This window comes from Bradyrhizobium sp. WSM2254 (assembly GCF_000472645.1).
Lineage (GTDB): Bacteria > Pseudomonadota > Alphaproteobacteria > Rhizobiales > Xanthobacteraceae > Bradyrhizobium > Bradyrhizobium niftali.
In genome coordinates this window covers 57672-115342 of the sequence record NZ_AXAB01000026.1, presented here as the reverse complement: position 1 = coordinate 115342, position 57671 = coordinate 57672, and the positions used below count along the sequence as shown (strand labels likewise).

Genomic DNA, 57671 nt, shown 5'->3' with positions numbered 1-57671 from the left:
ACCGTCCTGGATTTCCCGATAGACCACGCCGGTGAAGTTGGCTCCCACGTCAGCTTCAAGGACCAGACTTATTCCAAGCTCCAAGCTGACGAGGCTCTTGATGATGCCTCGGCTGACATCATGCCGCTCGATTTTTGGCCGCCTCTCATTGGCAACCAGCTTTGAAACCAACAGCTCTTTCAAATCGCTTCCCGGATCACGTTGGCTTAGCAGAACTGTCTCGTTGTGAAGATCGGTCCAGTGGATAGCGTCGCGGATGAGTAGAGGATGATCCTTTGGAAGCACAATGAGAATGCGTTCGCTCCAAACCGGCAGCCTCTTCTGACCGGATAGCGTATGTCCTCCAGGAACGACGGCGACATCGATGGTGCCAATGCGAACAGAATCCATCAGGCGTGTGCGCGGCTGTTCGGCTGTGGTGAGTTCGACCATGGGAGTTCGCTTCCTGAACTCCGCGAGGGTGGCTCGTAGATTGCCTGCAGATATTGAGGTGCAGAAACCCACGGAAAGGTGGCCCGCCTCGCCGCGGCCGCTCGAGCGGCCCGTTGCGACCAGTGTGTCGAGCTGCTCAAGGATCATTCGCGACATTTGCAGGATCGTTCGCCCGGCGGGCGTTGGCGCAACTCCGCCGGTCGAACGATCAAAGAGAGCCACTCCGACCAGGTGCTCAAACTGACTGATCGAGCGACTGAGCACCGAATGCTGCACGGCCAGGCATTCGGCCGCCTGTCGAAAACTTCCGCAGTCCGCCGCAGCGACCGCCGATCGCAAATGATGCAGACTGATATTGGTTGATTGCACAGGGCGAGACATGTCTCTTGAGATCGCGGCCGGCAATTTTGGGGAGGTTGAGGGGTTGAACATGCGAGATCTCTACGCAGCTTTCAGCGCCGGTTCCCAGAGCACAGGTGAGCGAAGTGTTCCGGTGTCGCGGACCCGGGACAGTGCGGCCGCGGAAATCTCGAGATAACCAGCGACTGCTTGGGTGTTTCCCAATGTCCTTGCCTGGCCCGCCCGTCGCAAGGGCCACCCAGCGCGTCGCAAGATGCGCTCCATCCGGGCGTCGGTCACCGTAATAATTTCTGTTAGCCGCCTCGAAAGGCCGAATTCGATCATGCCAGCGAAGAGCTCGTAGGTCGCGCTGGTCAGCCCGCGCATCGTTCCGCGCGCTCCAGCGTCAACATTCAGCGCAAAACGGCTACTTTCCCAGACCGAAGGAGTCGCCTTAAAGGGCTGTCCATCGAGCAGCACAGGGAAGGTATCGCGCAACATCGTCGGTCCGGTAGATGGAAGCAGTCGTACGCAGCCCTGAACGCTATAGTTGCTCGATCGCTGAATCAGGTAGACGGGACCAAGTGCATCGAATTCATCGATTTCCATGTCCCCGCTGGTCTGAACGTCCCATGCGAGCCGTTCCTTGAAAACCCTGTATCTAAGTCGGTGCATCTCACAAAGGTCTTCAGCAAAGGCTCCATAGAACTCCTGTGTGATGATCTGCATCATTGATTGTGCCTCCAAAGCCGCAGGGCGGGCATTGAAGGGGAATTGCTGGGGATGTGCAGCCTCCTCAGTTAAGGAGGGTGTGATACCGAAATCCGACGCACGCATCCGGCGACCCCGGAATAGCAGGAGGGTGCCGCGCGAGCATATTTAGTCGGTCTTCGCCCGTGGTGTCGCCGCCGAACATCCTCAGAGCACTATCGACGAGTTTTTCCTGTCGGCCTATATGGCTCGGGAACGAGACCTAGAGTTTGAGGGGACATTCTATCGAGGATGACACACACCATGTCAGAAATCTCATGGCGACAGGATGGGGTCGATCCCGGCTGGTTCATCGCTGAGGGCATCGGATCAGTCCGAAGCACGGCCAGCTACGGACGACCAGGAGGCTGGTGGTTCCTTCCTGCCTGGTTGCCTGACACTGAAGAGAACGACATCGGACCATTCAGGACAAAAGCTGCAGCATTAAAAGAAGCCGAACGTCTGGCTGCCGCCCAAGATCAAATCGCCGGGAATTAATCGCGGTTTGCAGCTCGGGGGTGATGCCGGAACATCGTTTACCCTCGTTAGCTCATCTTGGTCGGCAAGCTGATGGACTCAAGCCGCATGGCGACGCTTTGAGGGCGCCAATTCCAAGGTCGAAGTGCTGGATGCGCTTGGCGGGATGACCCGGCAGACGGGCCAGTATGTCTGCGAGCCGGGCCTGGGGATCGATGTCGTTGAGCTTGGCGGAAGCGATGACGGTGTAGATGGCCGCGGCGCGCCGGCCGCCCGCATCTAGGTCTTTCGGCCAGCGGCAACAAAACGCGCGACGGCCTGGATCGTCGATCGAACGCCCAGCTTGGTCCTGGCGTTGTCCAGGTGAAATGCGACCGTATGGTGAGAAATGCCCATGATGCGGCCAATCTCCCAGGAAGATTTTCCCTGGGCGGCCCAATTTAGGCATTCGATCTCCCGCCGAGAAAGCGAGACGCCATCAATCTGATCGCAGGCACGCAGCTTACGTTGTGCATGTGCATGGAAAACCGTTGCCATAAAAGGAAGTATACGAGCATGCCGCCGTAGGGAACGTCCGAAGGACGCAGCTCGTTCGTTGGCGGCAAATGTGACCGTGGCAACAGCGACGCCGCTCTCGTGAATCGGAACGGTGAAGCCGCAGCGAATGCCAAATCGGGCGGCCTCCTCGAAGAGCTGGCGGGCAGGCTCCGAATGTACTTCTGGTCCGAGACCAAGGCCCCACTCAAAGGCCTTGTCCCGGCGAAGGGATTGGATAATCACGGGGTCGAACCGATGATACTGCTGCTGGACGTAATGCGAAGTCCAACTTGATGGATAGGTCGAAATCAGAAGCGGCTGCGCGTCTGGTCTGGAAGGTAAAGCGAGGTAGGCGAAACAACACAGATCGAGCGCGGCAGCAGTTTCGGCCATCCCCAGCCTAAGGTCGTCGACGTCAGTACTTTCGATGAGTTGATCGATGAAAGCTTGGAAAACGTAACGCATTGTCCTTCTCGCTGCAGGCACTCGAAAAATCACACGTTTGACTTTCGCCTCAATCGGTACACTCAGATATCGGGCTCTTACGCCATCACTTCATGCCACACGGACAACGCCTGGATGCAACCAGGATAATGCGCGATTGCGGTGAAATCTGAGCGCTTGCCTCTAATGATGAGATCAAGTCGGTTCACGTCAAGTCGTGCTTCATATCTTGTGATTGTTTGGATGCGGCATCCCATAGCCGCGCGATCGCAGTGGCAAACGGTTTCCCTCGACACGAGAATTCGGTCCGGTAATCCGCCACTTACGGCTGCTCATCGACGATTGCGATGTGGGTCTCGTTCGCTTCTTTGAAATCCTGCGTGATTGCACAAAGAATCGCGGAATTTCAGCGCGACTTGGCTCCACTTTCGCAAGTTTGCACCGCGATTCCCACTAGAAGGGGGCGGTCCAAGAGGAGATTCCAAATGAAGGTCGGTGTTCCCAAGGAGATCAAGACGCACGAATACCGCGTGGGCCTGACTCCTGGGGCAGTCCGCGAATATGTGGCCGCGGGCCACAGCGTGCTGATCGAGACCACGGCCGGTGCTGGCATCGGCGCAACAGACGACCAGTACCGCAAGGCTGGCGCGACGATCCTGGGGTCCGCTCACGATGTATTCGCATCGAGCGAGATGATCGTAAAGGTCAAGGAGCCCCAGCCTTCGGAATGGACCCAGCTGCGAGAGAACCAGATCCTCTTCACATATCTGCATCTGGCGCCGGACCCCGAGCAGGCTAAGGGCCTCATAAAGTCCGGATGTACCGCCATAGCCTACGAGACCGTGACTGGTCCGGCTGGCGGGCTTCCGCTGCTTGCGCCGATGAGCGAAGTTGCGGGCAGGCTTGCGATCGAAGCCGCGGGCGCGGCGCTGAGGCGGTACGCAGGCGGGCGGGGGCTGTTGATCGGCGGCGTGCCCGGTGTGCAGCCGGCCCGTATCGTTGTGATCGGAGGCGGGGTTGTTGGTGCACATGCCGCTCGGATGGCGGCGGGATTGGGTGCCGAGGTCACGATCCTCGATCGTTCGATTCCCCGGCTTCGCGAACTGGACGAACTATTCGAGGGACGCGTTCGCACCAGGTTCTCGACCATAGACGCCGTTGAGGAGGAAGTCTTTGCAGCGGACGTTGTCATCGGGGCGGTGCTCGTTCCCGGCGCCAGCGCGCCGAAGCTGGTCAGTCGCGGCATGTTGAGCTCGATGCGCAAGGGCTCCGTCATCGTGGACGTAGCTATCGATCAGGGCGGATGCTTCGAGACCTCGCGTCCGACGACGCATGCGGATCCAACCTACGAGGTGGACGGCGTCATTCATTACTGCGTCGCCAATATGCCCGGAGCTGTCCCGCTCACCTCAAGCCAGGCATTGAACAACGCCACGCTGCCCTTTGGTTTGGCTCTCGCCAACAGGGGATTTGCAGCCGTGCTCGAGAATCCGCATCTGCGCGCAGGCCTCAATGTCTATCGGGGCCGGCTAACTTATAAGGCCGTGGCCGAGAGTCTCGGCCTGCCCTTCTCACCGATCGAACAGGCCGCGGCCTGATCCCCAGAGGCTCCTTAGGGGGCGTTTTCCTCCCTTACTTGGGCCACTCCTTCCTCCGGAGTGGCCCTTTTTTTGGAGGAGAGCCAGCGCAACTCCGCGCAAGACAGCGTGACTTGCCCTCAGGCTGCGATTTCGCACGACCATCACCGCTGATGGGGGCGCCGGGCGTCGGCATCGGCCAGAAGCGGTGGACCCGTTCGCGCGCGAGCGACATTGCTTGCGACGAGATCGAACCGCTGCCGAGCCAGTCACAGCGATCCGGCAGTTGGCTCGATCTTGGCCCAGGAAGCCTCCGTCAGGCGTAAGAAGTTCATAAGCAGCACGTGCCCTTGCTCCGTGAGCATCGATTCCGGATGAAACTGCACGCCAAATGTTGGTTGGAAACGATGTGCGAGCGCCATGACCTCGCCTTCGTCCGAACGCGCTGTCACCGTAAGATGCGGGGCGCGAGCCTCATCGAGCTCAACAACAAGAGAATGGTAGCGTCCAACGCGAAGTGGGGATGGGAGCTCCTTGAACAGCCCTCGACCATCGTGCGTGACATACGAGGACCGACCGTGCATAGGGCGACGTGCACGCGCCACGCCTCCGCCGAAAGCGCTTCCGATACACTGATGTCCGAGGCAAATGCCGAGAAGTGGTACGCGACCTGAAAGCTCGCGAACGACGGCCGTGGATATTCCGGCCTCAAGTGGAGTGCAGGGACCCGGTGAGATGACCACTGCGCGCGGCTTCAAGCCAACAAGGTCCCTGACGCTGATCTCGTCGTTCCGGACCACCTCCGTTGCCTCACCAAGGTTGCGGAAATAGCGGGCAATGTTGAAGACGAAGGAATCGTAGTTGTCGATGATGACAATCAAACTGCACCGGATCGTTCAGCACGAAACGCATCGAAAATGCGCTTCGCCTTGGCGAGCGTCTCCTCGTATTCGGCCTCTGGGTCCGACATCGCCGTGATCCCGCTGCCTGCATGAAAGACAGCCACATCGCCGTCGATCGTTACAGTGCGAATCGCAATGTTCGTGTCCATGTGCCCATTAAAACCAATGAAGCCGATCGCCCCGCAATAGAGCTCGCGTGCCACACGCTCGATTTCCGCTATGATTTCCATCGAGCGCACCTTTGGCGCTCCGGTAATAGAGCCGCCGGGAAAGCAAGCGCGAAGTAAGGTAACTGCGTCCTGGTCTCCTGCAAGTTCACCCGTAACGACCGACACGAGGTGGTGCACCGAGGCATAGGATTCGAGGTCGCACAGCGCTGGAACTTCGATCGAACGCGCAGTGCAGACACGTGACAGATCGTTGCGTAGGAGGTCGACGATCATGACGTTCTCGGCGCGGTCCTTTTCAGACGCAACGAGGATTTCACCTCGGCGTTGGTCTTCCTTCCAATCAGCGGAACGCGCGATCGTGCCTTTGATGGGGCGTGTTTCGACCCGACCTCCACCAAGCTTCAGGAAACGCTCCGGCGAGCTCGATGCGACGGTCAGCTTGCCATAGCGCAGGAACGCCCCAAAGGGTGCGGGGTTCAATGATCGTAGCTGGCTGTAGAAGGTGAGGGGGTCGAAGGAAGTTGGCACCCTCGCGCTGAAGCGTTGCGCAATGTTGGCTTGGAAGACGTCTCCGGCCAGAATCAAGTCGACGACGCGCTTGACCGCCGCAACATAGTCCTCGCGGCTGAAGTTCGAATGCCAGGCCCCCACCCTGCAGGAGGATGCATCCCGCGGCGTCTCTGGGTTGGCAAGCAGTGCTGCAAATTCGTCGGCTCGACGGCGTGCACGCTCTGCGCGACGTACAGGATCCTGCTCCGGCCAACCGGTGGAAATGATCCGGCATTTGTTGTGCCGGTGGTCGTAGCTCACGACTACGTCATAGAAATGCAGGAGCGATTGGGGCAAACCCTGGCCGGGAATTGCGGGCGTCGGCAAGTGCTCTAACGTCCTGTTTAGATCGTAAGCTAGGAAGCCGGCCGCGCCTCCCTGGAACGGGGGGAGATCGGAGCGATGCTCTTGCGAATAGTTGGCGAGAAGGGCGCGAAGAGCTTCCCACGGGTCGCCCTTAAGAGGGTCTCCGTTCCAACTCGCCTGTCCGTCCGCTACCATAAAGGTACTGAACGGGTCGCAGCTCAGATATGAATAGCGGCCGAGCAATTCATGCCTGGCCGCGCTATCGAGAAACGTAAGCTGCGGTCGATGCGCCAGACATCGCATCGCCGTCACGGGCTCGATCCACTGCAGCTCGCGGACGTGCACTGGGCTGTCAGTCACTGATGACTTGCCTGCTGTGAGATGTGCTCAGATTGTGATCCCGAGCCGACCGAGCGCTCGTCTGGGACCCGAGGACCATTGAGGCCGATTGTCAGGTTAGCCCCCGCCAGTCGGCTCGAGGCGCCGAGCAACTTGACCTCTTGCTGCCGTTGAGGCCGAGCGCGCATCCGTTGATACGGTGTAATCGGCCGCAAACCGCAGCTCGCGGAGCGGTCGCACCCGGCTAATCGATTCCTGGTATAGCTCATGAGCCCTGTAGGCTGCGAGTTCCCTCTCGTTGTCGAACTCACCGTAGACCACAACGTCGATATCGTTGCCGAACTGGTCGGTCTTGCGATTGCGACCAACCTCGAGCAGGCGTGCATGTGGGATTGTGGTGAGAACTGACAGGCCTTCGATCATTTCGTCGATCTGGGCCTTATCCTTGGCGGTAAACAAAACGATGTGACGAATCATGAATGGGCCTGGGATGATAGCGGAAGTAGGCGCATAACTATCTTGGCATTGAGCCCGCTGCAACATTTCCGCAGCGGGTCGCAATCGCCGCAACGGCCTTGCTGCTGGAGCTTCTGCCCGCGGTCAAGCGGGGCGCCATTTGCGGAACGTGGCCGTGGTCCAGGCCTAGCCCGCGCGCTCCAGATCCCGCGACGTGAGCCGTCGGCACTCGGGCGGTCATAGTTGCCTCGGTGTCAGGGTGAAACCGCCCTCGAACCCAGCCACATGCCATCGGTCTTGCAGCTCTTCTTGTTGGGATATGAAGAGACGAAGGTGCCGCGTGAATTCGTCGTTCGTCCATGAGCGCTGGTCAACAGCACAACCCGGCACTCGGGGGAGGCAGAGCCGCTCCTGAGGTGCAACCCACATCGGCTTTTTGAGGTGGTTGATGGTCGCGGCGCGTGAGCGCTCCGGCTTTGTCGAGACGGCATCGCGATCGGGGCGGCCACGGCCTGGGCGACACGCTCGAGACGTCGTCCTCGATAGGCCCGTCGCGCGCAGCCACTCTAGAGGTTGCGGAAACAGCTTTGGGCGACAGATCTCCGATCGGGCTCAGCTGGTCGGATGTCAGCCGATCGTTCCTCTGCAGTACGGCCGCTATGCCGGACCAATAGTCGATTTATACGATGAACTTCTGCGCCAAATAGAGAAACGTCGCATGATGTATGCGCAGGCGGGAAGGAGATTGGCGATTTTCTTCTAGAACAAAGAGATAAACTTTGCGCTTATCGACGGTGCCCGATCGTAAGGTGCGCAGGTCAAGGTCAAAGCAACGAGTGCAGGCGGAAATGGATGCCAAGCGCGACGCGGATTGAGCTACGTCGCGCCCGGCCCGGCCCGGCCCGGCCCGGCCCGGCCCCGCCGCGCGTCGCAAGCCTGAGCCCTCCAGCGAGCAATGGGAGATGCAGGAATTGGAGACTGACATGTCCAAAGACCATCAAAAAATTCAGCGCAACATAGTCAAACGGTGCGCCATTTGCGCCGGAAAGTTTGGCCTCATTCGTTACTACTCTTCGCGAACCGCCCTCTGTTCAAAGAGGTGCGTTGAGCACTTCAAGTCCCGTTGCGAAGCGGACAGCAATTGGTTACGGCGATTGCCGGCCGCCTGAGCGGTCATCGGCGGCTGCGACGGCGCCCGACCCTGAGGACGCGTCTCCTACTGCGGTCCGGAGAGCCGCATGTTTACTGCGGCGCCGAAATCGTTGACGTCGAACAGCGCGCGATAATCTCGCGAACTGCGCACCGACCGCGGGGAAGGCATAGATCTCCATTATGAAGTTCGTATTGGTCAATCACAGGGCCCCGCTTAACAGGGCGGCCTGCACCGCATGCGCGGAAGATCTCGGCACCGGATACCTGCGGGACGTGTCGACGCAGAGGCCGTACTGTGGTTACGATTGCTACCTTCGCAACGAAGCCAGGAGCCTGTTGATGCCCTGGCTGAAAACGTCCTGTGCCGAAGCGGATGCCTCGAAGTATCACGCCTCGCCGCTTGAACTCATGACGTCGTTTGCCGGATCATCCTACTGGTATTCGATGTCACTTGCAGCCTTGCGGGTGGGGGAGCTCATGGCCGTAACGCTTTCCAACACTGTGCGCGAGGGAACATGGACGTTTGGTTCGCCCCCGTGGCGGGGCTATGGAGGTGGCCCCAGCCCACCGCAATGAGGTCCGCCGAGCTAGATGCGTCGATACAGATACCAAGAAGCAGCTCCGTTATTGCAAACTGGTTTCAGGAACACCAAAATGACGGAGCATAGCTTCTGGCGCTTCTCGCGAACGTTGCATCGCGCGATCAATGACCGGCATTTTGAGGACATCGAGGCCCTCCTCGACGAGGACGTCGATTGGACGCTTTATGGTCCGATCGACATGTTTCCATTTCTCGGCACTCGGCATGGCAAGCGCGCCGTGCTCGACGTCATCCGGGAGATCTCTGACAATGTCCAGATTCGCCGTTTCGACCGCGAGACCACCATGCTCGGCGTGGATTCCGCAGCCTCCATGCTGCGCTGTTCCCTAACGGCGCGGGAATCCCACAAGTCGATCTCGCTGCGCGCGGCGCAGTTCGCCCAGTTCAAGGCCGGTCGGCTCATCAGCATGCGTGTGCTCGTCGACACCTTTGATCTCGTCGAGCAGGCACTCGGCCGGCAAATTCATCTCCCGAAGATGGCAAACTGAGGTGAGGGGCGCCTGTGGGTCTCTCCCTCTTGGGGTCGTCGACGGCGCATGCGCGATGCTTACGCCGGACGCGATCGCGTCTTCATCGCGTGGTGATGATGGCGATCGGCGTCAACCTAGAAAACTTCGTCAACGGACCGGAAGCCTCTTCCAGTCAGGAGGCGGGAAGCGCAAGGCGCTCAATGGTTTGAATGTGGCGCGCGAGCAGGTTGCAGGCTTGATCGACGTTGCGGGCTCGCAGGGCCTGCAGAATCAGCCGGTGATCCTGGTTGGACCGCGGTCGCCAGCCGGCACTTCGCGCCATTGCGAACACCAACCGCGAATTTGCAAGTTGCAGTCCATCGAGACTAGCGAGCAGGCGCGGCATTGCGCAGGGCGAAACCAGCGCGTGATGAAAGGCGCGGTTGGCCATTTCAAACTCCTCAATTGTCTCGGCATTATCTCCTTCAATAAGGGCGAGCTCGATCCGTGCCAAATGAGCCGATGTCAGCTTTGGAGCCGCATTGCGCAATGCGACCACTTCGAGCGCGGCGCGCATCTCGGCGATCTCCTTCACCGCCTTGGTGTCGAGAGGAGCAACCCGTACGCCGCGACGGGGCCGAGCTACGACAAGGTGTTGGGCTTCCAGCTGCCGAAAGGCCTCGCGGACGGGAACGTGACTGGAATTGAACTGCCGCGCGACATGATCCTGCCGGAGTGGAGCGTCTGGCTGCAGCGCGCCGGAGATAATGCGTTCGCTGATCGAGTCAGCGATGCGGCCGGCAACCGTCGTGTTCTCGTCCATCATCATAGATTATCTACCAGAAAAACGAATGCGTTCACTTAGAACATCCTCTAGCATTGGTCGAGGCTCGTTATCATAGATAATCGCTCGCTTTATCTATGATTGATCGTGAATGGGGGCGCGGCTCTTATGGTTGCTGCTGTGGACGTGAAGCGAAGCGACGGAGGCAACAGCGCGCAGCTTCGTCGAGACTGGATGCGGGCCGAGGCCGAAGCACTCTATGACCTGCCGTTTGCCGACTTGATGTTTCAGGCGCAGAGCCTTCATCGCGCCAATTTCGATCCAAACCACGTCGAAACCGCAAGCCTGCTCAGCATCAAGACCGGCGGCTGTCCGGAAAACTGCGGCTACTGCTCGCAGAGCGCGCACTACGACACCGGTCTGAAAGCCACCCGCCTGATGGATCGCGCCGATGTGGTCGCCAGCGCGCAGCGCGCCAAGGATGCCGGAGCGACTCGCTTCTGCATGGCGGCGGCCTGGCGCAGTCCAAAAGACTGCGATCTTGATCAGGTCTGCGACATGGTGAGTGCGGTCAAGGGTCTCGGCATGGAGACCTGCGTCACGCTCGGTATGCTGACGCCGAAGCAGGCTACGCGCCTCTCAGAGGCCGGGCTCGACTTCTACAACCACAACGTCGATACCTCGCCGGACTTCTACGGCAAGATCATCACCACGCGCACCTTGCAGGACCGCATCGACACGCTTGCACATGTGCGCGAGGCTGGCATCAAGGTCTGCTGCGGCGGCATTATCGGCATGGGCGAGGGCGTCGAGGACCGCCTTTCCATGCTCGTCCTGCTCGCCAATTTCTTCCGTCATCCGGAAAGCGTGCCAATCAATCTGTGGAACCAGGTCAAGGGCGTGCCGGTCGATGAAATGGCAGAGCGTCCCGATCCGATCGCGCTGGTGCGTCTGGTCGCAACGGCCCGCATCATGATGCCGAAGAGCGTGATACGTCTGTCGGCCGGACGGCAGTATATGACGGACGAACTGCAGGCGCTGTGCTTTTTGGCTGGCGCGAATTCAATCTTCCTCGGCGACGTGCTGTTGACCACGAAGAATCCGAAAGTCGACCGCGACGCCAATTTGCTGCGCCGGCTCGGCATCACGTCGGGGCTGTCTTGAGTGAAACGGTTCGGCGAGCCCGGCTGAGCAAAATTCCAATGTAGGTGACGCATGCAGATTACGTTGATGAAAGGCAAAATCCATCGCGCCTCGGTCACTGAAGCCGATCTGCACCATGAAGGATCGATTTCGATCGATCGCGCGCTGTTGGACGCTGCGGGACTCCTGATCAACGAGCGCGTCGAAATCTTTAACATCGACACCGGCACACGCTTTGCCACCTATGTGATCGAGGCACCCAAGGGGTCCGGCATGATAGGCCTCAATGGTGCGGCCGCGCGACTTGCGATGCCTGGAGATAAGGTCATCATCGTTGCCTATGCCTCCCTTGATGAGGTGGAAGCAAAGACGTTCAGGCCACGCGTTGTGCTGGTTGACCGGGAGAACCGCATCTTACCGGGTTGAAAGCAGACGGGCCGATGCCGGAGCCATTGTCCTGGCGGCCGATGAAATTTGCATGATTTATGGCGACCCTGGGAGGGGTGAATGAGCTCAATCCATACGGCCAAAGTCGCCGACTATGTCGCGGCGTTGCATGCCCTGAAAGAGGATGACCGGCTGCGCCGCCTTAGGCCGCGCGAAGGCATCGATTTTGTATCGAACGACTATCTTGCGCTTGCGAGCGCCCCGCGCATGAAAAAGGCAGTTTTGGCGGCGCTCGAGGCCGGCACTCCGATCGGAGCGGGTGGGTCGCGGCTTCTGCGCGGCAATTGCGAGGAGCATGAACGTCTCGAAGCAGAAGCGGCTCGGTTCTTTGGGGCGGAGACGGCGCTCTTCTTTGGCGGCGGTTATGTCGCGAATTTTGCGGTTTTGACAACGTTGCCGCAGCGCGGCGATCTGCTCGTTCTCGATGCTCTCGTACACGCAAGCATCCATGAAGGTGCGCGAGCTGGCCGGGCCGACTTTCGCATAAGCGCCCATAACGACCCCCAGTCGGTCGAAAGCACAATCCGCGACTGGCGTACCCAGGGCGGAATGGGCCGTGTCTGGATCGTGGTTGAAAGTCTCTACAGCATGGATGGCGACTTTGCGCCGCTCGAAGACCTCGTCGCGATCGCGGACCGGCACGACGGGTTCCTGATGGTCGATGAGGCCCATGCCACAGGCGTCTACGGGGAGCTGGGACGAGGACTGGCCGCCTCCTATGAGGGGCGAGGAAATCTGTTGGTCGTTCATACCTGCGGCAAGGCGCTGGGCGCTGCAGGCGCGCTCGTCACTGCCTCAACGGCCATGCGCGACTTCATGGTCAATCGCTGCCGCCCGTTTATCTTCGCCACAGCGCCCTCACCATTGATGGCCGTTGCCGTGCGGGAGGCCCTGTTCATCCTGCAGCAGGAACCCGAGCGGCAGCAGCGTCTGGCCAAGCTTGTCGCGTTCACGCATCGGGAGATCGGCGTGCGCGGCGGGCAAATTCCTTCGACCTCGCAGATCGTGCCCTATATTGTCGGCGACAACGCGCGGGCGATGCGGCTCGCATCGAGACTGCAGGCTCGCGGTTTCGATATCCGCGGAATCCGGCCGCCAACCGTTCCCGCGGGCACGGCCCGTTTGCGAATTTCACTGACACTCAACGTCGGGGAGGATGACGTGCGTGCAATGCTCGATGCGCTGTTCGAGGAGACGAGAGGTGAAGCCCGATGAGCCAGCAGATCGTCGTGACAGGCACAGATACCGGGATCGGAAAGACGGTGTTTTCCGCAGGCCTCGCCAATCTCCTCGGCGCGAACTATTGGAAACCGATTCAGGCCGGCCTCGAAGAAGAGACCGATACTGAGGTCGTTACGCGGCTGGCCAGTCTCCCAGGCGATCGCATCGTGCCGGAGGTTTACCGCCTTCGGACGCCGGCTTCTCCGCACTATTCCGCCGAAATCGACGGAGTTCGCATCGACGCGGACTCGCTCCATGTGCCGGAGACCGGCGAGCGACCGCTCGTGATCGAGGGTGCCGGCGGGCTAATGGTACCACTGAACGGCAGCACACTTTATATTGACATCTTCGAGCGTTGGCGGCTTCCCGTCCTGCTTTGCGCCAGCACGCGACTAGGGACGATCAATCACTCGCTGCTCTCGATAGAAGCTCTGCGAAAGCGCCAGATTCAGATTCTTGGGATAGCATTCATTGGCGAAAGAAATGCAGAAACGCAGAGCGCAATTCGCGAGATGGGTCGGGTGCGTTGGTTGGGGCGATTGCCCTGGCTTTCGCCTCTCACACCGGACATGCTGCAGGACGCGTTCAAGAGCTCGTTCCGTGCCGACGATTTCAGGCCATGATGCCCATCAACATGACCTCAACCCAAGAAGTCGTCGATCTGGCATCGGTTCACGCAATACTGGATGACTTCTTGGTTTCAAAAAGCTGGTTTGAGTCTCGGCCCATTCCTGCAGATGGTGAAGCTCGTCGCGTCCCCTTCAATTCGCCGCTCGAAGCAAGATACATGTCGGTTGACGGCTGCTTCGCAGGCAACTGCCTCGTTCTGAACACGGGGGAGATGGCGCTCTCCTTGAGAATATTCAGCCAACGCTGGATGAGTCCATTTTGATCTTCACGTCAGCGGCAAGGCCGGTTTTTCGACGATGCAAGAGAGCATGGGTTCGGGGCAGCAAGATGAATGTCGGGTATCAGCGCTAGCTTCGCAAGGCATTTGTAGGAAGCAAATAGGAGCAACAATGCGCCGCGTCTACGTCGATCGGATCAATACCTTCATTGCGGAAGGAAAGAACGTGCACGAGTTGCGAGAGCGATCGGGTGTGCGTTGGCTTGGGCGAGTGCCCAGGCTGTTTCCTCTCGCTGCAAACACGCCACAGCCCGCGCTCAAGGCCTCATTCCGTGGTGATGATTTCAAGTCATGACGCCAAAGAAGAAGTCGGCGATCTGGCATCCGTTCACGCAACACGCGCTTCAGGGCGAGATGACAAGGGTTCTGCGTGGCAATGGTGCTTATCTCTACACCGCGGATGACCGCCGAATCATCGATGCAATCTCATCCTGGTGGGTCGTGACCCACGGTCATTGCCAACCGCACATTGTCAGTGCGATTCAGGAACAGGCGGGCAAACTCAACCAGATCATCTTTGCCGGCTATACCCACGATCCGGCTGAGGAGGTTGCGGCGCTACTCTTGAAGCTCGCACCCCGTGGGCTCGACCATGTCTTCTTCTCCGACAGCGGCTCCACGAGTGTGGAAGTCGCCTTGAAAATGGCGATCGGCTATTGGAATAATATCGGCGAGCCGCGGACACGCATTGTCGTGATGCAACATTCCTATCACGGCGATACAATTGGGGCGATGTCGGTGGGGGCCCGGGGCGTGTTCAATGACGCATACGGGTCCTTGCTGTTCGACGTTACCGCAATTCCGTTCCCTGCGGAAGGCTGTGAGCAGGCAACCCTCGATGCGCTCGAGTCCGCATGCCGAAACGAAATTCCCGCCGCCTTTATTGTAGAGCCTCTGATTTTGGGGGCAGGCGGGATGCTGATCTACCCCGCTTGGTTGCTAAGGGAGATGAGGCGGATCTGCGAGGCGTCTGACGTCCTGTTCATTGCCGACGAGGTCATGACGGGCTGGGGCCGTACCGGAACGCTATTTGCCTGCGAGCAGGCCAATATCACTCCAGATATCGCCTGCTATTCGAAAGGCCTCACCGGAGGGGCGCTCCCACTGGCAGTGACGCTCTGCCGCGCGGATATATTCGATGCGCATTACTCAAAAGATCGTACGCGTACGTTCTTTCATTCGAGTTCATATACCGCGAATCCGGTGGCCTGCGCCGCCGCAAAAGCGAATCTGGATCTGTGGCAAGATCAGGAATCTCGCCGCCGCGTCGCGTCTGTCGCCACGATGCAAGAGCATGCAATCGAGCCATTCCGCGCCGATCCGCGCTTTGCAAACGTCCGTCGGACCGGCACCATCACAGCGCTCGATCTGAAAACGAGCGATCCGGGGTATCTGGCAAACATCGGTCCGAAGCTTCAGGCCTTCTTCGAGCGCCGAAATCTCCTGCTGCGACCGCTCGGCAACACGATCTACGTGATGCCACCTTATTGCGTCACGGCCGCAGATCTTGATCAGATCTACGCCGGTATCAGGGATGCTGCCGATGCGGTGGCTTGAAGGTGCGGTCGAGCGCGAGCTAACGGAACCCAATTGCTGCCATAAGACGAATATGCTGGCCGAACCTGAACCTGCCGATAGCTTTGGCAAAGCATCCGAGCCGCTCTCGCAGATATGCCCGATGCCGGGCCGGGCGCAAACTCGCCAGATGTGGGAAGAGCGGTACCGCGCTGTCGCGGTGGTGGCCGGCGCGATTCAAAATCGCTCCGCGCAAATGTGGCGGCTGGAAAAGCTTGCGCTTCTGATGATTGCGCAATCATTAGACGTTTCTATCTGCCCGCCGCTGGCTTTGGAAACGTGCCTCTCCGTTTCGCCTCCACCATTGACAGTCTTCTCTCAGCTTCCGTAGGAAGCCCCGAGTCCGGGGATGCGGGCAGTGGAGCGATCGGGATCTTAGATGAGCCACATTTCAGAGCAGCCTGTTGAACGTGTCACGATTCCAGTTCTGCAGCGATGCAAGGAGGAGGGGCGCCGTATCGTCATGACCACCGCCTACGACGCGGTTACGGCGCGCATCGCCGATCCCATCGTCGATGTCATCCTCATCGGGGACAGTGTTGGCAACGTCTGCCTCGGATTTGACAACACGCTGCCGGTCAGTATGGCCATGATGAACCATCACCTGGATGCTGTTGCGCGCACGAGAGCTCGTGCCTTGCTCGTTGCCGATATGCCCTTTCTCAGTTTTCACCTCAGCATTGAGGAGACGATACGCAACGCCGGGGGCTTTCTGCAGCGAGGCGCGGCAGCGGTTAAGCTCGAAGGCGGAGCGAAGCGCATCGAAATGGTCCGTGCCCTGGTCGATTGCGAAATTCCTGTGATGGGGCATCTGGGCCTCACTCCGCAGAGCGTCAATGTCATGGGTGGTTTCAAGGTGCAGGGCCGGAAGGCCGACGACGCTCTGCGGCTGCTCGACGACGCCCACCGTCTGCAGGAGGCCGGATGCTTCGCTCTGGTGCTGGAGGGCGTTCCGGCGGAGCTCGCCGCGCGCGCGACGGAATTCCTGACGATACCGACCATTGGAATTGGCGCGGGTCCCAGTTGCTCGGGCCAGGTGCTCGTATTCCATGATGTCCTGGGATTGACTGAAGGTCATCGGCCTAAATTCGTTCGCGCCTATGCAGAGGGTTTTCAGCTGTTGCAGGAGGCGCTGTTGCGCTGGGCCGCAGATGTCCGCAGCGGTGCGTTCCCGGGACCGCAGGAGTCCTACGGGCTTCCCCAAGGTCTTGGCGAAACGATCGCAAACTGGGCTCCCACCTAACCTGATGAACAGCAAAGCAATGCAGACAATCACGACAGTCGCCGAACTTCGTCGCGCTCTTTCAAACGCCCGCAGGGCCGGTAAACGCGTCGGATTCGTGCCGACCATGGGCTATCTGCACGACGGCCATCTGGCGCTGGTCGAGGCAAGCCGGGCGCAATCTGACGTCACCGTTCTCAGCATCTTCGTGAATCCCACTCAATTCGGACCGAACGAGGATCTCAGCACCTATCCACGTGACTTCACGCGCGATGAGAGGCTGTGCCGCGATGCCGATGTTGCCATCGTCTTTGCGCCGGATGCCAGCGAAGTCTATCCGGCTCAATTTGAGACCTTCGTCGAGCCGGGGGGCCTGGCAAAACCACTCTGCGGAGCGTTCAGGCCGGGGCACTTTCGCGGTGTCGCGACGGTCGTCTGCAAACTGTTCAACATGGTGCAGCCGGATGTCGCGTTTTTCGGACAGAAGGACTTTCAGCAATGCGCGGTCGTCCGTCACATGGCACTTGATCTCGATCTTCCTATCGAGATCGTTACCGTGCCGACGGTCCGGGAAGCGGATGGGCTCGCGATGAGCAGTCGCAACCGCTATCTCAGCGAGGAAGAACGTCGGCGGGCTCGCGCCATCAGCCGTGGACTGTTCGCCGCAGCGGACAAGTTTCGCTCAGGCGAACGCGACGTCGAAAAGCTGCTTGCAATCGCCAAAGGGCATTTGAACGAGGTCGATCGGCTGCAATACCTTGAGCTTGTCGACCATGACACGCTCAAGGCCGCCGAAAGTCCGCTAAACCACCCGGCGGCACTGTGTGCCGCAGCCTATGTAGGCTCGACGCGGCTAATCGACAATGTGATACTGGCGTGACCGACTTCCTATCACCAGCAGAGCGGATTAGGTGCGGTGAAATCCGTCGGTAAATTCGCACGAACGCGGAATTTAAGCGCCGAGTCGAGATGAATTGCATTAATCAGCATCCAGATGCCCTTACCATGCAGGGTTAAGCGCAACCCCGTTTTACGAGCCGACGTTTGGCGAGGCCGACAACCAATGACGCGGTCAAATCCCTCTCAATTCCGGTGACGCGGCATAGGAGCAGGACATGGCAAGCCATTTCTACCGGTTCCGCATGGGGGCGTATGCCGAGACATTGTTTCAGCGCAGCAAGCGCGAGAAGCAGGAAATGATTTGGCTGCAGTACAACTTGATGCGGCTCGGGAGTGAAGTCGTGCGATCCGAGCACTGGTCCATCGCGGCGGAGCAGCCAATTCGGCTTGAACACGGCGCGGCCAAAGTCGCCCGTAGAGGTGAGACGACCTTCGACGATCTCAAACAAATCGGACGCGAAGCCTTTCCCGAAGCGCCGACCATGTGGCGGCAGGCGTGAACGACAGCAAGTTGTTGTTCTCTGAACATCCTGGTGAGCTGTCCATTGGGGGAAAGACCAACGTCTCCATGTTCTCCGACACCGATCATGCAGATATTTGTAACGCGACCGGCTGCGTCGTGCCCGTGCTGGTGGGCTGAAGGAAAGTTGCGCCTATAAACGCGAATTCAGGATTCCGAAATCAATCTAAATTAGCAAGCCACTCATCGGCGAGCAGAGCAGGCCAGCTCCAGTTCTGCTCGATACTGAATAATCGCTCGTGGGATCAGCGACAACCAGCGCCGTACCGGGCGCACAAAAATCATCACGGGGTACAATGACCGGAGTAGCGAGCAGACTTATCGGGCGGTTGAGGAGTTGCCGGGGCTTCCGCATTGGGTTGCGCGGCCAAATGGCACTGCTCGGGATTTCGGGAGTTGTCGTCACCGGTGCGCTCTGCGCCGGCGCCCTGAATTACGCGAGCCTGGTCCAGAGCGAGGCGAACGACAGCAGCAAGTTCAAAGATCATGTCGCATCGTTGTCACAAAGCTTCCTGGAGTCACGCCAAATCACGAGCGACTTCCTGCGCAAGCCCAGCGAAATGGCGATCACGAAACACACGAAAAGTCATGAGGAGCAGCTCGCAGACCTGAGCGGGGTCGAAGCTTTTGTGTCGGCTCTGCCCGACGGGGACCCACGGAAGGAAGCGACCGCGTTGCGATCTGTGATCAGTCTCTACGCGACTCGCTTTCAAAACGTCGTCTCAGCGCAGCGCAACCTCGGCTTCAACGAAGATGATGGGTTCCAGGGCAAGCTGCGCAAGGCCGTGCACGCCGTCGAGCAACGTCTAGCCGACCTGAACCAGCCACGCCTCACGATCTTGATGCTGACGATGCGCCGGCACGAGAAAGACTTCATTCTCCGTGGCGAAGACAAAGATGGCGATCGACTGGCTGACCGGGAGGCGGAATTCGAGATCGCGCTTGCTCAGGCGAGCCTACCCGCGGAGATGAAATCCCAGCTCCTCGAACTGATCCGCGCATATAAGTCGAGCTTTCTGTCCCTCATGGTGACGCAGCAGGCGCTGAGCGATCAGGCGGACGATCTCGGGCAAATCTACGACCGCATCAGCCCAGCGCTTGCAAAAATCATGGCCGCCGCTGACATGCACTCGCGGGCTGCCGAAATGCAAGCAGAACAAATTCAGCGGAAGCTGATTTGGCTGATCGGGCTTGCAACGCTGCTCGTTGGCATGCTCGCGTTGCTGTTCGGCCGGCGTGTCGCAAAGACAGTCGCTTCGATGACGGCGGCCATGCGCCAGCTCGGCGACGGCCGGTTCGACGTCGTTCTGCCAGGCCTTGGCCGTAAGGATGAACTTGGCGAGATGGCCGAAGCGGTCGAACTATTCAAGCTGAAGGCGCGCGAGAAGGCGCAAGCCGAAATCGATGCAAAGGCCGAACAGGATCGTACCGCCGCCGAGCAGCGGAAGGCCGATATCGCCCGGATCGCCGGCGAATTTGAAGCCGCTGTGGGTAAGGTTATCTATACGGTCTCCTCTGCCTCCTCAAACCTTGAAGCCTCCGCCCGCAGCCTTACCTGCACGGCTGATCACAGCCGCCAACTCTCGGTCGAAGTCGCCAGTTCATCGGAGCAAGCATCTAGCAATGTTCAGCTTGTCGCGACAGCGACGGATGAAATGGCGGCAACGATCGCCAACATTGGCCGCCAGGTTGAAGAGGCCGCCGATATCGCGCGCGAAGCGGTTCGCAGGGCCGAACTCAGCGACCAGCGCATGGTCGGTCTGGCTGCTGCGGCGGAGCGGATCGGCAGCGTGGTCCAGCTGATCGCCACAATTGCGCGGCAGACCAATTTGCTCGCGCTGAACGCGACGATTGAAGCGGCGCGCGCCGGCGATTTCGGCAGAGGTTTCGCGGTTGTCGCTGATGAAGTGAAGTCTCTCGCAACGCAAACGGCGCACGCGACTGTCGAGATCAGCGAGCACATTCACGGCATTCAGGCGGCAACAACTGACTCGGTCGGCGCAATTGCCGACATCGGCGTCATTATCGGTCGCATTTCGAACATCGCCGTGACCGTGGTCAACTCCATCGCAGAGCAAGGGGCGACGAGCAAGAATATCGCGTCCAATTTGCAGGAAGCGGCAGCCAGAACCAGCCAGGTGGCGGCGAGCGCCATTGAAGTGACCAACGGCGCAAAGGAGACAGGAGGGGCTTCGATGCAGGTGCTGATGTCTGCCGAACTGTTGTCTGGGGAAAGCGCGCGGCTGAGGCGCGAGCTCGGCAGTTTCCTCGGGAGGGTCCAGGCGGCTTAAGCTGGCATCACGAGCCGCCGGAGCCGGAACATCGATGCGGTTTCGAAGATTGCTTCAGTTGCTTAAGGCAATGGCGCGAGCGAAAGCGTCGTCACGTGCGCGGCCAAAGCCGTCGCACGTCGTGTCCTTCGATTAACCGCCTGCGCAGGAGATGACCCGTAGCTCCTCTCATCGTGGTCCATGTTCCATGTTTGATCGCTCCTGCTGCAGAGCTTCCATACCGTTTCGATGCAGCCAAAGAAGCGCTCTTGCGAGCTGACGGAGATCGTTTCGGCTCGCACCAACGGGCAGTCGTCGTGCCCGACGAAGAGCATCCGCAGCTTGCTTCTCCAATCGCGATAATTCCCGCTCTGTCATCGTCACTTGACCGATCTACACTCAATCATGCCGCACGCTGCTGGGTTGGCCCAACGGCACTTATGCCCGGACTCGGACGGGCAGCAGCCTCAGATCTCAAGTATGCCGGCAGTGCAATCTGCGCCCGTGCCATTTCGCAGGCTAGGGGACGTTGACGGCTGGCATGGGCGTGGTCGGCCCCGGCACGAAACCATCCTGGTGTCGGCCATGGACCGCGAGCGCAATTGCAAAGGTCACAAGGAGAATGATGAGCCCACGCATGGCAAAAAGCTTACTCCGGTAGCAGTATCGGATTTATGAAACACCTCGCACTCCGGGATGCTTGAGGATCGGCGTGCAAACCCCGTGACCTCTAAATCAGACGAGCGTGTCGGGCCGCAGTGACAGACCGGCTTAGGCTCGACCTTCCGGATTCTCAACGCCTTCTTGTTGAAAAACGGCGCGCGATCACCTCAGCGCGCTGGAAAAAAGCATGTCTTCCTGACAACAGCAGGAATAGTGCACGCGATTCGCATAATCATTTATGCGTTCGCCGGTCAAACCGCGAAGGCAGCAATGGGGCTCATGGTCTTCGCCGCAACTGAAAGCGATGTATGCCCAATCACGACTTCGTCTCGGGTAGCCTCCTAGCACTGACCGCGGCCGGCGTTGCGCTGCTCTGCTCGAGCCTGCTTGCCTTGGTCTTGATCTAAAGCCAGTGCGCCGGCTTTGGTTTCGTGCCTTTGCGCATGCGGCGTCGTGATCGGACGTCTTTCGATGCGAATCTGTTGGTGAACTCGGCCGGTCAGCTGCGAATGACTAAGGTTATAACGAGACAACAAGTTCGTTGAATGTATACGGCGGAGGAAAAATGATCAGATCAATATTCGCTGCGTGTTTGTTGACGTGGTCCGTTGGTGCGGCGCAAGCGCAATACCTCGGTACGGGTTCTAACCCAAACAGCCTCGGCGTCTCAGGTTACACTCGCAGCAATGGGACTTATGTGCAGCCATACACGGCGACAAATCCGAAAGCACTCAGCGCGACAACTACGGCACCAGGGGCAACTATAATCCGAACACTGGCACATTTGGCCATCGCTCGGCGCGCTACTGACGAAAGTCGCCGCGATGGCCAAGTCATCGCGTAACACCGGCAAGCCTTGGAGGCGCCAGGACCATCCGGCAGCTCAAAGAGCTGGCAAAAGGCAACGCACCCAAGCGCGTTATCGGGCTCAAGCTCGGCCCGACCGAGACCGCAATCTACGGGAAGGCGTCATCCGAGGGCATCTCCCTCAGTCCCACAAACCAAAACCCCTACAATCGCAAGAAATGATGGACTTCGCCGGTATGCTCCAGTGAGCGCATTAAGCCTTGAAGCACTTGGGCCGAGCGCAATGGCAAAGTTGCGCCTGCACAAGGCGGCTTCACGGCTCGTCGGCGCTGCGACGGCGCTGCTCACTGGGATTGCCGTGGTAAACGCGGCCGATTGCTCACGCAAGGATGCGCTTGGCACTTCGCGTGTGCTCGCTGTCGATGCAAAAACCTATCCCCGCGTCGGCTTGAAGAGCTTTCCGCAGACCTTGCCGTTAGCCGATCATGAGGTCGTGCTCACGTTCGATGACGGGCCGAGGCCCCCAAACACGCAGAAGGTGCTGGCCGCGCTCGCGCAAGAGTGCGTACGAGCCACCTTCTTTCTCGTCGGCAAGTCCTCCGCCGAACTTCCCGAACTTGTCCGGCGGATCGCCGCTGAGGGTCACACCGTCGCGCACCATAGTTGGTCGCATCCGATGATGTCTCAGATCAGCTTCGAGCAGGCGAAGGAAGACATCGAGCGAGGAATCGCGGCCGATGAGATGGCGCTCAACGGCGTGTCGACCCAAGTGCCCTCGACGCCGTTTTTTCGCTTTCCCTATTTCGACTCGACGCCTGCGACGCTCGATCTTCTGCAGTCACGTGGCATCCTCGTCTTTAGCGCCGATCTTTGGGCGGCCGACTGGGAAAACATGACCCCGGAGCAGGAATCGAAGAAGCTGATCGAGCAACTCGAGATCACCAAAAAGGGGATCATTCTGTTGCACGATCCGCAGGCGTGGACGGCAGCTATGATGCCCGCGTTTCTGCGCTACCTGCACGACAATGGCTATCGGATCGTACACTTAGTGCCGGCTGCTGCCTCGGCCCAGACGCGCGCCGACGGAGCTCATTGATGGTGCGCGAGCGGCTCTGAGTTCCGCTCCGGAACCGCGGATTACGTAGAGTGCGGCTGCGTCCACCTGCAAAGAGGCGATCTCTCCGCACTAGCCGCCCTCGAAATCACCCATCGCCCCCCGATAATCGCCAGTCGCACCTGCCAGGCGCCGTCCTCAATTAGGACACGCGCAATTCAAATTGGAACACAGCCATTTGCCTAGCTGAGCATGTTTCGACGCTCTGATGCAACGACCAGAAGGAGGGGGCCGAGCTTTCCTCCGGACTATTTCGGACAGTTGAGCCCCTCAGGAAACAACAACGCCGCTCGCTTGAAATGAGTGCGAGCGGCGTCGCTCCAGCCCCGGGAGGATGATGCAAAATCCCGGTCGCCACTAAACTAGCTTAACCTGTGCCAAAATACATGTTCCGAGACGGGACACACGCGGCGGCAGATGAGAACGTAACATAATAATCCGCGACCATAGTCGGCGCTCTGCGCCGAGGTTTCCTCGCGTGTCAGGGAACGTTTGGAGCGGCATGGGGCCTGATGCGGAAGTGCTATCGTGCCCTCAGTGCACTGGCGAGGCGGTCAACACCGTGTCGGATCTCTCGTGCTTCAAGTGCGGCGTAGCCGAAAACAAACCCAGCTCGCCGTTTCGCGCTTCCCGGCCCATTTTCGTATAGTCCGGAAACAGGATAAATGCCGACGCCTCTGTGCCGGGCGTTTCGTGCGGTTGCGTCCTCCTGCGCCGCATCGAGTTTCTTGAACCAGGCCACCACATGGAGCCCGGCCTCGGAACCCTGCACTTCGATAGCGTCTCCAAAATGTTCAACGAATGCCTCAAGCAAGGCTGAGCGGCGCTGCGCGTTCTTTCGCCGCAGCTTTCTCACGTGCCGCTCGTAGGCGCCCGAGTGTAGGAAGTTGGCCAGCGCCGCTTGCTCAAGCGCCGGCGAGTGCCGATCGGTAAGGCGCTTGGCCGTGCGGAAAGCGTGGATGAGCTCTGGCGGAACCACGACATACCCTAGACGCAGCAAGGGCGAGAGCGTCTTTGAGAGCGTTCCGAGATAGATGACGTGAGCCGCCTCATCGAGGACATGCAAGGGCTGAATGGGACCAATATCGTATCGGTACTCGCCGTCATAGTCGTCCTCGATGACATAGGCTCCCACCTTGTCGGCCCACTGCAGCAATTGAGCACGACGCTGTGCTGAGAGAACGTGACCTAACGGAAATTGATGTGAAGGCGTCACGTAGCAAAGCCGAGCCTTTTTGACATCCTTAAGGGCTTGTGTCTGCAAGCCTTCTTCATCGACCGGGACGAATTGAGGCGTAGCCCCCGCACTCTCAAAAACATGCCGGGCGGCCCAATAGCACGGCGTCTCAATCACGAAGCGATCGCCGGGATCGAGCAATATCCGCGAGCACAGATCGAGACCCTGCTGTGATCCGTTGACGACAATGATCTGGTCGACGCCGCAGCGCAGGCTGCGCGCACGCCACAGATAAGCTTGCAGCGCTGTTCGCAGCTCCATTGATCCCTGCGGGTCCTGATAGCGCAGACTGCGCGGACCAGGCGTCGTCAGGACTTTCGTCAGAGCGCGGCGCCAGGCCAGGCTCGGGAAATCGGCAGTCGCAACATCGCCATAGCGAAAGTCGATCCGCAGGGGCTCGGTCGCGATCGGCGGGCCGGACAATTCGAAGAGCCGTCGCCCGAACGCCGATAGACGAGCGGTTCTTGGCGCCCGCTTGCCGCCTGCCTGCGACAGGCTCCCCGATCGAAGCGCAGGCGCAACGCAGGCCCGGCGACCCTGCCGCGTCTCGATGAAGCCTTCCGCGAGAAGCTGCTCGTAGGCGGCCGTAATCGTGGTTCGAGAGACTCCAAATTCGGCCGCGAGGGCGCGGGTCGAAGGAAGCTGGTCGCGCGGTCTGTAGACGCCATCCTCGATCTGCGCCTTCAATGCTTCATAAATTTGCCGCGCCCCATTTGGCTTATGGCACCGCTTTCCTGTCTCGGACTGGCCCACCAATATCGCTCCAAACTGGCCCTTCAAAGCGGCCTGTGTGCGGCCTAGATCATCGGGCCTCAAGATCCGATCGAGGTGTTCGGATGCGGAGGAGTTCTAGCAATGTATATGCCGCCAGCCTTTCGCGTCGAGGACATCGCCGAGATTCATCGGACCATGCGTGAGGCCCGCTCGGCAACCCTTGTCACTGCAACCGAAGAGGGGCTGATCGGAACGCTAGCTCCGATGCTTCTCGACGAGACGGAGGGTCCGAATGGCACGCTTTACGCGCACGTGGCAAGGTCTAATCCACAGTGGAAGCTGCAGCCTTCCTGTGAGGCGATGGCCATCTTTGGGGGGCCTGAAGCCTATGTCACTCCGTCCTGGTACGTGACGAAGCAGGAGACGCACAAGGTCGTGCCAACGTGGAACTACGTTGCGGTACATGCCTACGGTACGATCGAGTTTTTCGATGATGCGGATCGGTTACTCGACCTCGTGAGACGACTGACGGACCTGCACGAGCAATCGCAAAAGGACCCCTGGGCAGTCGCGGATGCTCCGGCTGATTTCATCCAAGCGCAGCTCAAGGCGATCGTCGGCCTGCGCATGCCGATCACAAGGTGCGACGCCAAGCGGAAGATGAGTCAGAACCGCAACGCAGCGGATCGCGCCGGCGTCATCGATGGATTGTCGAGGAGCGATCGCCCTGAAGACCATATTGTGGCCGCGCTGATACCCAGAGGATGACGCTGGACCCTGCCGGGACGAGGTGAATGATAGTCGATTTTCAACCGTTCTTGCTGTTCTTGGGAGCTGCGCTCCTGGTGGCGATCACATCAGGACCCGGGATATTCTACGTTGCGGCACGAACGTTCGCAGGTGGCCGTCCGCGTGGTCTGGCATCGAGCTTTGGTACCGGTGTTGGCGGTCTTGTGCATTTTAATGCCGGGGCGGTCGGCATTTCTGCGCTCGTGATGGCGAGTGCGGAAGCCTTCACTATGCTCAAGCTCGCCGGAGCCTTCTATCTGATCTGGCTTGGCTTCAAGACACGGAAGCCGAGATCGTCGACCCGGTCGGGCTGGAGACAGTCGGTGTCGGACGGGCATTTCGGCAAGGCATCATTGTTGAGGCGCTGAATCCGAAGACGGCTGCATTTTTTCTCGCCTTCATCCCGCAATTTATCGACCCAACCGCCGATGTCGCCCGGCAGTTCGTCATCCTTGGGACCATTTCAGTTGCGCTCAACACTGCTGCCGATGTGGTCGTGACCCATTGGGCCGCCAAAGCAAAAGCGGGACTGGCCAAGCGACCATCGGCCCTCGCCAAAATGCGACAGCTATCTGGTGCAGCTATGTGCACGCTGGGAGCTTCACTCCTTGTTGCGCGGCGGGCTGGTTGATCACCGCTGGGCATCCATTCTGCCAGCTACCGCCTGTGTTTTACGTTGCTGCGCAATCTTTCAGCTTACTGCTCAGGAAAGATGGCGCCATCTATGAAGACCACAGCGTGCATACCGTCGTTCGCCTCGGGTCGCGCTAGTCTGACGAGACTGGATGTGCGGCATGTGGGTGATCGGTTCGCTCCGTCGCTGTAACGGCCGGCCGCCAACCTTCACATCCCGAACAGCTCGGACATGAGTCATGAATCAGCCGAACGGCAAGCCGTTTTAGAGTTTTTGGATTTGTTTCGCCGTCCGCGGCTAGATTCAGAATCTTTTCGGCGAGGCATGCTTTTAAGGAAGACGTCCGCGCCGGTTCCGGCACCATTTGGACAGCATCGTCCAGGACGCGTCTCAACACGGCACGCAGGTGAGCATCTGAATTTGCAGCTGTCATGGGGCTAATCCAACGGATAAAATCTGTGCGGGTTGGCTTCGGCTCTCAGCCAGTGTTCCGAAGATCCGTCGAAGCCCACCGTTCGATAGTCCCGTGTCGTCTAGTGATTGGTGCCGTCGGCTTGGTTGCCGTCACACCCGACACATACAAGAAACATGTTTAGCGGAGGTGACACTGAAGCTTGGAATGCAAATTCTTTGTTGGGTTTGCTTTGTCCAGAACGAAGTCGCGAGGGAGTTGTGTAACGACCGACCGAATCCCAGCAGATCGTGCGGCCTGCAGCTCCGTTCAAGAGCACGTGGTAGAGGTGATCAATGAATCTCCCTGCGGCGACATTTTTCTGCGTAAATTATCCGAACCGGCCGAGTAACGTCGAATGCAAGCAGCTCGTTTGGGTAAGGGCGACATCATGCGGGCGCTTATTCGGCAGCAGAGTCGTTTCCCAAGAACTGCTCAGAACCTTGTCGACTGGAGCAGCAAAGGCCAGGGCGTACCTATCCCACGTGGCGCGATGCGGCGCGCCGGGCCGGCAGGCCGCCCGTTTTTCGACAACGCCGTCTGAACCGGATACGAGCCTGTGTGGGTAAAGGTAATGCCGGAGACGAACTCGACCACACCACAAAGGGGTCCTTCACAAGAGTGACCGTAGTCAGCTGCTCGTCGATGCCCCGACTGACGCAGGAACGGATGACATTACCCACAGAAGCCAAACCAAGCGCGCGCCGCGTTCGACCGAGCCTTTCACGATTGAGAACGTCGGGCCAGTCTAGACCGATCCGAGCTCGCTGCGACTTAGGGCCCGCAAAACTGGACGTCGCCGGATGGTGCAGGAGTTCGGCATCATGTGACGGCGTGGCATTTGGTCCGATCCGCCAGATCAGGTTGGAGGTGAGAAATGCCAGTCCCTCGGCAAACAGCTCCGACAGCCGAGCCGGCTAGTTCTCCGTCCGGTTGGCCGGCACGATGATCCCTCGTGTGGCCAGGCAGTTTAGCACCGTATCGGCCAAGCGCTCCGGCTGCTGGTTCAGTGTTGTCAAATGGATCTCCGGCGCGCTCGGCGCCTCGTACGGCGCATCGATGCCGGTAAAATTCTTGATCGTGCCTGATTTCGCCTTGGCGTAGAGCCCCTTCGGATCGCGCCGCACGCATTCGCCGATCGGCGTGTCCACAAAGACCTCGATGAATTCGCCGTCGTCCACGAGATCGCGAACCATGTCTCGCTCGGCCTTGTAGGGTGAGATGAACGAGCAGATCACGAGCAAGCCGCTATCGACCATCAGTTTGGCAACCTCCCCGGCGCGGCGGATGTTTTCAACCCGATCGGATTCGGTGAAGCCGAGATCTCGATTGAGACCGTGCCTGAGATTGTCGCCGTCCAAGAGCATGGTGTGATACGACATCGCAAATAGCTTCTGGTCGACGAGGTTGGCGATGGTCGATTTGCCCGCGCCGGAAAACCCGGTAAACCAGATGATGCAGGGTCTTTGGTGCTTGAGAGCGGCGCGCTCCTTCTTGCCGAGTGAGAGCGGCTGCCAGGCTATGTTGGCGGCACGCCGCAAGGGGAAGGCAATCATGCCAGCGCCGACGGTCCGGTTGGTGTCGCGGTCGATCACGATGAAGGAACCGGTGCGCCGATTCGCTTCATAGGAATCGAAGGCTGCCGGCTGTACGGTTGCAATATTGCAGAAGCCGATTTCATTGAGGCTCAAAGTGCGGGCTGCCACGTGCGCGCCGGTGTTGACGTCGATCCGGTATTTCATCGCCGTGATGCTGCCGGACGCAATCGATTGCGTGCCGATCCGGAAGGCATAGGACTGGCCCGGGACCATGGGCTCCTGGTCCATCCAGATCAGGTGGGCGGCAAACTGATCAGCGACCTCCGGTCGTTCCGTCGGCTTAGCGATGATATCTCCCCGGCCGATGTCGATCTCGTCGGTCAGCGTAATGGTCACCGCATCGCCGGCTTCGGCGCGCACAAGGTCGCCATCGTACGTCACGATCTGCTTGACGCGCGAATTGCGTCCCGATGCCGGAATAACGATTTCGTCGCCGACCGCAATGCTGCCGGAGACCACCGTTCCAGCGTAGCCGCGGAAATCCAAATTCGGCCGGTTCACCCATTGTACCGGGAAACGGAAGGGCAAGCCGGCCGTCTCGGACTGGATGTCGATATTTTCGAGATAGTCCAACAGGCAAGGGCCGTGAAACCAGTCGGTATTGCGGGACAGGCGGATGATGTTGTCGCCGTATCGTGCGGAGATCGGGATAGCCGCGATCGACGTGAAGCCGAGGTTCGAAGCGAATTCGACATAGTCCTCCACGATGCGATCAAACACTTCCTTGCGGTAATCGACCAGATCCATCTTGTTCAGGGCCACGACCACGTGCCGGATGCCCAAGAGCGAGCAAATGTAGGAGTGGCGCTTGGTCTGCACCAGGACGCCTTTGCGCGCATCGATCAGGATGACCGCGAGCTGGGCGTTGGAGGCGCCGGTCGCCATGTTACGCGTATACTGTTCGTGACCGGGCGTATCGGCCACCATGAACGATCGGCGCGGCGTGGTGAAGAAGCGATAGGCGACATCGATGGTGATGCCCTGTTCGCGTTCGGCCTCGAGTCCATCGACCAGCAGGGCAAAGTCGATATCATCTCCGGTTGTGCCGTGCTTGACGCTGTCGCGCGCAAGCGCCTGCAGCTGATCCTCATAGATCGCCTTGCTGTCGTGCAGAAACCGGCCGATTAGCGTCGACTTTCCATCGTCCACCGAGCCGCAGGTGATAAAGCGAAGCTGATCCTTGCTGTCGGTGAAGGTGAGCTCTCGCAGCGCATCAGTATCCATTCAGAAGTAGCCTTCCCGCTTCTTTTTCTCCATCGATGCCACCTCATCGGTATCGATCAGCCGTCCCTGACGCTCGGAGAGGGTCGCAACCTGCATTTCCGCGACAATGTCTTTGATGGTCGCGGCGTCAGATTCGATGGCGCCGCTCAGCGGATAGCAACCAAGCGTGCGGAAACGCATCGTCTTAAGCTCGGGCGTCTCGTTCGGAATTAGGGGAAGGCGCTCGTCATCCACCATGATCAGCGTGCCATTGCGATGCACCACCGGCCGCTCTTTCGCGAAATAAAGCGGAACGACCGGAATGTTTTCCAGCATGATGTATTCCCAGACATCGAGCTCCGTCCAGTTCGAAATGGCGAACACGCGCATTGTCTCGCCTTTCCGGCTGCGAGTGTTGAAGAGATTCCACAGCTCCGGCCTCTGGTTGCGCGGGTCCCAGACATGTCCCTGCGAACGGAAGGAGAAGATGCGCTCCTTCGCCCGGCTTTTTTCCTCATCGCGCCGGGCGCCCCCGAACGCCGCGTCAAAGCCGTAAAGGTCGAGCGCCTGCTTGAGCGCGTCTGTCTTCATCACCTGCGTGTGCAGCGTCGATCCGGAATCTATCGGGTTAATGCCGCGCTCGATCCCGTCCTGGTTCACATGAACGATCAGGTTGATGCCGAGACGCTGGGCCGTCTCGTCGCGAAAGCTGATCATCTCGCCAAACTTCCAGGTCGTGTCGACATGCAAGAGCGGAAACGGGACCTTCGCCGGATAGAACGCCTTCTGCGCCAGGTGCAGCATGACGCTCGAATCCTTGCCGATCGAATAGAGCATTACGGGCTTACTAAATTCGGCAACGACTTCGCGCATGATCTCGATGGACTCGGCCTCCAGCCGCCGCAGATGCCGCGGCAGCGTGCGCGTCTGTGGTTTAGTGATATTTTGTGCGTTCATTCTGAACATCTGCGGTTCCCCGCGCGGCAAGTCGCCGTTTCGATAATCTAACTTGCCATAGCTCATGGGGCCGCTCTCAGGGTCCGTAACGTTGAACAGCAATCACGCCGATTATCCGCGCGAGCTTTCGAAACTCATCCGGATCAAGTGTCTTGCTTACGTGTAGCTTTCGTTTCCGTGCCACGCCGAACGATCGAGAACGGAAAAGTAGAATAGGTGGCACCAGGAACGAAGCATCTGACCTGAGTGCTCGAAGCCATTGGTTATGAGATGAGGAGATCAAGATCAACACCTGAAGCGGTTGTCTCTATTCAAATTCTGGATGTGCTCCATCGACACAATGGATTTTACCAGTCGTACGAAATGGCGGATAACAAACGCTCAGTTGGAGAAATAGACCATCAGGCCGGTTTGCCTCGTATTTATGTGAGCGCCGTCTCAGATAGCGGTCGTCGGTTCTTGACGCGCCTCATCGCGCAGCTTTTCAACGAACGTCATTCGGCGAACGGCATTCATTTGACGTTTTGCAGAAGGCTTCGTGAAGAAATACTGACGCCGCTGTCAACTTGCCTACGCGCAAGTGTTGGGCCGAATTGCTTGAAGCGCATTTTCTATAGAGCAGTCAGCCGCGACAGCGCCTTGTGTTCGTCATGGATATCAGCCTGCTCGTGGCCAAGGTTAACGGCGAATGCCCTCGCCGTAAATGAACCGCCGGTAGTCCTCCCGATGCCGACGGAAGCTGGTGCGATGTCTTGTAGCATCGCTCCTCCCAGACTGAACTTCGCCCGGCCCCAAAAGGGTCGGGCCCTTTTTAGTGCGGCCGGATCCTCGCAAGCGAGCTCAACGCCTTTCGGTGTGCCCTTGGGACGCATCTGTCCATTCAAGCCAAGACCAGACTATCTATGGCTGGAATCGTATAGCGATCCGCCTTTGTATCGATGCCGTGGATACATTCGATCATAACAATCGATTTTACCGATCGACTTAAACGCTGGATACTCATCGTGCCGGTGAATTTCGAACTGAGACGCCGCGGGTCGTCAAGGTCGATTGTCGATGGATGAGGCAGTCGGGCAGCCCTACGCAATCGGCTGGCCGGCAGATCTCAATCGTTTAATTCGCGTGCCAGAAGGGTGCATGAGGCAGTCATGAGTATGAGTGGGGACGGGTCTACCGAAGCGGCCAGTCGAGCGCCTGAAACGAGCGTATCGAGCGACGGTGCTTTGTGCGCTACCCCTTCGACTTCTCTCGTTTCACCTGCGCAGACGCGTCAAAGGTTTTTCGTCGTCCCGGTGAGGACAAGGCCGGTCGAACCGCGCGCTGTAGAACGCATGGTGCATAGTCCTCGTTGCAACTCGCGTGTCCAGGACCTTAAGCGGAGCATCGAGCTCCAAATCGAAGAGCTGGCAAGGCTAATAAATGACGGCAAAAACGGGCAAGAGGCGACCCAACTGCTGAATGAGCTCACAATCGAGCTCATAACCGCAGCGCTCGGTCTATGGGTAAACCGCGACGAGCGAGCCTACGGCGCGGTCATAAGTAGTGGAGCTGGGCGAGTCATACAGGACTACCGCAGCGTATGCGAACCAGAACAGCTGTCGATTTTGGCACGAATCTTTGATGATGCAGTTGCCGCACTACCGGAAGAAATGCGAACCGCTGCTAACCGAAGGCAGATCGCCGCGCTCATTCTGGGACGTGCAGCCATAGCTGAGTTCGAGCTGGGCTTACTCATCAGGTTTGTAGTCGCCGTTGCTTCTGTCGTTTGATCAAATCTTGCTGCGTCCCATGTGGGTTGGATCGAGGTCGGTTTCGTTGTTTAGAAGGTGATATGTGTAAAAATGCACACAGCGTTGCCGACAGGACAGTCACGTAAGAGAAGTCTTAATTGAGGTTCGATACGACCACTTACGCCGGATTCAATTGGGGAATTAGAAATATGTGGCACAGTCGGATATCAAGTCTCGCTCTGGCATTGTCTGTCCCGGCAGCGACGGTTGCGGCTAATGCAGACTTCCTATCACTTCACTTCTGGGGCGGGCTCGTTCTTGGTGGATTTATGTTGGTCCTTTCCGTCGTGACGTCGAGGAGAGGAGAGGCGTCCGCAGTGACCTTGGACGAAGCGATGGCGATCAAGGCCTTCGAAACGATCAAGGACGGTATCACGGTCTATGATGCGGACAAGTGCGTGCTCGCCAACGACGCTGCAGCCAACATGCTCGGGTTTTCCAGTGGAGAAGAGTTGAAAGGGTTGAGTATCGCCTCGCTTTCGCTGGATCCTCAACCGAACGGCAAGACTGTTGCGCAGATGTTCGAGCAGACCAATGAGGTTGTGACGCGGTCGGGACACGTGGCGATCGAATGGTGGCTTCAGCGCAAAGATCAATCCTCCATTCCGGTCAGGATAGGTCTTGTTGTTTCGGAATTCAGCGGCCGTCCGTTAGTCGTGTGTGTATGGCAGGATATAACCGACCTGGTCCGGATGCGAGAAGAGAGGCTGAGTCTTGCGAAGAGATTTGATAGCGATGTGTCGCGGGTCGTCGACGTTGTGGCGAGTTCAATGCAGGACATGCAAGCGGTCGCATCGGAAATTACAGCTTCAACGGGCGATGTCTGTCTTCGCACTGAAGCCATGACCGAGATGGTGAAAAAGACCGAAGGAAACTCGACCGCCGTTGCTTCGGCCGCTCAGGAGTTCTCGGCTTCGATTGCGGAAATCAGCCGACAAGTTTCGACGGCCGCGAACATTTCGCAAACTGCGCGCGACAAGACCGGACACGCTGAAGCAACGTTAGGTGAGCTCGTTGCTTCGGTGACGAAGATCAGCAGCGTCGTCCAAATGATCGAGAGCATAGCCTCGCAAACCAATTTGCTGGCGCTCAACGCAACCATCGAGGCAGCGCGAGCCGGCGAAGCGGGGCGAGGCTTTGCAGTGGTGGCTGGGGAAGTGAAGAATCTTGCCGCGCAGGCGGCAAAAGCGACGAGCGAGGTTGACGCTCAAATTCTTGCCATTCAACAGAGGACGGAACTTGCGACTGCGGCGATGAGTGACATCGCCGGTATAATCGACAAGTTGCAGGAGATATCCAGCAGCATATCGGCGGCAATAGAGGAGCAGTCGATCGTGACGAACGACATCTCAAGAAGCATTACTAACATCAGTTCCGATATGCGCGAAGCGTCCCGAGATATTGACCAACTCAACGATGCCTCGCGTGCCTCTGGCTCATCGGCGGGGCAGGCCGTTGGGAAGATGAAGAATTTGAGCAGCAATATCGTTTCATTGCAGGGGCAGGTCAGCGACTTCTTGATCAAGATCTCGGCGTAACGTGGCGCGCTCAGTTCAGGTGCAGGTCAAGCAACCAAGTCGCCACGACGTCTGCTGAGTGGGACGTTGGTCGGCCAGACGGAACTCTATAATCGGATCGATAACCGTTGTCGGTTCATCCGGGCGCGGTTCGTAGGCCAGTTCGGATGCTGGTTCGATTGAGTTGCGATCGAGCGATGCTGTTGTAAACCTCTGTTTCGACGGTAAGCTGGCACTCAGCGAGTGGTACAGAGTTTGATTGTCTAGCTCTGAGGGGTGACCGGTTGGCGACCTTGCTTTGCAGTTTGCGATGAACGGATGGCGCGCCATCATGCGACCGTCCGCATCCACGCCAGTACGTCGGCTTCGCGGTAGTGCCAATCGTTCATACGGATATCACTCGTAATCCGAGCTCGCTAGTCATCCGCTTCCAACGCCCTCGCGAATTCAGTGCGTTCGTCATCCACCGAGACGGGTCCGCGAAGTCGGATGTAGAAAAAGCATCGCCTCGACATGAATCGCCTCCCGCATGGCCACCGCCGTTCGGACAAATTAGGTAACCTGCTACTCTGAAACGCAGCCAGGTTTAAGTTTGGGCCCAGTTCGCCAGAGGAGACAGACGATGAAGGGAGATTTCCGGAAGAGCAGTCCATCTAGGTCTTGATGGAACACGCTGCCGGTCGGCTACGCCAGTCGAGCGCCCCGCTTGATCCGGGCTGCGGCAGTAAGTGAACCTTGCAGAAGGGCCGTAAAGGGGAAGAGGGATTGAGCAGGGGGGAACACCAGGAGCGCCAAAGGAGATTGACATCGATCTTCGTGGGAATCATTGTCACAAACGATGGAAGTCTTGCTTTCAAGTTCTACCCATGGCGCGGTGGATGCGCGCCATTTAATTCAAGAGAGTAGCCGATGCTGCGCGCGGACCTGATCCGTAGCGTCGCGGCGGATCGCCTCAAATGTCCGCGCAAGCGATAGATTGCCGCCTCAAGCGCATTGGTCGAGACCTCATGGTCGAATGAATAGATGCTATCCTCCAGTGAGGCGCGCGGCACCGTGCGCCCAGCATGGCTGAGCAGATACTCAAGAACGCACAGTTCACGATGCGCGATGCGGAGCGGCCGTCCGTCCACCCAGGCTTGCCGGGCAATCGGATCGAATTCGACATTCCCAAATATGATGAGCGGGGCCGTCATTTGCTTCGATCGCCGCAGAATGGCTCGCATCCGGGCGATGAGCTCAACAGTAGACAGCGGCTTTGGCAGGAAATCGTCCGCCCCACCGTTGAAGCTTGCAATTCGGCGATCGAGATCGTTGAGCCCGCTTATCACCATCGCGGGCATCGATCTGCCGTTTCGCCTCAATTGCTTCAGCCAGTCCAAGCCGTCTCCATCCGGTAGAGCCAGTTCGAGAAGAAGAATGTCATAGCATGCGCAATCAAGAGCTGCCGCCGCTTCGTCCAGAGTGCGTGTCACATCGACGGCGAACCCACACTCCACGAGTGCTCCTTGGACAGCCCGCGCAAAGGCGGTTTGATGATCAACCAGTAGCGTTCGCATTTCATCGTCTTTCGCCAATCTACGACGGGATGATTGAGCGGCTCATCGTCGACCGTGAGGCCACGCGGTTCTCGTAAAGCTCTCCCTTTGGAGTAAACGCCGGAAGCCGGAACTGACGCAGAACAACAGTCGTCAACGACCAGTCTATCCGATCCGTCCATCGGCCTATTGGTACCTTCGGCCGTCCGCTGCGGACGCTCGTGGTGATCTTGGCGTCAGCAGGTAGGGTCCGAATCATTGAAGGGATCGAGGGCCGTGACGATATCCTCGCGCATTTGCCGCCAACGCTCCCAACGAGACAATATACGTCTTTCGAAAACACATGCCGAACCCTGGCGATCCCCAAAACCGAGTCACGTGCGCTCCCGACGCTGCAGCCTATCGAGAGACCGTGAACATTGGCCGGTGCATCCCGGCATTGGCACCAGTCACGCATGTGGTGCGCGCCAGCGTGGCCTGCATTCACCTCGCATAACGAATACCGGCGTAGCCTCGGATGTGGAACTTGAATTCTGATCGTTCTCCCATCCAGCAGGGGCGAGGCGAAGACGGCCATCCCTGCTCTCCAAGTGGCCGACTTGCTCTCGGCGCAAGGCGGGCGGCGATGGTTCTTCCGCCTGGCGCATCGGCCATTTCAACAACGTGCCGCCGCGAGGCGCGTGATGAGTTTGCAGCGCAACCTTAAGAGCTTCAGACATTCGCAATTCTTGCTCGCTGTCAGGATGGTTTGGCGCTACCGAGAGTCTCGCAGCCCGTGTCGGAAAACCTACAATCTGACGCTACGTACGATTCAAGTCCATCCGCGGGCCCGGGTCAGAAATTTCCTGACATTCGCAGGCCCGCTTAAGCAGCGAGAGCAAGATATTGACCGCCCAGATATCGCCTCTCCGTCGGTTATCAGGATAACGGGCTTCGAGGCTACGCTTCAGCAGGAGCAAATCAAAAAGACAGTCAAGGTGCCTCGTTAGGGGCGGGCCTTCCGAAAGCGTCGGAGCGTGCTGCCATTCGAGATCAAGCCCGTGCCTCGAGTGTCGGGGTTGGGACACACTGCTCGGCCGCATACACCCCGCTAGACCCAAAGATACGCCAACCATGGCGCGTTGGCATTGGCACGAGCCTTGAAGGGGAGAAGGCGTCCGGCATCGCATTTTCAGGAAATCACCATTATGGCGTACAAGATAGTCGCGTCCCAGTGCAGCGCCTGTGGCGCATGTGAGTTTGAGTGCCCCAACGGGGCAGTCAACCTCAAGCGCGACGTATATGTGATCGATCCGAAGACGTGCACCGAATGCGAGGGGCATTTCGGCACGCCGCAATGCGCTGCTGTCTGCCCGGTTCCCAACACGTGTGTCCCGGCTTAGCGGAGCGGCGATGCGCATGGTCGGCACCAGCAGCAGGGTCGAGACACAATTGAGCCCTGCGGCCTTCCTTGTTGGTGACCTGGTTAGAGTGACGGTCCGTTCCGCGTTAGGCCTGATTGAGTCGCTGGCCTATACGGTCGAGGGGGGACGCCATAACCGTTGCTGGACGTGGCCGGAATGGTCTTTGCGCGTGCGGAGGCGCCAATGGTAGCCGTACAAGAGACGATCGAGTGCGTGAAGCGCATCGACGTCGACCAGTACCGTTATGGGTTTGAGACCTTGATCGACTCCGAAAGGCTCCAAAGAGGTTGTCGGAAGATACCGTCAAATTCATCTCGCAGAAGACAGAACGAACCGGCCTGGATGCTCCTGTGGCAAGCTCGAAGCCTGTCGCCGCCGGCTGATCATGATCGCGCCGACCTGGGCGCGCTCCAGCGAGCCTCACCCAGGAGGAGGCGGACGGCCCCGTCGTCAACGGCTTCGTCAAGGACGGCTCCAGCAGCTGCCGATGGAATTCGCAGTGGAGGCGCAGAAGCTGAACTCGATCCTGCTGGAAGGAGCGGTCGGGTAGCTCTGACCCCATCCTGAGGAGGCCGCGCAAGCGGCCGTCTCGAAGGATGGATACCGGATTGATTGTTGGCCGCATCCTTCGAGACGCGCTTTCGGTGCTTCTCAGGAGGAGGAGATAGACGGAACGACACAATGACATTGCTTGAAGTGAAAGGCCTGAAGGTTCGTGTCAAGGAGCGTGAGATCCTCCACGGGCTGACCCTGACCGTGAACGAGGGCGAGATTCACGCGATTATGGGGCCGAACGGCTCCGGCAAATCGACGCTCTCCCACGTCATCGCCGGCAAGTCCGGTTATGAGGTCACCGACGGCCAGATCGTGTTCAAGGGCGAGGACCTCCTGAAGATGGATCCGGAAGAGCGCGTCGCGAAGGGCGTGTTCCTGGCTTTCCAATATCCGGTCGAGATCCCCGGCGTTGCCATCACGACCTTCCTGCGCACCGCGCTGAACGCGCAGCGCAAAGCGCGCGGCGAGAGCGAATTTTCGCCTCCGGACTTTCTGAAGAAGGTTCGCGAGGTCTCCAAGTCGCTGAACATCCCGCAGGACATGCTCAAGCGCAGCGTCAATGTCGGCTTCTCCGGTGGCGAGAAGAAGCGCAACGAGGTGCTCAAGATGGCGCTGTTCGAGCCGAGCCTGTGCATCCTCGACGAGATGGATTCCGGCCTCGATATCGACGCGCTGCGCATTGCGGCCGACTGCGTCAACGCGCTGCGTTCGCCGGGGCGCGCCATGGTCGTCATCACCCATTATCAGCGGCTCCTCAATTACGTCGTGCCTGACGTCGTGCACGTGATGTCGAAGGGCCGTGTCGTGAAGAGCGGCGGCAAGGAACTGGCGCTGGAGCTGGAAGCGTCCGGCTATGCCAATTTCCGAGGACGCGGCTTGGCCGTTCTGCGGATATTCCGATGACCCTGGCTCTGGCGAATACCAATCCCGAATGCCCGGCGAGAGACGTCTTTAACGCCGCGCTGGGACGATTACCCGGCGCGGGAGCTGTTGCCTATGCTCGCGCCCGCGCTTTCGACGCATTCGAGCGCGCTGGCCTGCCGCACCAGCGCCTTGAGGAGTGGACATACACTGACCTTCGCGTGCTGATGCGCGCGGTCCTGCCGCTAGCGCCGTTACCGGACGTTGCCGCGCTGGTGCGCGCAAAAGCGGCAGTTGCGCAGACGGCACTCGAAGGCGCGGCTAAGCTGGTGCTGGTCGACGGAGTGTTCGCGCCTGACCTGTCGGACCTGGCTGCGTTCGGCGAGGGCGTCGATGTCAAGACGGTGCCTGAGTTTCTGGAGTATCCAGCCGGGGCCGATCTGCTGATAACCTTCACGACGGATCCGATGATCTCACTGAATGCGGCGATGGTGACTGACGGTGTCGTGGTCACGCTTGGCGATAGTGTCGCGCTGAGCCCTCCGATCCAGATCATTCACGTCGCGACTCAGGCTTTATCGTCTGCGTTCACACGCTCGCATCTGAAACTTGGCAAGAGCGTACAGGCGACCCTGGTCGAAAGCTTTGTTGCTGCCGATGGCGCGAGCGCCTATCAGGTTCACGACGCGGTGATCGCCCAGATTGGGGAAGGAGCGAATCTTTCGCATTTGCGCGTGGTGGCTGACGCAGCTGACGCCACGAACATCTCGTCAAGGATGATGACCGTCCACGAGAAAGCGACGGTCAGTTCCTTCAATATGACCTATGGCGGAACTGTCACTCGCTACCAGGGCTTCATCACATTGGCGGGTGCGCGGTCCGAGCTCTCCATCAACTGCGTCAACCTGCTCAACGATACCCAGCACGGGGACACCACGCTGGTGATTGATCACGCTGCACCTCGTTGCACGAGCGAAGAGAATTTCCGCTGCGTGGGGTGGACGATCGCGGCCATTCCGTGTTCCAGGGACGCATCATCGCCAACGCGCAGAAATCGCAGGGCACGATGATGACGCGGGCGCTGCTCCTGTCTGACGAGGCCAAGGCCGATAACAAGCCGGACCTGCAAATCTTCGCGGATGATGTCACCTGCGGCCATGCCGCGACATCAGGCGCGCTCGACGACAGCCTCTTGTTCTATCTGCGCGCGCGCGGCCTGCCCAAGAAGGAGGCGCAGGCGCTTTTGATCCAGGCGTTTCTCGGCGAGGCGATCGAGGAGATCGCAGACGCTGGTCTGCGGGAGTTCGTGAGCGCGCGGGTCGCGCGCTGGCTGGAGACGCGGCGATGAGCACGCATCCGGCCGTTCGCGGTTCCGCTTATGACGTGATGCGCGTTCGTGAGGAGTTTCCGGCGCTTGCCATTCGGGTGTATGGCAAGCCGCTCGTCTATCTCGACAATGCTGCCTCGGCCCAGAAACCCAGGGCGGTGCTCGACCGCCTCATGCGGGCCTATACAAGTGAATATGCCAATGTGCATCGCGGCCTGCATTACCTCGCCAATGTCGCGACCGAAGCCTATGAGGGGGCGCGGACCAAGGTGGCGCAGTTCGTCAACGCCCGCCGTTCAGAAGAGATTATCTTCACCCGCAATGCCACCGAGGCGATCAACCTCGTGGCCTCTTCCTATGGGCAGCCGAATATCGGCAACGGAGACGAGATCGTGCTCTCGGTCATGGAGCACCACTCCAACATCGTGCCCTGGCATTTTTTGCGGGAACGTCACGGCGCGGTGATCAAATGGGCCCCGGTTGACGACGATGGCAATTTTCTGATCGAGGAGTTCGAAAAGCTCCTCACCCCCCGTACCAAGCTGGTCGCGATCACGCACATGTCGAACGCGCTTGGGACCCCATCGTGCCGGTTAAGGATGTGGTCAAGCTGGCGCACGTTCGCGGCATCAAAGTGCTGGTCGACGGTGCGCAGGGCGCCGTGCACCTGCCGGCGGACGTGCAGGACATCGGTTGCGATTTCTACGTCCTCACCGGTCACAAGCTCTACGGGCCGACCGGGATCGGTATGCTCTACGGCAGGTATGAGCTGCTTGCTGCGATGCGGCCCTTCAATGGCGGGGGCGAGATGATACGTGATGTGGCGCAGGACCGGGTCACGTATGGTGATCCTCCGCACAAGTTCGAGGCCGGCACGCCGCCGATGGTCCAGGCGATCGGACTGGGGGCCGCCATCGACTATGTCAACTCGATCGGTAAGGCGCGCATCGCCGCGCATGAGCAGGATCTTGCCGAGTACGCGCACGAGCGCTTGGGTGAAATCAAGTCGCTGCGGCTGATCGGCATGGCGAAGGACAAGGGGCCGCTGATCTCCTTCGAGCTGAAGGGCGTCCATCCCCACGATGTCGCGACGATCATCGATCGGCAGGGGGTTGCAGTGCGCGCCGGCACGCATTGCGCGATGCCGTTGATCAAGCGGTTCGGTGTGCCAGCAACGTGCCGTGCGTCTTGGCGCTCTACAACACGTATGCAGACGTTGATGCACTCGCTCAGGCCGTTATTGCGGCCGATGAATTGCTCGCATGAACAGGCGACGCCGCCCCAAGCGATAAGGGATGGGTCCGTCGCATCGCCGCTCCGATACGTGAAATCCTCATTGCGTGTGGCCTCTGCCGGCGCGGGTGAGGCGGTTCTTTGGCGCGACCAGAAACGAGGGCAAGCGTGCTGGTGGACAATGGCGCGGCATTGGCCGATGCGAGCGAAATCGAAATCCGGCGGTAGAGGTTCAGCTTCACAATCATCCCTGCCAAGTCACGTTTCAATCCGCAGGTCGTGCTCGCGGTCATGCGCGCTGGCTAGCGACATGGTGGGTCTTGGCGCGGCAAGGGAGATTTTGAGTTCCCTTAGTTGGTGCCATAACGATTTGATTTCACCGTATAAGACTGTTTTTCAAGAGGGTGGAATGGATGATTGAGATCCGGGAAGGGCAAGGAGGTCATCGCGGTGCTGCAGAGGGCGGTCGTGAACCACGAGGCAGAGAACTATTCCCTCTTCACCGACCCGGATTGTCACACCTTGAAGGACTATACGATGCGCCGGATCCAGACTGGCCTTCGCCCTTGCTGCTGTCGGGGGAAGGCGGTGGCCGCTATTTTGCCACCACAACCGACCGAACCGGAATCCCGGACTGCGCTTTCATGTCATTCGACGTGAAGCGTACTGCGGCTTCGGTGAAATCATCCTGATCTCGGACAGAGGCGAAAAGGTCAACTGACGACAGCAAACTCATTGATTGGAATTTGGGTGTTTTCCCGACGCGCTTCAGGAGGATCGGGTCTGCGGCCAGCGCGCGAGGCACAGCTTCATCAAGCTGAACACGCCGTGCCTGCCACTGCCCTGGCAAGCAGCGGAAAGGGAAAGCGCCCGCCGGTTGGGGCGGGCGCAGGGTTCAGCACGGGTTTTGGAGTCAGTGGAATGTGAAGTTTCCTGCGGTCAGGCCCAAGCTGGCCAAGCCGTCCACGCTGTGCACATTGCTCAGGTGGGCGAACTCGTCAACGTGGTTCGCGGAGGTGACGTAGGCCAGATTCGCAGTCATGCTCTTGTATCCAAAGTAGACGATAATGTCGCCGGGGGCCGCGGAAACGGCACTGGCTGCGTCAGAGCCGTTGGAGAAACCCCGATCGGTGATCACCACGACATGTTCCCCATGAGCACTTGAGGCAGGGCCACTGTAGAAGGTGTCCACCTGATTGCCAGACCGCATGCTGACGTGATTGAGGAAGTTCGCGTTAAGACCGTCGCTGCCAAAGCCGACCGCGTCGAATGCGAAGGTGTCCTGTGCCGGGTCGAAATCCACGATAGTGGTGTGGTCGGGGTCCGACCCGTACCGTGGGTCTAGTCCGGGGATCGGGTTGTGGAACTGGAACGCAAAGGTGTCGTTGCCGGTGCCTCCCGTCAGGGAATCCCTGCCGTCACCGGCGAAGAGGACGTCGTCGCCGGGACCGCCGTAGAGTTTATCATTGCCCTCATTGACGATTCGCGGTTTGTCGGGGCCGTTGTCGCCATAGAGGAAGTCGTTACCCTCCTCGCCGAAGACGTTGTCATTGCCCGCGCCACCGAAGACTCGGTCATTGCCCTCGCCGGCCGAGATGACGTCGTTTCCGGCACGACCGTCGATCCAGTCATCGCCCTTGGGGTCGGTGATAATATCGTCACCGTCGCCGCCAAAGAGACTATTGCTGCCCGGACCGCCAAGAATTGGTTTGTCCATCGCGAATACTCCTTGTTAGACAGCCCCACCACGCCACCTGGCCCGTTCATATTGCTCATCGGCCAATTGGAATAATTCATTGTTTTGATAGAACGCATCGGCATGGCGGATACATCCACGTGCGCTTCTCTGGCGCACCTCAGCGCATCAGCTGGCGCGACCCCGGTTTGAGCTGTTGCCCGCCGGACTATGACGCAGTCGCCACCGGGCGCGCCAAGCCCACCCCAAGGCTACCGTTTTGCAGCCGAATATCAGCGGTGCAATGCCACGCGCGCTGCTCGTTGTTTTCTATCGAACAGGCGCAAGCGAGTCTGTCCATGGAGAAGTCCCGATGTCGGCTTTGCAACACAGTCCGGCCGGGCTCCTCGACAACGCTATGTTCTTCCAACTCCGCTCGTTTTTGCATTTGCACGTGGCTGGCACGGTCGTTGCTAAACTCTTCGCTGAGCGCCGTCTCGCTAACTCTCAAAGGATATCAGCATGAGCTTCGCTACGACCGAAAGCATTGAGGAGATCAAGGCCCGCAATAAGGAACTCATCCAGGAAGTGTTGACGGTCTATCCCGACAAGACCGCGAAACGGCGCGCCAAGCACCTGAGCGTTCATGAGACCGGGAAGGCGGATTGCGGAGTTAAGTCCAATCTCAAATCCATTCCCGGCGTGATGACGATCCGCGGCTGCGCGTATGCGGGCTCCAAGGGCGTGGTCTGGGGACCGATCAAGGACATGATCCATATCAGCCATGGTCCGGTCGGGTGTGGCCAGTACTCCTGGGGGTCGCGGCGCAACTACTACGCCGGAACGACCGGTATCGATACGTTCGTGACCTTGCAGTTCACGTCCGACTTCCAGGAAAAGGATATCGTGTTCGGCGGCGACAAGAAGCTCGTCAAACTCATTGACGAGCTGCAGGAGCTGTTCCCGCTCAACAATGGCATTACCATCCAGTCGGAATGCCCGATTGGCCTGATCGGCGACGACATTGAGGCGGTATCCAAGGCCAAGTCGAAGGAATATGGCGGCAAGACGATCGTGCCGGTTCGCTGCGAAGGCTTCCGCGGCGTCTCGCAGTCACTCGGGCACCATATTGCTAACGATGCCGTGCGCGATTGGGTCTTCGACAAGCTCACGCCCGAGAAATCCCGTTTCGAGCCGACGCCCTACGACGTTGCGATCATTGGAGACTACAATATCGGCGGTGATGCCTGGTCGTCTCGGATCCTGCTGGAAGAAATGGGGCTGCGCGTGATCGCCCAGTGGTCGGGAGACGGGTCGCTGGCCGAGCTCGAGGCTACACCGAAGGCGAAGCTCAACATCCTGCATTGCTATCGCTCGATGAACTACATCTCCCGTCACATGGAGGAGAAGTTCGGGATTCCGTGGTGCGAATACAATTTCTTCGGTCCCTCAAAAATCGCGGAGTCACTGCGCAAGATAGCGGGCTATTTCGACGACAGGATCAAGGAAGGAGCCGAGCGGGTGATTGCAAAATATCAGCCGCTTGTTGATGCGGTGGTCGCAAAATACCGCCCCCGCCTGGAAGGCAAGACCGTGATGCTATTCGTCGGCGGATTGCGTCCACGCCATGTGATCGGAGCCTACGAGGACCTCGGCATGGAAGTCATCGGCACCGGCTATGAGTTCGGCCACAACGATGACTATCAGCGAACCGCCCAGCATTACGTCAAGGACGGCACGCTCATCTACGATGATGTCAACGGCTATGAGTTCGAGCGCTTCGTTGAGAAGATGCAGCCTGACTTGGTCGGCTCGGGCATCAAGGAAAAATATGTGTTCCAGAAGATGGGTGTGCCGTTCCGGCAAATGCACTCCTGGGACTATTCCGGTCCGTACCACGGCTATGACGGCTTTCCGATCTTCGCGCGCGACATGGACATGGCTATCAACTCGCCAATCTGGGGGAAGACCAAAGCGCCCTGGAAGGCTGTCGCAGAACCGAGGCTTCTGGCTGCGGAATAAGCGGCCTCTTCGCCTCTCGTCCGAGGCGTCGAGCCGACATTGACCACGATTTTCAAGAGGATTCCCACGAAATGGCGCAGAATGCAGAACACGTGCTCGATCATGTCGAGCTGTTCCGCGGTCCGGAATACCAGCAGATGCTGGCCAACAAGAAGAAGATGTTCGAGAATGCTCGAGATCCCGCGGAGGTCGAACGCATCAGGGAATGGTCGAAGACGTCCGAATATCGCGAAAAGAACTTTGCGCGGGAAGCGCTGACGATAAACCCTGCCAAGGCTTGCCAGCCGCTCGGTGCGGTCTTCGCCTCCGTTGGATTCGAGGGCACGCTGCCCTTCGTGCACGGTTCCCAGGGCTGCGTCGCTTATTACCGCAGCCATCTGTCGCGGCACTTCAAGGAGCCGAGTTCCTGCGTCTCCTCGTCGATGACGGAAGATGCTGCAGTCTTCGGCGGCCTGAACAACATGGCCGATGGGCTCGCCAACAGCTATAACATGTACAAGCCCAAGATGATCGCGGTCTCCACGACCTGTATGGCGGAGGTGATCGGGGATGACCTCAACGCCTTTATCAAGACTTCCAAGGAGAGAGGGTCTGTCCCAGAGCATTTCGACGTCCCGTTCGCGCACACGCCAGCCTTCGTCGGCAGCCACATCACCGGCTATGACAATGCACTGAAGGGTATCCTCGAGCATTTCTGGGACGGTAAAGCCGGAACGGCACCGAAGCTCGAGCGCACCCCCAACGAGAAGATCAACTTTATCGGCGGCTTTGACGGCTACACTGTTGGCAATACCCGCGAGATCAAGCGCATCTTCGACTTGATGGACGTCCAGTACACCATTCTCGCCGACAATTCCGATGTGTTCGATACGCCGACCGACGGCGAGTTCAGGATGTATGACGGCGGCACCACGCTGGAAGACGCCGCGAACGCGGTTCACGCCAAGGCGACGATATCTGCGCAGCAATGGTGCACGGAAAAAACGCTTGCGTTCATCGCTGGCCATGGCCAGGAGGTCCTGGCTTTCAACCATCCTGTCGGCGTCTCCGCGACCGACGAACTGCTCATGGCGTTATCGCGCATCAGCGGCAAGGACATCCCCGAGGCGCTGGCGCGAGAGCGCGGCCGCCTGGTCGACGCGATGGCTGACTCCAGCGCGCATATCCATGGCAAGAAATTTGCGATCTACGGCGACCCAGACCTATGTTATGGGCTGACTGACTTCCTGCTCGAATTGGGCGCCGAACCGGTCCATGTGCTGTCCACGAATGGCAACAAGGCCTGGCACGATAAAATTCAGGCCTTGTTTGCGAGCTCGCCGTTCGGCCAGAACTGCCATGCCTATCCAGGGCGAGACCTCTGGCACATGCGCTCGCTGCTCTTCACGGAGCCGGTCGACTTCCTGATCGGCAATACGCATGGCAAATATCTGGAGCGCGATACCGGCACCCCGCTGATCCGCATCGGTTTCCCCATTTTTGATCGGCATCACCATCACCGCTCTCCGGTGTGGGGCTATCAAGGCGGCATGAACGTTTTGGTGAAGATCCTCGACAAGATCTTTGACGAGATCGACAGGAAGACCAGCGTCGCAGGTACCGACTATAGCTTTGACATCATTCGTTGATGACGAAAGACGCTTAAGTCATCGCCGGCAAACATCGGCGATGGCTAAACGCGCGATGGCTGATCTCATTAATCGCGATTGAGAGGAGAAACAGATGAGTTCGCTTTCGGCCAGAATCCTGGATGTCTTCAACGAGCCGGGCTGCGCCAAAAACGCCAACAAATCGGAGGCTGACCGCAAAAAGGGCTGCACCAAGCAACCTAAGCCGGGCAGTGCGGCGGGCGGGTGCGCCTTCGACGGCGCAAAGATCGCGCTGCAGCCCTTCACCGATGTGGCCCACCTGGTGCACGGGCCGATCGCTTGTGAGGGCAATTCTTGGGACAACCGCGGTGCAGCTTCGTCCGGTGCCAGCATCTGGCGGACCGGTTTCACCACTGACATGAACGAAACCGACATCGTGTTCGGCGGCGAGAAGCGTCTTTATAAGGCGATCAGGGAGATCTTGGAGAAATACAATCCGGCGGCGATCTTTGTCTATCAGACCTGCATTCCGGCCATGATCGGCGACGACATCCATGCCGTCTGCAAGGCGGCGTCTCGGAAGTTCGGTAAGCCCGTGATTCCGGTCAATTCGCCCGGCTTCGTGGGTTCGAAAAACCTCGGCAACAAGCTGGCTGGGCAAGCGTTGCTTGATCATGTCATCGGCACCGAAGAGCCAGACCACACCACGCCGTGCGACATCAACCTGATCGGCGAATACAACCTGTCGGGCGAATTGTGGCAGATCAAGCCCCTGTTTGACGAGCTCGGCATCCGCATCCTGTCCTGCATTTCCGGAGATGGGAAATATCGCGAGGTCGCTTCATCGCATCGGGCGCGTGCCGCCATGCTGGTGTGTTCGAAGTCGATGATCAATGTCGCGCGCAAAATGCAAGAGCGCTTCGGCATCCCGTTCTTCGAAGGCTCGTTCTACGGCATCCAGGACTCTAGCGAGGCACTGCGCAACATTGCACGCGTTTTGGTCGCGCGCGGGGCCCCGGAAGACCTGATCGGCCGTACCGAGGCGGTGATAGCGCGGGAGGAGACGCGCGCGTGGGCGGGAATCGGATCCTATAGGCCCCGCCTGGCCGGAAAGAGGGTCCTTCTCATCACAGGGGGCGTGAAATCCTGGTCCGTGCTGGCCGCGTTGCAGGAGGCCGGCCTTGAGCTGGTCGGCACCAGCGTCAAAAAATCGACGGACGAAGACAAGGAGCGCATCAAGCAGCGGATCGGGCAGGACGCCCATATGATCGACGACATGGCGCCTCGCGACATGTACAAGATGCTGAAGGGCGCAAAAGCGGACATCATGCTCTCCGGCGGCAAGTCGCAATTCGTCGCGCTGAAGGCGGCGATGCCCTGGCTCGACATCAACCAGGAGCGCTCTCATGCCTATATGGGCTATTTGGGAATCGTGAAGCTGGTCGAGGAAATCGACAAGGCGCTGTTCAACCCGATGTGGGAGCAGCTGCGCCGGCCGGCCCCATGGGACGATACCGCCAAGGATGGCCAGCCACCTATGCCCATGGCCATTGCGCAGACAGGCGAGCAGGTCGTCGAAACCCCTGCGCTTTTGGAGGTGAGCCGCCGCACGAAAAAGGTTTGCTTCTGTAAGAGAGTGGATCTCGGCACGATCGAAAATGCAATCCGCTTGCACGGTCTGACCAGCGTCGAGGCTGTCAGAGAGCACACCGACGCATACGGCGGTTGCTGCAGGAGCCGGATCCAGGACATCCTGACGGCGATGTCGGTCTCCGAGCCGCCTGCCATGCGGCAGGCAACGGAATAGGACGGCGCCATGGCTATCGTCAGCACGCCGAGCAAGGCCTGCACGGTCAACCCGCTGAAGATGAGCCAGCCCATCGGCGCGGCATTCGCGTTCATGGGTCTGCGCGGGGCGATGCCGGTTCTGCACGGCTCGCAAGGCTGCACCTCGTTTGGGCTCACGCTGTTCGTGCGGCATTTCAAGGAGGCGGTCCCGCTGCAGACCACCGCGATGAGCGAGGTGACAACCGTGCTCGGCGGCTATGAAAATATCGAGCAAGCCATCCTGAACATCCACCATCGAACCAAGGCGGAAATCATCGGGATCTGCTCGACCGGGGTGACCGAAACCAATGGCGACGACATCGACGGCTACATCAAGCTGATCCGCAAGAAGCATCCGCAACTCGCCACATTTCCTTTGGTCCATGTCTCGACGCCTGATTTCAAGGATGCATTTCAGGACGGCTGGGAAAAGGCAGTGGCGCGCATGGTCGAGGCGCTGGTACGAGCGCCGACCAGCGAGGCAGAGCGCGATCCGGCGCGGGTGAATGTCCTACCCGGATGTCACCTGACGCCCGCCGACCTCGATGAGGTCAGGACGATTCTGGAGGATTTCGGGCTAAAGCCAAGCTTCCTGCCTGACTTGGCGGGATCGCTGGACGGGCATATCCCTGAGGAGTTTACGTCAACGACCATCGGCGGCATCGGCATTGAGGAAATTGCCAGCATGGGCCAGTCCGCCTGGACCATTGCCATCGGTGCGCAGATGCGGCGGGCGGCAGAAGCCATGCAGACCAGGACCGGGGTGCCATTTCGCCTGTTTGAGCGATTGTGTGGCCTCATCCCCAACGATGAATTCATCGCGTTCTTGAGCGAGATCTCCGGCCGCCCCGTGCCAACCAAATACCGGCGCCAGCGCGGGCAGCTCGCCGATGCGATGCTGGATGCCCATTTCCAGATCGGCGGCCGTAAGCTCGCGATCGGTGCAGAGCCTGACCTCCTGTTCGACCTGTCCAGCATGCTGCACGACATGGGCGCGCAGGTCGCGGCGGCCGTGACGACCACGCCCTCGCCGGTGCTGGAGCGGATAAGCACCGACGAGGTGCTGATCGGTGATCTCGAGGATCTCGAAGAGCGAGCTCGGAGAGGGAACTGCGAACTGCTGATCACGCATTCGCACGGCCGCCAAGCGGCGGAACGGCTGAAGATCCCGTTTCATCGCGCGGGATTTCCGATGTTCGACCGGGTTGGCGCAGGACACCAGGTGTCCGTTGGGTATCGCGGCACGCGCGATCTGATCTTCAATATCGCCAACCTCCTGATCGCCGACCGCGAGGAAAATCATCAGCCAAGCCCCGATAGCTGGCGGACCTCGACTCGGCCTCTAAACTCCGGCCGCAGCTTCATCGACGCAACAGAGAGTTCGATTCCATGAAGGTCGCATTCGCTACCCAGGATTTAAGCCGCGTCGATGCCCATTTCGGCTGGGCCAAGAACATTGTCATCTATGACGTCGGGCCGGACGGGCACGTCTTTCTGAGGGCGGTGCAGTTCGACGGCGATCTTTCGGAAGACGGCAACGAGGATAAGCTCGCGCCCAAGATCGAGGCGATCAGGGATTGCGCCATCCTCTATGTCGTTGCCATTGGCGGCTCCGGTGCGGCGCGGGTGGTGGCGAATAAAATCCACCCCATCAAAGTGGACAAACCCGAGAACATCATGGAGCTGCTGCAAAAGCTCCAAAGGATGCTGAGGGGAACGCCGCCCCCCTGGATCCGCAAGGCCCTGGCCAAAACCGAGGAGCGGACGCTTGATTTCGAAGAATGAGGATCACATGTCTGAGGCCGCAGAAGTGGGGCAAACCGGCAATGCGCTTGATGTGCCGTTCCTCAAGCAGCTGGTCAAGATCTGGCGTGCTGAGGACAGCCATGGGACGTGGGAGGGCAAGAGCGATCTCGACTTGCTCGAACCCTATATCTTGGACAAGGAGAAGCGGCACGCGCTGCCGATCGTGGGTGATCCCGATCCGGACACGGTGTGGCGCCTGGAGCTGTTCTTCAACGCGGTCGCGCTCTCGATCGAGAATGCAACCGGCGTGATGATCCAGCCGATGCTGAAAATGCATCATGAAGGCTTTGGCCGCATGGTGCTGATCGCTGGCCGCCTGATCGCAGTCAACAAGCAGCTGCGCGATGTGCATCGCTTCGGGTTCGAAAATCTTGCGAAACTCGCCGCCGAGGGCGACAAATATGTCGCAGACGGGATCGGCATGATCCGGAAATTTCCGGACGCGGCGAATTATTGAGGGCGGGACATGAGCGAACTTGAAACACTGAAGGTAGACATCAAGAAGCTGTCGGCCAAGGCGACGCAGGCCAAGATGGATCTGCATGACCTGTCAGAGGAGCTGCCGCTCAACTGGCGCTCGATCATGGCGGTGGCGCAAAGAACGCATGAGGCGTTTGCCGAACTCGAGAAAAAGCGCGAGGATCTCAAGGCACAGGAAAGGGCGTAAGGGTATACAAAATGTCATTCGCAACGCGCGACGGCCGCGGCTGGGTGCCCGATTATCTCGTAGCGATCGATCCCGGCAAATGCATCGGATGCGGACGCTGCTTCAAGGTCTGTGGTCGCCAAGTCATGACATTAAAAGGGATCAACGAGGAGGGCGATCTTGTCGACCTTGACAGCGACGAGGACGATGAGATCGAGAAAAAGATTATGGTGATGAATGATGAGGGCGCCTGTATCGGTTGCGGCGCCTGCGCCCGGGCCTGTCCGGCCAACTGCCAGACTCACGTGCCCGCCGCGGCAGAAGGGGCTTGACGGCCGCCTCCGTCGGCTGTGCAGCAAGGAGACTTGGTGCGAAGGTGCGGTTGAGAGAATTCCGGCGACCGCAACTTCACGCTGCGTGTTCGGTGGCGCAACTTGGCGCCAGCCGCGGACCAATAGCTGGGCCGCGTCGACGAGCATCCGAACACACGAACATGCTCGTCTCCTCTGACGGAAACCTGATGATGATGTCCGGTCGGTAAAGGTGCGGTCACTTCAGGTTGGAGTGATCAATGGGCGGGCGAAAAAGACCGGCGAGGACTTACCTCAACGAAGGGCTTACTAAGCGAATGGGACAATGGAGATTTGTCTCCGCGCGCGGCGTGAACGGCATTGCCGCCGTGGTCCCCGTCTCGCCTCATAGAGCAGCGGATGCCCCCGATGTTCGGACTGAACCTCGCGGTGGCCGGGCGACGGCAGAGTTCTTGCGCAGCTCGCGCTTAGAACTCGGCGGCTCCTTCCGGCATGGTACTCGCGGCAGAATCCACCCACGGATTTAGAAGAATACTGATGTCGACACCAAGACGTTCAGGGCATGTCCGGTTTGGCGTGTGTATGTAATGGTTGACGGATGATTGATGTATAGCAGGCCCAGGGTTGCATAAACCCCCGGCGCCAGCCGCGCAGTGTATCTTCCCGAGATCGCCGTACTATCGCGATGGACGAGATCGCCTTTGGCCAGGGCCGCATCGACTGCAAAGTGGCTCCAAGCGATATTGGTGGCAGCAATAGCAATCCGATCAGCTGGCCGGCTGTCAAATAGTCCTTTCGCATAAAGACGAAGCTCGAGATAGCGGCTGACCTTGTTGACGTCAGATGGAGCGTACATTGCGGAGAACCCGCCATAGATCCCGCGAGCTGGCGAACCTTGGGCATTAGATTGCCAAAACTGCCTGTCCGCGGCCACGTAGTAGGCGCTGTTCGCGTTGGCTCTCGGTTGGAGCGGATACGCCAAGTGCGGATAGCGGCTGTCATTGAAACCGATTCCAGCCCGCAACCAGGTCTCGGGCAATCCTGGAGCCGCCTTGTTCTTAAATCCAGTTTCATCAAGCAATAGAATGCCGGCGTCGGCCGTGCGCCAGTCCAAGCCGCTGGGATTTTCGGTTATGTGCGCCAATTGGCCATCCGGACTGACCGAGCGCTGGATCGAAAACTTGGTGTAGAGGCGATCATCAAAATTGTACTTCACGTTGAGAGCCGGCGTCGGCGCGGAATCGTTGCTCATTCCAGTTTGGGACAAGATGACCGGCGTCGGGCCAAATGGATTCATTCCCAAGAACTCGTCATGATTTCTGAGGTAACCCATTTTGAGTTCGAACTTCCTGTCGAAAAACGTCTGGTAATAGGCAATTGTATTGATCCCTACTCTATCGGGCCCGGCGGGCTTCCAGGTCCAATGTTGTTGCTCGGCTCCCACGGTTATCTGACCATCGGGAATTCCAAATCGGCTGAGATCGTAGGTCACGATCATGAAATTGACGGTACCGAATGTCGGACTCTCGCCAACATACCGCTGATTGAAGATGGTGCTTTTGGATGCATGCGGCAGCCGGTTGTCGATCAAGGTGTTTTGCGTCCACCCCACATAGCCGATCCCGAAATCCGCCAGCGCAGATCTAACTCCGCCCTTGTCCTGATCGATCGTATCCGCAGGCCCAGGTATATTGAGCCAAATGCCTTTTTCACGCAGGTTATCGAACTTCGCGAACGGGTCGAGTTTCTCTGGGGGCTTGGTCTCAGCAACTTTGTCTGCACGATCGTGCCTCGAGTCGGGGGCATTGGTCGCTTGTGCCGGCGCCGAGCGGGCGGCGAGAGGCGCTGTTCGCTTGAGCTGACGGCGTCGGACACTGACGGCCGCGCCGCTCTGCTTTTGAGTTGTTGGTCCAGGAGCCTCATCCGGCGTCTCGTTCGTGGTGTCTGATGCTTTCTCAGCTCCCGCCAACGCCGGACTGCAGACGAGACTCGCCGCAAAGGATATGGCGATGGCAAGCCCGGTTTGCGTCAGAGTAGATCGAGCGCTGAAGACCGGAGCCGCAGTCGAGCGGGTTCGAACCGACATAGCCGCGCCCGCATGCGACGTGAGTTTCCGCTCGCTGCTGCTAGCCTTGATAGATTGTGCGCCGACCAGATCGGCGCGGAGCTTACTCGCAACGTCCGGAAGCTGCTGCGTCAGCAAGCGCGTCATGGACGTCCATGAGCAAGGGGAGATCGCGGTCGGAGGAGATATCATCGCTCAAGGCGCCGGGACTGGACATTGTTTAATGCCGACAGCGGACCACGCTCGTGGATGCTGTAAGAGCAAACGAGCGGAAGAGACTGCGTCGGCGGGATCTTTGACGTCTCTGGGGAGCCTTACGCGATCTACGCGGGCGTCTCCTTGGCGGCCTTTATGCGCATCGAGCTCAATCGACCATCGGTGCTGACGGGCACCTCGCCAGCGACGGTGGCACGGCGAACGACACGACGCTGGTCGCCGTAATCCCTGACCGCATAATGTTGCGTGGCGCGGTTGTCCCAGATCGCCACATCACCCACCTTCCAACTCCACCGCACGGTGTTTTCGGGCGCGGTGATATGGGACTGGAAAAGGGTGAATAGCCTCTGGCCGTCATATTTCGGGATGCCAACCAAGCGTTGCACCACGTCGCCGAGCACCAGCGCGCGTTCTCCGGTTTCGGGATGGACACGCACGACGGGATGCTCGGTCTCATAGACCGTCCTGGCGAACACCTCGTCGAGATGCTTTTTGTCGGCCTCGCTGTTGGCCATGACGGAGTAGTCGAACGCATTGCTGTGAACCGCCCAGAGTTCGTCGGCAAGCCGTTGCAGCGGCGCGGAGAGGTCCAGATAGGCGGCCGCGGTGTTTGACCAGATCGTATCGCCGCCAAATTGTGGGATCACAACGCCCCGCAGGACCGCGATTTTAGGATAAGCCTCGAAGAAGGTCCCGTCGCTGTGCCAGAGGTCGGCTCGGCGAGGGGGGCGCGCGGAATCAATCTCGATCATCGATACCGTTCCCTCGACGACAGCGAGTATCGGATACGCCATAAGCGTTCCGAAGCGAAGGGCAACGCGCTCCTGCTCTGCGTTGTCGAGATGGCCCTGATCGCGAAAGAAGAGAACCTTGTGCTCGAGCAGCAGGCTGTTGATCGCGCTAATCGTCTCCGCCGGCAAATCGCCCGACAGCTTGATGTTCCTGATTTCAGCGCCGATCCGCGCCGCGCGCTTTGCGATATCGGCTTGCGGAATGATACTGTCGATCGAGGATATCTTGGTCATGCTGTCATTCTCCTGAAAGCGCATCTGTTCGCAAAACGAACCTTTCGGGCTGGGACGCGAACGAATAAGTCGCAGAAACGGACGGCACATGCAGTGTTATCAAGTGCCGCTGCGAATGGACCCGTTGCTGCGCGTTTCACGCGATAACAACGAGATCACGTTTGACCTGCACGACCTCTCATTTTTCGGTCGTTTGACATGCCCGGTCACCTCGAACAATTGCGAAGATTGGTAGTTGACCGAGACCCAAGCCTATCCATGTCGACGCGGGATCGACGAGGGAATGCTGCCGTCAGGTTCCTTGTATCCCCACGGCCACGACTCAGCAGGCGGGGCAGTAGAAGAGCTGATGATCTCGTTGTATTGCGTGGCCGCAGGTGTTTGACGATGTGCCATTGGCGCAAGCGGCGATGCAGCGCGCCATTCGTCGCGACTATGGGTCTTCATTGCACGCGTGTGGAGCGGGTGCCCCGCGCAAGCATTGCCGACGCCGGGGTGTTCCCCGATCGCGTGCTATTCGTGGGCGAGAAGGTCAAATCCATGCGGCGGTGAGCCGGATCATGGAGGACGCCGCAAAAGAACGGCAGATCCAGCTCTTGACGGTCCCTTCTGGCCCCTGCGTTGGATGATGTTCAACACCAGCCAAAGTTACGGCGGTTTGGAACGTCACGGGCGCGACTTGCGACAAACCGGTCGTGGACCGCCGCAACCGGCCGCTTGTGTGAGCGAAATCGAATTGCGAGGTCATTTCTATTGGGCGACGTGGCCTATACCGCCGCTCGCGAACGACGCCGGCCACAGTTGAGAACGAAAAGGCCCGCACGGCGGAGCCCCGTGCGGGCCTTCCTGGAATCGGTCAATCTGGTTACCTCCGCCAGTCTAGACCGATCCAAGCTCGCTACCATGTAAGGCTCGCAAAGCTGGAAGTTGCAAGCGGCTTGGGAGTTCAACGGTTTTCTGTGCTTGAAACCGAGAGAGTAGCTGAGGACGGGCGGCGATTTAGCCGGCCGCCTGACAATGCATGTCTAGTTATGAGTCGTACGGGATGAAGGAGATGAATGGGCTCCCATGACAGGCGCAGATCGAACGGATAAGTGAGAAGAGAGCGGCCCAGCACCGCAAACGGGGCCTCCGTCTCGATGGTCGCTGTTTGCTTGACCGAGCACTCCGGCGGAGGCGTCTCGTTCGCGACCTACAGTCGATCGTCACCTGCCGTGCGCCTTGAGCGCTTGGCCTTGTGGTTCCGCGTTCGGATGGAGCGTTTGGCCGAGCGCTCCGAGCTCTAACGGTGTCGCCGCGATGTTCTTGACCGTCGTCATGTGAATACTCCCTCAAGCTAGACACGCGCCTGTCATTTCGGTGGCGCGATACGCAATGCAAATCGCTTGCCGAAGGCAATGTGGTGCTTGACCGGCGAATCCAAAAAGGGTGGGCAGGGTGTCGCAACGCCTCACAAGCCCTTCGTCAGCAACTCTGCAGCGTACCTTGCGGTAACCGAGGCGAGACTGAGAAGCGTACGCTTTGCGACATGCGAGGAGAATTTGCACGGCCGCCTCTTGTCTGAGAGGGTTATGACTTTCAGACTCTAACCCTCAGACAAGAGGTGTTCCGATGGCTCAGGTCAGTCCTGTCCGCGGACGCATGATCGAGCACATGACTGTCCGAAAACGTGCCGCCGAGGCGGCGCCAATCAGGATGCCCAAGGTCCGTCTAGACGCCAGGACGTGCTCAGAGCTTGTAACAAGCGCGTTACGTGCACCCGTAGCAACGCCTTGCGCATCGGTCAACTACCAACCTTAGCAATTGATGGATACGGCGGACACATGGCAATCGTCTGGTCACGACGCTGCGCATGTCATGCGTCTTGGAAATCGTAATGCAATTGAGATCTGTGCGGGCGAACGAACCTGATGGACATGTTGACTGGTCGTCTGCAAGCACCAGCGTTACTCCAAGCGCGATCTCTTCTTTCTCGCGGAAAGCCATGATGGACGTTCGGTCGCGATCGCCGAGGAGGCGCGCGACTTCCTACTTTCCGATGACTGCGATCCCTCGAAGGAGAGGTCGTCCCGCGAGCAGGACGCTATGTATGAGAAAAGGCCGAAGACGTATGGTGCAAGAGGCGGGGAGTTCCCGGTCGTCTGAGAATGCCAGGTTTTCAGGTCTGACCGACTGCGATCGACGGCGTCGAGCGCCTCGCTCGGCGACGGGGTGCTGGCCGACTAGCGGTGATCCGTCGCGCCTTTGCGACCCTGCGGGTAATTCAGATGGAGCAGGCTTGCGCGGTGAGATTGGCCAGATTGCGCTATGACCGCTCCAGCTGATAAACCTCCTACCGCGATGCGGGTCGTGCTGCCCTTCGTGTTCCGGCACTGGCTGAAGCAGTCGGGGTGTACCCTTGTCGTGGCCGGCGGACTACTAGGTGCGACCCTCGCCGATCTTTTCATGCCGGTGTTTTCAGGACATCTGGTCGACGCGTTGACGCGTGGCCCGTCCGATCCCGACGCGCGCCATGCGACATTGGTCGCATTCGGCGCCATCGTTGCGCTGGGCGCAGCGTCGATGGTGCTGCGACTGATCGGCCTGCGGGCGATCGTGCCGTTGACGCTGAAGATCATGTCTGACGTGGCGCAGGACGCATTTCTGCGCGTGCAGCGCTTCTCGACCGACTGGCACGCCAACTCCTTCGCGGGCTCGACCGTGCGCAAGATCACGCGCGGCATGTGGGCGCTCGATCTGTTGAACGACACCCTCCTGCTGGCGCTGCTGCCGTCGCTGGCCGTGCTGATCGGATCGATGATCCTGCTCGGCGTGCACTGGGCCTCGCTCGGCGTGGTGATCGCGATAGGTGCGGCTAGCTATGTCACGATGACAGTGCTGTTCTCGACGCGCTACATCGCGCCGGCCGCGCGTGTCTCCAACGCCTGGGACACCAAGGTCGGCGGCACGCTGGCGGATGCGCTGACATGCAATGCGGTGGTGAAATCGTTCGGCGCCGAAACACGTGAGGATGCGCGGCTCGCCCGCGTCATCAGCCGCTGGCGCGTGCGCGTGCGGCGGTCCTGGCTGCGCCACAATTGCACCGGCCTATTGCAACTCTCGCTGCTGTTGTGCCTGCGCGGCTCGGTGATCGGCGGCTCGGTCCTGCTGTGGATGGCGGGGAACGCCTCGCCCGGCGACGTCACCTATGTGCTGACCAGCTACTACATCATCCACGGCTATTTGCGTGACGTTGGCATGCACATCAACAACCTCCAACGCTCGATCAACGACATGGACGAACTGGTCGCTATCCACGACGAGCCGATCGGCATCGCCGATGCTGCTGGCGCGCGACCCATCGCGATCGAGGGCGGCGAGATCGTGTTCGACGACGTCACGTTCCACTATGGCGGCCATATCGCGCCGCTCTATGACGGGCTGTCGGTGACGATCCGCGCCGGCGAGCGGGTCGGTCTCGTCGGCCGCTCCGGCGCTGGCAAGACGACCTTCGCTAAGTTGGTGCAGCGGCTCTACGACGTCTCCGATGGTCGCGTTCTGATCGACGGCCAGGACATCGCGCTGGCCACGCAGCAATCGCTGCGCAGCCAGATCGCGATCGTGCAGCAGGATCCGATCCTGTTCCACCGATC

General features: G+C 59.2%; 46 protein-coding genes and 4 pseudogenes (2 of these 50 cut by a window edge). 35 read left to right on the top strand and 15 right to left on the bottom strand.

Annotated features, from left to right (window positions below; genetic code table 11):
- Positions 1-864, bottom strand: partial view of a LysR family transcriptional regulator gene (locus A3M7_RS0119985; RefSeq protein ID WP_371090202.1) — the 5' portion only. The gene continues 126 nt to the left of window position 1, outside the view; only the first 864 of its 990 coding nucleotides appear in the window; it begins with the start codon at positions 862-864; the stop codon falls past the left edge of the window.
- Positions 865-873: 9 nt separating this feature from the next.
- Positions 874-1503: an acyl-homoserine-lactone synthase gene (locus A3M7_RS0119980; protein ID WP_027545489.1), complete on the bottom strand. Its 630-nt coding sequence runs from the start codon at positions 1501-1503 to the stop codon at positions 874-876.
- Between the two features lie 282 nt (positions 1504-1785).
- On the opposite strand from A3M7_RS0119980, the gene A3M7_RS46850 reads away from it, so the two are divergent.
- Positions 1786-2019: a hypothetical protein gene (locus tag A3M7_RS46850; RefSeq protein WP_084302324.1), complete on the top strand. Its 234-nt coding sequence runs from the start codon at positions 1786-1788 to the stop codon at positions 2017-2019.
- Positions 2020-2066: 47 nt separating this feature from the next.
- Here A3M7_RS46850 and A3M7_RS46845 read toward each other — a convergent pair.
- Positions 2067-2278 (bottom strand): annotated as a pseudogene (locus tag A3M7_RS46845) (transposase domain-containing protein); the annotation flags it as partial.
- Positions 2278-3000 carry a LuxR family transcriptional regulator gene (locus tag A3M7_RS0119970; protein ID WP_049823577.1) on the bottom strand — a complete coding sequence of 241 codons (723 nt, stop codon included), beginning with the start codon at positions 2998-3000 and terminating at the stop codon, positions 2278-2280. The pseudogene A3M7_RS46845 and the gene A3M7_RS0119970, both read right to left, overlap by 1 nt.
- A gap of 464 nt (positions 3001-3464) precedes the next feature.
- Here A3M7_RS0119970 and ald point away from each other — a divergent pair, with 464 nt between their 5' ends.
- Positions 3465-4577: an alanine dehydrogenase gene (gene ald / locus A3M7_RS0119965; protein WP_027545487.1), complete on the top strand. Its 1113-nt coding sequence runs from the start codon at positions 3465-3467 to the stop codon at positions 4575-4577.
- Positions 4578-4825: 248 nt separating this feature from the next.
- Here the strand turns inward: ald and A3M7_RS44670 are convergent, their stop codons facing one another.
- From A3M7_RS44670 to A3M7_RS44665, 3 genes are all read right to left on the bottom strand, one after another.
- On the bottom strand, positions 4826-5437 hold the full coding sequence (locus tag A3M7_RS44670; protein ID WP_049823576.1) for an aminodeoxychorismate/anthranilate synthase component II: 612 nt from the start codon (positions 5435-5437) through the stop codon (positions 4826-4828).
- Entirely contained in the window at positions 5434-6843 is a 1410-nt protein-coding gene (pabB, locus tag A3M7_RS0119950) for an aminodeoxychorismate synthase component I (RefSeq protein ID WP_084302314.1), read from the bottom strand. Before pabB ends, A3M7_RS44670 begins: the two co-directional genes overlap by 4 nt.
- 96 nt (positions 6844-6939) lie before the next feature.
- Positions 6940-7299, bottom strand: a complete 360-nt coding sequence (locus tag A3M7_RS44665) for a Dabb family protein (RefSeq protein ID WP_049823586.1) — start codon at positions 7297-7299, stop codon at positions 6940-6942.
- 1785 nt (positions 7300-9084) lie between these two features.
- On the opposite strand from A3M7_RS44665, the gene A3M7_RS0119940 reads away from it, so the two are divergent.
- A complete protein-coding gene (locus tag A3M7_RS0119940) occupies positions 9085-9519 on the top strand; it encodes a nuclear transport factor 2 family protein (protein ID WP_027545484.1) in 435 nt (144 codons plus the stop codon).
- Positions 9520-9673: 154 nt separating this feature from the next.
- Here the strand turns inward: A3M7_RS0119940 and A3M7_RS0119935 are convergent, their stop codons facing one another.
- Positions 9674-10306 (bottom strand): GntR family transcriptional regulator, encoded by a 633-nt coding sequence (locus tag A3M7_RS0119935; protein WP_371090206.1) that lies wholly within the window; start codon positions 10304-10306, stop codon positions 9674-9676.
- A 126-nt stretch (positions 10307-10432) separates the two neighbouring features.
- Between A3M7_RS0119935 and bioB the strand changes: the two genes are divergently transcribed.
- From bioB to A3M7_RS0119860, 14 genes are all read left to right on the top strand, one after another.
- Positions 10433-11428, top strand: coding sequence for a biotin synthase BioB (gene bioB, locus A3M7_RS0119930; RefSeq protein ID WP_027545482.1), 996 nt, complete (start codon positions 10433-10435; stop codon positions 11426-11428).
- Positions 11429-11479: 51 nt separating this feature from the next.
- A complete protein-coding gene (panD, locus tag A3M7_RS0119925; RefSeq protein WP_027545481.1) occupies positions 11480-11833 on the top strand; it encodes an aspartate 1-decarboxylase in 354 nt (117 codons plus the stop codon).
- 81 nt (positions 11834-11914) lie between these two features.
- Complete coding sequence (locus A3M7_RS0119920; protein WP_027545480.1) at positions 11915-13069, top strand: 8-amino-7-oxononanoate synthase; 1155 nt, start codon at positions 11915-11917, stop codon at positions 13067-13069.
- Positions 13066-13698, top strand: coding sequence for a dethiobiotin synthase (bioD, locus tag A3M7_RS0119915; RefSeq protein WP_027545479.1), 633 nt, complete (start codon positions 13066-13068; stop codon positions 13696-13698). Before A3M7_RS0119920 ends, bioD begins: the two co-directional genes overlap by 4 nt.
- Positions 13695-13967, top strand: a complete 273-nt coding sequence (locus tag A3M7_RS48710) for a hypothetical protein (protein ID WP_027545478.1) — start codon at positions 13695-13697, stop codon at positions 13965-13967. Before bioD ends, A3M7_RS48710 begins: the two co-directional genes overlap by 4 nt.
- Positions 13968-14094: 127 nt before the next feature.
- The gene (locus A3M7_RS49745; protein ID WP_198033782.1) at positions 14095-14277 is read left to right on the top strand and encodes a hypothetical protein; all 183 of its coding nucleotides are present in this window, start codon (positions 14095-14097) and stop codon (positions 14275-14277) included.
- Positions 14274-15539, top strand: a complete 1266-nt coding sequence (locus A3M7_RS0119905) for an adenosylmethionine--8-amino-7-oxononanoate transaminase (RefSeq protein WP_027545477.1) — start codon at positions 14274-14276, stop codon at positions 15537-15539. Before A3M7_RS49745 ends, A3M7_RS0119905 begins: the two co-directional genes overlap by 4 nt.
- Complete coding sequence (locus A3M7_RS48700) at positions 15526-15888, top strand: hypothetical protein (protein ID WP_156936941.1); 363 nt, start codon at positions 15526-15528, stop codon at positions 15886-15888. Before A3M7_RS0119905 ends, A3M7_RS48700 begins: the two co-directional genes overlap by 14 nt.
- A 48-nt stretch (positions 15889-15936) precedes the next feature.
- Positions 15937-16800 (top strand): 3-methyl-2-oxobutanoate hydroxymethyltransferase, encoded by an 864-nt coding sequence (gene panB, locus A3M7_RS0119895; RefSeq protein ID WP_027545475.1) that lies wholly within the window; start codon positions 15937-15939, stop codon positions 16798-16800.
- 19 nt (positions 16801-16819) lie between these two features.
- Positions 16820-17659: a pantoate--beta-alanine ligase gene (panC, locus tag A3M7_RS0119890; protein ID WP_027545474.1), complete on the top strand. Its 840-nt coding sequence runs from the start codon at positions 16820-16822 to the stop codon at positions 17657-17659.
- Between the two features lie 235 nt (positions 17660-17894).
- Positions 17895-18179, top strand: a complete 285-nt coding sequence (locus tag A3M7_RS44660) for a hypothetical protein (protein WP_049823575.1) — start codon at positions 17895-17897, stop codon at positions 18177-18179.
- Positions 18176-18319, top strand: coding sequence for a hypothetical protein (locus A3M7_RS48695; protein WP_156936940.1), 144 nt, complete (start codon positions 18176-18178; stop codon positions 18317-18319). Before A3M7_RS44660 ends, A3M7_RS48695 begins: the two co-directional genes overlap by 4 nt.
- A gap of 251 nt (positions 18320-18570) precedes the next feature.
- Entirely contained in the window at positions 18571-20490 is a 1920-nt protein-coding gene (locus A3M7_RS0119875) for a methyl-accepting chemotaxis protein (RefSeq protein WP_198033781.1), read from the top strand.
- Between the two features lie 1732 nt (positions 20491-22222).
- Positions 22223-23035: a polysaccharide deacetylase family protein gene (locus A3M7_RS0119860; protein WP_027545471.1), complete on the top strand. Its 813-nt coding sequence runs from the start codon at positions 22223-22225 to the stop codon at positions 23033-23035.
- Between the two features lie 541 nt (positions 23036-23576).
- Here the strand turns inward: A3M7_RS0119860 and A3M7_RS0119855 are convergent.
- Positions 23577-25043, bottom strand: a complete 1467-nt coding sequence (locus A3M7_RS0119855; RefSeq protein WP_027545470.1) for a PLP-dependent aminotransferase family protein — start codon at positions 25041-25043, stop codon at positions 23577-23579.
- A gap of 102 nt (positions 25044-25145) precedes the next feature.
- On the opposite strand from A3M7_RS0119855, the gene A3M7_RS0119850 reads away from it, so the two are divergent.
- The 3 genes from A3M7_RS0119850 to A3M7_RS51290 are packed head-to-tail and all read left to right on the top strand — an operon-like array spanning position 25146 to position 26424.
- Complete coding sequence (locus A3M7_RS0119850; protein WP_027545469.1) at positions 25146-25772, top strand: FMN-binding negative transcriptional regulator; 627 nt, start codon at positions 25146-25148, stop codon at positions 25770-25772.
- 26 nt (positions 25773-25798) lie between these two features.
- Positions 25799-26161 carry a LysE family translocator gene (locus A3M7_RS51295; RefSeq protein WP_306417042.1) on the top strand — a complete coding sequence of 121 codons (363 nt, stop codon included), beginning with the start codon at positions 25799-25801 and terminating at the stop codon, positions 26159-26161.
- Positions 26056-26424 (top strand): LysE family translocator, encoded by a 369-nt coding sequence (locus A3M7_RS51290; protein WP_371090205.1) that lies wholly within the window; start codon positions 26056-26058, stop codon positions 26422-26424. Before A3M7_RS51295 ends, A3M7_RS51290 begins: the two co-directional genes overlap by 106 nt.
- Before the next feature lie 1371 nt (positions 26425-27795).
- Here the strand turns inward: A3M7_RS51290 and cysN are convergent.
- Together cysN and cysD are read right to left on the bottom strand one after the other, a co-directional pair.
- Positions 27796-29700 (bottom strand): sulfate adenylyltransferase subunit CysN, encoded by a 1905-nt coding sequence (cysN, locus tag A3M7_RS0119840; protein ID WP_027545468.1) that lies wholly within the window; start codon positions 29698-29700, stop codon positions 27796-27798.
- On the bottom strand, positions 29701-30636 hold the full coding sequence (gene cysD, locus A3M7_RS0119835) for a sulfate adenylyltransferase subunit CysD (protein ID WP_049823583.1): 936 nt from the start codon (positions 30634-30636) through the stop codon (positions 29701-29703).
- Positions 30637-32743: 2107 nt separating this feature from the next.
- Between cysD and A3M7_RS44650 the strand changes: the two genes are divergently transcribed.
- Complete coding sequence (locus A3M7_RS44650) at positions 32744-33964, top strand: methyl-accepting chemotaxis protein (protein ID WP_198033780.1); 1221 nt, start codon at positions 32744-32746, stop codon at positions 33962-33964.
- An 839-nt stretch (positions 33965-34803) separates the two neighbouring features.
- Here A3M7_RS44650 and A3M7_RS0119820 read toward each other — a convergent pair.
- Complete coding sequence (locus A3M7_RS0119820) at positions 34804-35499, bottom strand: response regulator transcription factor (protein WP_027545465.1); 696 nt, start codon at positions 35497-35499, stop codon at positions 34804-34806.
- Between the two features lie 1166 nt (positions 35500-36665).
- Between A3M7_RS0119820 and A3M7_RS46815 the strand changes: the two genes are divergently transcribed.
- The 5 genes and pseudogenes from A3M7_RS46815 (at position 36666) to A3M7_RS0119800 (ending at position 40890) form a co-directional block, all read left to right on the top strand.
- Positions 36666-36860, top strand: coding sequence for a 4Fe-4S dicluster domain-containing protein (locus tag A3M7_RS46815; protein ID WP_084302311.1), 195 nt, complete (start codon positions 36666-36668; stop codon positions 36858-36860).
- A gap of 204 nt (positions 36861-37064) precedes the next feature.
- A pseudogene (locus A3M7_RS46810) lies at positions 37065-37302 on the top strand (Fe-S cluster assembly protein SufB); the annotation flags it as partial.
- Positions 37303-37562: 260 nt separating this feature from the next.
- Positions 37563-38339, top strand: coding sequence for a Fe-S cluster assembly ATPase SufC (gene sufC / locus A3M7_RS0119810; protein ID WP_027545463.1), 777 nt, complete (start codon positions 37563-37565; stop codon positions 38337-38339).
- Positions 38336-39645, top strand: a pseudogene (gene sufD, locus A3M7_RS0119805) (Fe-S cluster assembly protein SufD). Before sufC ends, sufD begins: the two are co-directional and overlap by 4 nt.
- Positions 39642-40890: pseudogene (locus A3M7_RS0119800) on the top strand (cysteine desulfurase). Before sufD ends, A3M7_RS0119800 begins: the two co-directional pseudogenes overlap by 4 nt.
- Before the next feature lie 880 nt (positions 40891-41770).
- Here A3M7_RS0119800 and A3M7_RS0119795 read toward each other — a convergent pair.
- A complete protein-coding gene (locus A3M7_RS0119795; protein ID WP_027545462.1) occupies positions 41771-42574 on the bottom strand; it encodes a calcium-binding protein in 804 nt (267 codons plus the stop codon).
- Positions 42575-43054: 480 nt separating this feature from the next.
- On the opposite strand from A3M7_RS0119795, the gene nifD reads away from it, so the two are divergent.
- The 8 genes from nifD to fdxB all read left to right on the top strand — a co-directional run bounded on the left by nifD (position 43055) and on the right by fdxB (position 50754).
- A complete protein-coding gene (gene nifD / locus A3M7_RS0119790) occupies positions 43055-44554 on the top strand; it encodes a nitrogenase molybdenum-iron protein alpha chain (RefSeq protein WP_027545461.1) in 1500 nt (499 codons plus the stop codon).
- Between the two features lie 71 nt (positions 44555-44625).
- A complete protein-coding gene (gene nifK, locus A3M7_RS0119785; protein ID WP_027545460.1) occupies positions 44626-46182 on the top strand; it encodes a nitrogenase molybdenum-iron protein subunit beta in 1557 nt (518 codons plus the stop codon).
- A 94-nt stretch (positions 46183-46276) separates the two neighbouring features.
- Positions 46277-47950 (top strand): nitrogenase iron-molybdenum cofactor biosynthesis protein NifE, encoded by a 1674-nt coding sequence (gene nifE / locus A3M7_RS0119780; protein WP_027545459.1) that lies wholly within the window; start codon positions 46277-46279, stop codon positions 47948-47950.
- A gap of 9 nt (positions 47951-47959) precedes the next feature.
- Positions 47960-49363, top strand: coding sequence for a nitrogenase iron-molybdenum cofactor biosynthesis protein NifN (gene nifN, locus A3M7_RS0119775; protein WP_027545458.1), 1404 nt, complete (start codon positions 47960-47962; stop codon positions 49361-49363).
- Positions 49360-49755 (top strand): nitrogen fixation protein NifX, encoded by a 396-nt coding sequence (nifX, locus tag A3M7_RS0119770; RefSeq protein WP_027545457.1) that lies wholly within the window; start codon positions 49360-49362, stop codon positions 49753-49755. Before nifN ends, nifX begins: the two co-directional genes overlap by 4 nt.
- A gap of 7 nt (positions 49756-49762) precedes the next feature.
- Positions 49763-50233 (top strand): NifX-associated nitrogen fixation protein, encoded by a 471-nt coding sequence (locus tag A3M7_RS0119765; RefSeq protein WP_027545456.1) that lies wholly within the window; start codon positions 49763-49765, stop codon positions 50231-50233.
- 9 nt (positions 50234-50242) lie between these two features.
- A complete protein-coding gene (locus tag A3M7_RS0119760) occupies positions 50243-50443 on the top strand; it encodes a CCE_0567 family metalloprotein (protein WP_027545455.1) in 201 nt (66 codons plus the stop codon).
- A gap of 11 nt (positions 50444-50454) precedes the next feature.
- Positions 50455-50754, top strand: a complete 300-nt coding sequence (fdxB, locus tag A3M7_RS0119755) for a ferredoxin III, nif-specific (protein WP_027545454.1) — start codon at positions 50455-50457, stop codon at positions 50752-50754.
- A gap of 502 nt (positions 50755-51256) precedes the next feature.
- Here fdxB and A3M7_RS46800 read toward each other — a convergent pair.
- Both A3M7_RS46800 and A3M7_RS0119745 read right to left on the bottom strand, forming a co-directional pair.
- Positions 51257-52945 carry a carbohydrate porin gene (locus A3M7_RS46800; RefSeq protein WP_245284288.1) on the bottom strand — a complete coding sequence of 563 codons (1689 nt, stop codon included), beginning with the start codon at positions 52943-52945 and terminating at the stop codon, positions 51257-51259.
- 176 nt (positions 52946-53121) lie between these two features.
- Positions 53122-54039, bottom strand: a complete 918-nt coding sequence (locus A3M7_RS0119745; RefSeq protein WP_027545452.1) for a TauD/TfdA family dioxygenase — start codon at positions 54037-54039, stop codon at positions 53122-53124.
- A 2307-nt stretch (positions 54040-56346) separates the two neighbouring features.
- On the opposite strand from A3M7_RS0119745, the gene A3M7_RS0119735 reads away from it, so the two are divergent.
- Positions 56347-57671, top strand: the 5' portion of a protein-coding gene (locus tag A3M7_RS0119735; protein WP_027545451.1) for an ABC transporter ATP-binding protein. The gene runs 478 nt beyond the window's last position; the window shows 1325 of its 1803 coding nt (coding positions 1-1325); the start codon lies at positions 56347-56349; its stop codon lies beyond the right edge, outside the window.

Coding starts and splice junctions, on each gene's coding strand:
- A3M7_RS0119980 (WP_027545489.1), bottom strand. CDS start 1,503: ATGATGCAGATCATCACACAGGAGTTCTATGGAGCCTTTGCTGAAGAC.
- A3M7_RS46850 (WP_084302324.1), top strand. CDS start 1,786: ATGTCAGAAATCTCATGGCGACAGGATGGGGTCGATCCCGGCTGGTTC.
- A3M7_RS0119970 (WP_049823577.1), bottom strand. CDS start 3,000: ATGCGTTACGTTTTCCAAGCTTTCATCGATCAACTCATCGAAAGTACT.
- ald (WP_027545487.1), top strand. CDS start 3,465: ATGAAGGTCGGTGTTCCCAAGGAGATCAAGACGCACGAATACCGCGTG.
- A3M7_RS44665 (WP_049823586.1), bottom strand. CDS start 7,299: ATGATTCGTCACATCGTTTTGTTTACCGCCAAGGATAAGGCCCAGATC.
- A3M7_RS0119940 (WP_027545484.1), top strand. CDS start 9,085: ATGACGGAGCATAGCTTCTGGCGCTTCTCGCGAACGTTGCATCGCGCG.
- A3M7_RS0119935 (WP_371090206.1), bottom strand. CDS start 10,306: ATGATGGACGAGAACACGACGGTTGCCGGCCGCATCGCTGACTCGATC.
- bioB (WP_027545482.1), top strand. CDS start 10,433: ATGGTTGCTGCTGTGGACGTGAAGCGAAGCGACGGAGGCAACAGCGCG.
- panD (WP_027545481.1), top strand. CDS start 11,480: ATGCAGATTACGTTGATGAAAGGCAAAATCCATCGCGCCTCGGTCACT.
- A3M7_RS0119920 (WP_027545480.1), top strand. CDS start 11,915: ATGAGCTCAATCCATACGGCCAAAGTCGCCGACTATGTCGCGGCGTTG.
- bioD (WP_027545479.1), top strand. CDS start 13,066: ATGAGCCAGCAGATCGTCGTGACAGGCACAGATACCGGGATCGGAAAG.
- A3M7_RS48710 (WP_027545478.1), top strand. CDS start 13,695: ATGATGCCCATCAACATGACCTCAACCCAAGAAGTCGTCGATCTGGCA.
- A3M7_RS49745 (WP_198033782.1), top strand. CDS start 14,095: ATGCGCCGCGTCTACGTCGATCGGATCAATACCTTCATTGCGGAAGGA.
- A3M7_RS0119905 (WP_027545477.1), top strand. CDS start 14,274: ATGACGCCAAAGAAGAAGTCGGCGATCTGGCATCCGTTCACGCAACAC.
- A3M7_RS48700 (WP_156936941.1), top strand. CDS start 15,526: ATGCGGTGGCTTGAAGGTGCGGTCGAGCGCGAGCTAACGGAACCCAAT.
- panB (WP_027545475.1), top strand. CDS start 15,937: ATGAGCCACATTTCAGAGCAGCCTGTTGAACGTGTCACGATTCCAGTT.
- panC (WP_027545474.1), top strand. CDS start 16,820: ATGCAGACAATCACGACAGTCGCCGAACTTCGTCGCGCTCTTTCAAAC.
- A3M7_RS44660 (WP_049823575.1), top strand. CDS start 17,895: ATGGCAAGCCATTTCTACCGGTTCCGCATGGGGGCGTATGCCGAGACA.
- A3M7_RS0119875 (WP_198033781.1), top strand. CDS start 18,571: ATGGCACTGCTCGGGATTTCGGGAGTTGTCGTCACCGGTGCGCTCTGC.
- A3M7_RS0119860 (WP_027545471.1), top strand. CDS start 22,223: ATGGCAAAGTTGCGCCTGCACAAGGCGGCTTCACGGCTCGTCGGCGCT.
- A3M7_RS0119850 (WP_027545469.1), top strand. CDS start 25,146: ATGTATATGCCGCCAGCCTTTCGCGTCGAGGACATCGCCGAGATTCAT.
- A3M7_RS51295 (WP_306417042.1), top strand. CDS start 25,799: ATGATAGTCGATTTTCAACCGTTCTTGCTGTTCTTGGGAGCTGCGCTC.
- cysN (WP_027545468.1), bottom strand. CDS start 29,700: ATGGATACTGATGCGCTGCGAGAGCTCACCTTCACCGACAGCAAGGAT.
- cysD (WP_049823583.1), bottom strand. CDS start 30,636: ATGAACGCACAAAATATCACTAAACCACAGACGCGCACGCTGCCGCGG.
- A3M7_RS0119820 (WP_027545465.1), bottom strand. CDS start 35,499: ATGCGAACGCTACTGGTTGATCATCAAACCGCCTTTGCGCGGGCTGTC.
- A3M7_RS46815 (WP_084302311.1), top strand. CDS start 36,666: ATGGCGTACAAGATAGTCGCGTCCCAGTGCAGCGCCTGTGGCGCATGT.
- sufC (WP_027545463.1), top strand. CDS start 37,563: ATGACATTGCTTGAAGTGAAAGGCCTGAAGGTTCGTGTCAAGGAGCGT.
- A3M7_RS0119795 (WP_027545462.1), bottom strand. CDS start 42,574: ATGGACAAACCAATTCTTGGCGGTCCGGGCAGCAATAGTCTCTTTGGC.
- nifD (WP_027545461.1), top strand. CDS start 43,055: ATGAGCTTCGCTACGACCGAAAGCATTGAGGAGATCAAGGCCCGCAAT.
- nifK (WP_027545460.1), top strand. CDS start 44,626: ATGGCGCAGAATGCAGAACACGTGCTCGATCATGTCGAGCTGTTCCGC.
- nifE (WP_027545459.1), top strand. CDS start 46,277: ATGAGTTCGCTTTCGGCCAGAATCCTGGATGTCTTCAACGAGCCGGGC.
- nifN (WP_027545458.1), top strand. CDS start 47,960: ATGGCTATCGTCAGCACGCCGAGCAAGGCCTGCACGGTCAACCCGCTG.
- nifX (WP_027545457.1), top strand. CDS start 49,360: ATGAAGGTCGCATTCGCTACCCAGGATTTAAGCCGCGTCGATGCCCAT.
- A3M7_RS0119765 (WP_027545456.1), top strand. CDS start 49,763: ATGTCTGAGGCCGCAGAAGTGGGGCAAACCGGCAATGCGCTTGATGTG.
- A3M7_RS0119760 (WP_027545455.1), top strand. CDS start 50,243: ATGAGCGAACTTGAAACACTGAAGGTAGACATCAAGAAGCTGTCGGCC.
- fdxB (WP_027545454.1), top strand. CDS start 50,455: ATGTCATTCGCAACGCGCGACGGCCGCGGCTGGGTGCCCGATTATCTC.
- A3M7_RS46800 (WP_245284288.1), bottom strand. CDS start 52,945: ATGACGCGCTTGCTGACGCAGCAGCTTCCGGACGTTGCGAGTAAGCTC.
- A3M7_RS0119745 (WP_027545452.1), bottom strand. CDS start 54,039: ATGACCAAGATATCCTCGATCGACAGTATCATTCCGCAAGCCGATATC.